43 protein-coding genes (1 of these 43 running past the window's edge) are annotated in these 57,671 nt (G+C 72.5%); 15 read left to right on the top strand and 28 right to left on the bottom strand.

Annotation, left to right across the window (positions count from 1 at the left end; genetic code table 11):
- The 3 genes from AB0P17_RS32300 to AB0P17_RS32310 form a co-directional block, all read left to right on the top strand.
- A partial coding sequence (locus AB0P17_RS32300) for a 1,4-beta-glucanase (protein WP_365816485.1) occupies positions 1-2,097 on the top strand: 2,097 nt, incomplete at its 5' end.
- Positions 2,097-4,073: a beta-galactosidase gene (locus AB0P17_RS32305; protein ID WP_365816487.1), complete on the top strand. Its 1,977-nt coding sequence runs from the start codon at positions 2,097-2,099 to the stop codon at positions 4,071-4,073. The genes AB0P17_RS32300 and AB0P17_RS32305, both read left to right, overlap by 1 nt.
- 219 nt (positions 4,074-4,292) lie before the next feature.
- Complete coding sequence (locus AB0P17_RS32310) at positions 4,293-5,000, top strand: hypothetical protein (protein ID WP_365816489.1); 708 nt, start codon at positions 4,293-4,295, stop codon at positions 4,998-5,000.
- 13 nt (positions 5,001-5,013) lie between these two features.
- Here AB0P17_RS32310 and AB0P17_RS32315 read toward each other — a convergent pair whose 3' ends face one another.
- The 3 genes from AB0P17_RS32315 to AB0P17_RS32325 form a co-directional block, all read right to left on the bottom strand.
- Entirely contained in the window at positions 5,014-6,036 is a 1,023-nt protein-coding gene (locus tag AB0P17_RS32315) for a LacI family DNA-binding transcriptional regulator (RefSeq protein ID WP_365816491.1), read from the bottom strand.
- Positions 6,037-6,258: 222 nt separating this feature from the next.
- Complete coding sequence (locus AB0P17_RS32320; protein WP_365816493.1) at positions 6,259-6,759, bottom strand: DUF6114 domain-containing protein; 501 nt, start codon at positions 6,757-6,759, stop codon at positions 6,259-6,261.
- 2 nt (positions 6,760-6,761) lie between these two features.
- Positions 6,762-7,406, bottom strand: coding sequence for a DUF6230 family protein (locus AB0P17_RS32325; RefSeq protein WP_365816495.1), 645 nt, complete (start codon positions 7,404-7,406; stop codon positions 6,762-6,764).
- A gap of 611 nt (positions 7,407-8,017) precedes the next feature.
- Between AB0P17_RS32325 and AB0P17_RS32330 the strand changes: the two genes are divergently transcribed.
- Positions 8,018-8,695: a Tat pathway signal sequence domain protein gene (locus AB0P17_RS32330; RefSeq protein WP_365816497.1), complete on the top strand. Its 678-nt coding sequence runs from the start codon at positions 8,018-8,020 to the stop codon at positions 8,693-8,695.
- An 81-nt stretch (positions 8,696-8,776) separates the two neighbouring features.
- On the opposite strand, the gene AB0P17_RS32335 is transcribed toward AB0P17_RS32330, so the two are convergent.
- Together AB0P17_RS32335 and AB0P17_RS32340 are read right to left on the bottom strand one after the other, a co-directional pair.
- Positions 8,777-9,469 carry a response regulator gene (locus AB0P17_RS32335; protein WP_365816499.1) on the bottom strand — a complete coding sequence of 231 codons (693 nt, stop codon included), beginning with the start codon at positions 9,467-9,469 and terminating at the stop codon, positions 8,777-8,779.
- Entirely contained in the window at positions 9,466-11,229 is a 1,764-nt protein-coding gene (locus AB0P17_RS32340) for a sensor histidine kinase (RefSeq protein ID WP_365816501.1), read from the bottom strand. The genes AB0P17_RS32335 and AB0P17_RS32340 overlap by 4 nt, the downstream gene beginning before the upstream one ends.
- 284 nt (positions 11,230-11,513) lie before the next feature.
- Here AB0P17_RS32340 and AB0P17_RS32345 point away from each other — a divergent pair, with 284 nt between their 5' ends.
- The 4 genes from AB0P17_RS32345 (at position 11,514) to AB0P17_RS32360 (ending at position 15,969) form a co-directional block, all read left to right on the top strand.
- Complete coding sequence (locus AB0P17_RS32345) at positions 11,514-12,329, top strand: ABC transporter ATP-binding protein (protein WP_365816503.1); 816 nt, start codon at positions 11,514-11,516, stop codon at positions 12,327-12,329.
- Positions 12,319-13,209 (top strand): ABC transporter permease, encoded by an 891-nt coding sequence (locus AB0P17_RS32350; protein ID WP_365816505.1) that lies wholly within the window; start codon positions 12,319-12,321, stop codon positions 13,207-13,209. Before AB0P17_RS32345 ends, AB0P17_RS32350 begins: the two co-directional genes overlap by 11 nt.
- A gap of 81 nt (positions 13,210-13,290) precedes the next feature.
- Positions 13,291-14,322 carry an ABC transporter substrate-binding protein gene (locus AB0P17_RS32355; RefSeq protein ID WP_365816507.1) on the top strand — a complete coding sequence of 344 codons (1,032 nt, stop codon included), beginning with the start codon at positions 13,291-13,293 and terminating at the stop codon, positions 14,320-14,322.
- Positions 14,323-14,379: 57 nt separating this feature from the next.
- Complete coding sequence (locus AB0P17_RS32360; RefSeq protein ID WP_365816509.1) at positions 14,380-15,969, top strand: helix-turn-helix domain-containing protein; 1,590 nt, start codon at positions 14,380-14,382, stop codon at positions 15,967-15,969.
- A 257-nt stretch (positions 15,970-16,226) separates the two neighbouring features.
- On the opposite strand, the gene AB0P17_RS32365 is transcribed toward AB0P17_RS32360, so the two are convergent.
- Both AB0P17_RS32365 and AB0P17_RS32370 read right to left on the bottom strand, forming a co-directional pair.
- On the bottom strand, positions 16,227-16,604 hold the full coding sequence (locus AB0P17_RS32365; protein WP_329823943.1) for a toxin Doc: 378 nt from the start codon (positions 16,602-16,604) through the stop codon (positions 16,227-16,229).
- Positions 16,604-16,846, bottom strand: coding sequence for a hypothetical protein (locus AB0P17_RS32370; protein WP_365816511.1), 243 nt, complete (start codon positions 16,844-16,846; stop codon positions 16,604-16,606). The genes AB0P17_RS32365 and AB0P17_RS32370 overlap by 1 nt, the downstream gene beginning before the upstream one ends.
- Positions 16,847-17,128: 282 nt before the next feature.
- Here AB0P17_RS32370 and AB0P17_RS32375 point away from each other — a divergent pair, with 282 nt between their 5' ends.
- From AB0P17_RS32375 to AB0P17_RS32385, 3 genes are all read left to right on the top strand, one after another.
- Positions 17,129-19,042, top strand: coding sequence for a glycoside hydrolase family 97 catalytic domain-containing protein (locus AB0P17_RS32375; protein ID WP_365816513.1), 1,914 nt, complete (start codon positions 17,129-17,131; stop codon positions 19,040-19,042).
- A gap of 170 nt (positions 19,043-19,212) precedes the next feature.
- Entirely contained in the window at positions 19,213-21,567 is a 2,355-nt protein-coding gene (locus AB0P17_RS32380; protein ID WP_365816515.1) for a glycoside hydrolase family 95-like protein, read from the top strand.
- A 203-nt stretch (positions 21,568-21,770) separates the two neighbouring features.
- A complete protein-coding gene (locus tag AB0P17_RS32385) occupies positions 21,771-24,773 on the top strand; it encodes a glycoside hydrolase family 2 TIM barrel-domain containing protein (protein ID WP_365816518.1) in 3,003 nt (1,000 codons plus the stop codon).
- 80 nt (positions 24,774-24,853) lie between these two features.
- On the opposite strand, the gene AB0P17_RS32390 is transcribed toward AB0P17_RS32385, so the two are convergent.
- The 6 genes from AB0P17_RS32390 to AB0P17_RS32415 are packed head-to-tail and all read right to left on the bottom strand — an operon-like array spanning position 24,854 to position 30,897.
- On the bottom strand, positions 24,854-25,711 hold the full coding sequence (locus AB0P17_RS32390) for a phosphogluconate dehydrogenase C-terminal domain-containing protein (protein WP_365816520.1): 858 nt from the start codon (positions 25,709-25,711) through the stop codon (positions 24,854-24,856).
- Positions 25,711-26,511 (bottom strand): TIM barrel protein, encoded by an 801-nt coding sequence (locus AB0P17_RS32395; protein WP_365816522.1) that lies wholly within the window; start codon positions 26,509-26,511, stop codon positions 25,711-25,713. Before AB0P17_RS32395 ends, AB0P17_RS32390 begins: the two co-directional genes overlap by 1 nt.
- Positions 26,511-27,296, bottom strand: a complete 786-nt coding sequence (locus AB0P17_RS32400; RefSeq protein ID WP_365816524.1) for a triose-phosphate isomerase family protein — start codon at positions 27,294-27,296, stop codon at positions 26,511-26,513. The genes AB0P17_RS32395 and AB0P17_RS32400 overlap by 1 nt, the downstream gene beginning before the upstream one ends.
- Positions 27,296-27,772, bottom strand: coding sequence for a ribose-5-phosphate isomerase (locus AB0P17_RS32405; protein ID WP_365816526.1), 477 nt, complete (start codon positions 27,770-27,772; stop codon positions 27,296-27,298). Before AB0P17_RS32405 ends, AB0P17_RS32400 begins: the two co-directional genes overlap by 1 nt.
- 25 nt (positions 27,773-27,797) lie before the next feature.
- The gene (locus AB0P17_RS32410) at positions 27,798-29,534 is read right to left on the bottom strand and encodes a dihydroxyacetone kinase family protein (RefSeq protein WP_365816528.1); all 1,737 of its coding nucleotides are present in this window, start codon (positions 29,532-29,534) and stop codon (positions 27,798-27,800) included.
- A 1-nt stretch (position 29,535) separates the two neighbouring features.
- Positions 29,536-30,897 carry an MFS transporter gene (locus AB0P17_RS32415; RefSeq protein ID WP_365816530.1) on the bottom strand — a complete coding sequence of 454 codons (1,362 nt, stop codon included), beginning with the start codon at positions 30,895-30,897 and terminating at the stop codon, positions 29,536-29,538.
- A gap of 62 nt (positions 30,898-30,959) precedes the next feature.
- On the opposite strand from AB0P17_RS32415, the gene AB0P17_RS32420 reads away from it, so the two are divergent.
- Both AB0P17_RS32420 and AB0P17_RS32425 read left to right on the top strand, forming a co-directional pair.
- Positions 30,960-31,169: a hypothetical protein gene (locus AB0P17_RS32420; RefSeq protein WP_365816532.1), complete on the top strand. Its 210-nt coding sequence runs from the start codon at positions 30,960-30,962 to the stop codon at positions 31,167-31,169.
- Complete coding sequence (locus AB0P17_RS32425; protein ID WP_365816535.1) at positions 31,166-31,981, top strand: FadR/GntR family transcriptional regulator; 816 nt, start codon at positions 31,166-31,168, stop codon at positions 31,979-31,981. Before AB0P17_RS32420 ends, AB0P17_RS32425 begins: the two co-directional genes overlap by 4 nt.
- A gap of 97 nt (positions 31,982-32,078) precedes the next feature.
- On the opposite strand, the gene AB0P17_RS32430 is transcribed toward AB0P17_RS32425, so the two are convergent.
- Both AB0P17_RS32430 and AB0P17_RS32435 read right to left on the bottom strand, forming a co-directional pair.
- Positions 32,079-32,990, bottom strand: a complete 912-nt coding sequence (locus AB0P17_RS32430; protein ID WP_365816537.1) for an MHYT domain-containing protein — start codon at positions 32,988-32,990, stop codon at positions 32,079-32,081.
- 219 nt (positions 32,991-33,209) lie between these two features.
- On the bottom strand, positions 33,210-34,496 hold the full coding sequence (locus AB0P17_RS32435; protein WP_365816539.1) for an amidohydrolase: 1,287 nt from the start codon (positions 34,494-34,496) through the stop codon (positions 33,210-33,212).
- 168 nt (positions 34,497-34,664) lie between these two features.
- On the opposite strand from AB0P17_RS32435, the gene AB0P17_RS32440 reads away from it, so the two are divergent.
- Positions 34,665-34,841, top strand: a complete 177-nt coding sequence (locus tag AB0P17_RS32440; protein WP_365816541.1) for a thiazolylpeptide-type bacteriocin — start codon at positions 34,665-34,667, stop codon at positions 34,839-34,841.
- Between the two features lie 112 nt (positions 34,842-34,953).
- Here the strand turns inward: AB0P17_RS32440 and AB0P17_RS32445 are convergent, their stop codons facing one another.
- The 13 genes from AB0P17_RS32445 to AB0P17_RS32505 form a co-directional block, all read right to left on the bottom strand.
- Positions 34,954-36,966 carry a TOMM precursor leader peptide-binding protein gene (locus tag AB0P17_RS32445; protein WP_365816542.1) on the bottom strand — a complete coding sequence of 671 codons (2,013 nt, stop codon included), beginning with the start codon at positions 36,964-36,966 and terminating at the stop codon, positions 34,954-34,956.
- Positions 36,963-37,718 (bottom strand): ABC transporter permease, encoded by a 756-nt coding sequence (locus AB0P17_RS32450; protein ID WP_365816544.1) that lies wholly within the window; start codon positions 37,716-37,718, stop codon positions 36,963-36,965. The genes AB0P17_RS32445 and AB0P17_RS32450 overlap by 4 nt, the downstream gene beginning before the upstream one ends.
- On the bottom strand, positions 37,715-38,773 hold the full coding sequence (locus AB0P17_RS32455; protein ID WP_365816546.1) for an ABC transporter ATP-binding protein: 1,059 nt from the start codon (positions 38,771-38,773) through the stop codon (positions 37,715-37,717). The genes AB0P17_RS32450 and AB0P17_RS32455 overlap by 4 nt, the downstream gene beginning before the upstream one ends.
- A 29-nt stretch (positions 38,774-38,802) precedes the next feature.
- The gene (locus tag AB0P17_RS32460) at positions 38,803-39,915 is read right to left on the bottom strand and encodes a peptidase M50 (protein WP_365816549.1); all 1,113 of its coding nucleotides are present in this window, start codon (positions 39,913-39,915) and stop codon (positions 38,803-38,805) included.
- On the bottom strand, positions 39,912-41,003 hold the full coding sequence (locus AB0P17_RS32465; RefSeq protein WP_365816551.1) for a lantibiotic dehydratase C-terminal domain-containing protein: 1,092 nt from the start codon (positions 41,001-41,003) through the stop codon (positions 39,912-39,914). Before AB0P17_RS32465 ends, AB0P17_RS32460 begins: the two co-directional genes overlap by 4 nt.
- The gene (locus AB0P17_RS32470; protein ID WP_365816553.1) at positions 40,991-43,954 is read right to left on the bottom strand and encodes a lantibiotic dehydratase; all 2,964 of its coding nucleotides are present in this window, start codon (positions 43,952-43,954) and stop codon (positions 40,991-40,993) included. The genes AB0P17_RS32465 and AB0P17_RS32470 overlap by 13 nt, the downstream gene beginning before the upstream one ends.
- 21 nt (positions 43,955-43,975) lie before the next feature.
- A complete protein-coding gene (locus AB0P17_RS32475) occupies positions 43,976-45,670 on the bottom strand; it encodes a nitroreductase family protein (protein WP_365816556.1) in 1,695 nt (564 codons plus the stop codon).
- 81 nt (positions 45,671-45,751) lie between these two features.
- A complete protein-coding gene (locus tag AB0P17_RS32480) occupies positions 45,752-47,755 on the bottom strand; it encodes a TOMM precursor leader peptide-binding protein (RefSeq protein ID WP_365816558.1) in 2,004 nt (667 codons plus the stop codon).
- The gene (locus AB0P17_RS32485) at positions 47,745-50,006 is read right to left on the bottom strand and encodes a TOMM precursor leader peptide-binding protein (protein ID WP_365816560.1); all 2,262 of its coding nucleotides are present in this window, start codon (positions 50,004-50,006) and stop codon (positions 47,745-47,747) included. Before AB0P17_RS32485 ends, AB0P17_RS32480 begins: the two co-directional genes overlap by 11 nt.
- A gap of 136 nt (positions 50,007-50,142) precedes the next feature.
- Entirely contained in the window at positions 50,143-52,017 is a 1,875-nt protein-coding gene (locus tag AB0P17_RS32490; protein WP_365816562.1) for a BTAD domain-containing putative transcriptional regulator, read from the bottom strand.
- A 523-nt stretch (positions 52,018-52,540) separates the two neighbouring features.
- Positions 52,541-53,350, bottom strand: coding sequence for a DeoR/GlpR family DNA-binding transcription regulator (locus tag AB0P17_RS32495; protein ID WP_365816564.1), 810 nt, complete (start codon positions 53,348-53,350; stop codon positions 52,541-52,543).
- A gap of 49 nt (positions 53,351-53,399) precedes the next feature.
- On the bottom strand, positions 53,400-54,449 hold the full coding sequence (gene pdxA, locus AB0P17_RS32500; protein WP_365816566.1) for a 4-hydroxythreonine-4-phosphate dehydrogenase PdxA: 1,050 nt from the start codon (positions 54,447-54,449) through the stop codon (positions 53,400-53,402).
- On the bottom strand, positions 54,446-55,849 hold the full coding sequence (locus tag AB0P17_RS32505) for a four-carbon acid sugar kinase family protein (RefSeq protein ID WP_365816568.1): 1,404 nt from the start codon (positions 55,847-55,849) through the stop codon (positions 54,446-54,448). The genes pdxA and AB0P17_RS32505 overlap by 4 nt, the downstream gene beginning before the upstream one ends.
- Before the next feature lie 240 nt (positions 55,850-56,089).
- Here AB0P17_RS32505 and AB0P17_RS32510 point away from each other — a divergent pair, with 240 nt between their 5' ends.
- Positions 56,090-57,671 carry the 5' portion of an ABC transporter substrate-binding protein gene (locus tag AB0P17_RS32510; RefSeq protein WP_365816569.1) on the top strand. 17 nt of this gene lie beyond the right edge of the window, so 1,582 of the gene's 1,599 nt are visible here — the first part of the coding sequence; the start codon lies at positions 56,090-56,092; its stop codon lies off the right edge, out of view.

Below are 57,671 nucleotides of genomic sequence, written 5' to 3' on the forward strand. Positions count from 1 at the left end.
GCCGCGGACCGGACCGCCGCGGCGGCCGCGCAGGCGTACCGCTGGCGCACCGCGGCCATCGGCGGCACCGGGTTCATCACCGGGGTGCTCTTCCACCCGGCGGTCAAGGGCCTGGCGTACGCCCGTACCGACATCGGCGGCGCGTACCGCTGGGACGACGCGACCGCGGCCTGGACCGCGCTCACCGACCACATCGGCTGGGACGACTACAACCTGCTCGGTGTCGAGGCCGTCGCCGTCGACCCGGCCCAGCCCGACCGGGTCTATCTCGCCCTGGGCGCCTACACGCAGTCCTGGGCGGGCAACGGCGCCGTACTGCGCTCCACGGACCGGGGCGCCACCTGGAGCCGCAGCGATCTCACGGTGAAGCTCGGCGCCAACGAGGACGGGCGCGGCACCGGTGAACGGCTGCTCGTCTCGCCGCTGAACAGTGACACGCTCTACCTCGGCACCCGTCACAACGGGCTCCTCAGGTCGACGGACCGGGGCGCCACCTGGTCCGCCGCCGCCTTCCCGCCCGCTCCGAACCCCTCCGGCCAGGGCATCACCCTGCTGGTGGCCGCCGGCCGGGTGGTGTACGCGGGGTGGGGCGACGGCGGCAGCTCCCTCTACCGTACGAGCGACGGGGTGAACTGGGAGGCCGTACCGGGCCGGCCGTCGGGCTCCGCCGCCCAGGTGCCGGTCCGGGCCGCCTACGACGCGAACACCCGGGCCCTGTACGTCACCTACGCCAACACACCGGGGCCCAACAACCAGACCGACGGCTCGGTGGGCCGGCTCGACACCGCCACCGGCGCCTGGACGGACGTGACCCCGGTCAGGCCCGGCGGGGGCGACGCCTTCGGCTACGGCGGTGTGGCCGTCGACGCCCGGGTCGCCGGAACGGTCGTCGTCTCCACCAACAACCGCTGGGGGCCGGTCGACACCCTGTACCGGTCCACCGACGGCGGGCGGAGCTGGACCTCGCTCAAGGAGGCGGCGGTCCTGGACGTCCGGGAGACCCCGTACCTCAACTGGGGTGGATCCGCACCGAAGTTCGGCTGGTGGATCCAGGCCGTCGCCCTCGACCCGTACGACTCCAGGCACCTGGTGTTCGGGACGGGCGCCACCCTGTACGGCACCCGTGACCTGGTGCGCTGGGCGCCGCAGATCCGGGGCCTGGAGGAGTCCGCGGTACGGCAGCTCATCTCGCCGCCCACCGGGACCGCGCCCCTGCTCAGCGGCCTCGGCGACATCGGGGTGATGTACCACGACTCGCTGACCGCCTCCCCGTCCCGGGGCATGGCCGCGAACCCGGTCTTCGGCTCGGCGACCGGACTGGCGCTGGCCACGCTCAAGCCCGCGTACGTCGTGCGGGCCGGCTGGGGCGACGCGGGCAACGGAGCCTACTCGAACGACGGCGGGCGGAGCTGGGCACCGTTCGCGGCGCAGCCCGCGATCGCCGGAACCGCGCCGGGGCCGATCGCGGTGAGCGCCGACGGCGCCACCCTGCTGTGGTCGTTCGTCCACTGGGACGGTACGAAGCACCCCGGCTTCCGCTCCACGGACAACGGCGCCTCCTGGAGCGAGGTGACCACGTTCCCCAAGGGCGCGGTGCCGGTCGCGGACCCGGTGGACCCCAAGCGGTTCTACGTGTACGACACCGACGGCGGCTCGGTGTACCGGTCCACGGACGGCGGCGCGACCTTCGCGAGGGGCGCGTCGGGGCTGCCCTCCGGTGACGTCCAGTTCCGGATCGCCGCGGCCCCCGGCCGCGGCGGCGACCTGTGGCTCTCGGCCAAGTGGAACGGCCTGTACCGGTCCACCGACGGCGGTACCACCTTCACCAAGCTGACGAGCTGCTGGGGCTCGTACGCCCTCGGCTTCGGCAAGGCCGCCCCGGGCGCCTCGTACCCCGCCGTCTTCCAGACCGGCGCGACGGAGAACTTCGTCGGTGTGTACCGCTCCGACGACACCGGCGCCAGCTGGATCAGGATCAACGACGACGCCCACCAGTGGGGGTGGACCGGCGAGACGATCACCGGCGACCCCCGTGTCCACGGCCGGGTCTATCTGGGCACCAACGGCCGTGGCATCCAGTACGGAGACCCCGCCTGATGCCTTCCCTGGACGATTCCACCCGCGGCCGGGTCCTGTTCGGCGGTGACTACAACCCCGAACAGTGGCCCGAGGAGACCTGGCACGAGGACGCCCGGCTGATGAGAGAGGCCGGGGTCAACTCGGTGACCCTCGGCGTCTTCTCCTGGGCGAAGCTCGAACCGCGCCCGGGCGCACGGAACTTCGGCTGGCTGGACCGGCTCATGGATCTCATGGACGGCCATGGCATCGGCGTGGTGCTGGCCACCCCGACCGCCTCCCCGCCGCCGTGGATGGGCGCCCGCCATCCGGAGACCCTGCCGCGCGACGAGGACGGCAGGACCGTGTGGTGGGGCTCGCGCCAGCAGTTCTGTGCCAGCTCCGCCGTGTACCGCGAGTACGCCGCCGCCCTCACCGAGGACCTGGCGCAGCGGTACGGCGGCCATCCGGCGCTGCACCTGTGGCACATCAACAACGAGTACTGCACCCACTGCTGGTGCGACGGGACGGCCCGGCACTTCCGGGCCTGGCTGCGGGCCAGGTACGGCGGTCTGGACGCCCTCAACGAGGCCTGGGGAACAGCGTTCTGGAGCCAGGGGTACGACTCCTGGGAGGAGATCATCCCGCCCCGGCGGGCCCAGTACATGAAGAACCCGGGGCAGGCCCTGGACTTCCGGCGGTTCACCTCCGACGCGCTGCTGGAGTGCTACGTCGCCGAGCGGGACATCGTCCGGCGCCACACCCCGCACATCCCGGTCACCACCAACTTCATGCCGTTCTGGATCGGTCAGGACGCCTGGAAGTGGGCGGAGCACGAGGATGTCGTCTCGGTCGACATCTATCCGGATCCGAAGGACCCGTCCGCCGGGCAGCTGGGCGCGCTGATCGCCGACATGACACGCTCCCAGGCGAAGGGCCCCTGGGCGGTGATGGAACAGGCGGCCGGGTCCGTCAACTGGCGGGGTGTCAACCATCCCAAGCCGTACGGGCTGAACCGGCTCTGGTCGCTCCAGTCCGTGGCCCGGGGTGCCGACGTGATCTGCTACTTCCAGTGGCGCCAGTCCCGGCAGGGCGCCGAGAAGTTCCACTCGGGGATGCTCGGCCACGCGGGCGAGAGCGGCCGCGCCTTCCGCGAGGTCCGGCGGATCGGCGCCGATCTCGCGGTGCTGGGCCCCGAGGTGTCGGGCACCCGGGTGCGGGCGGAGGAGATCGCCGTCCTGCACGACTGGGACTCGTGGTGGGCGGACCAGCAGGACGGCCGGCTCTCCGACCGCCTCGACCACCCGCGGATCGTACGGGACTGGCACCGCGCGCTGTGGGAGTCGAACCTGCCCACCGCCTTCGCCCGGCCCGACCATGATCTGCGGGGGTACCGGCTGGTCGTCGTCCCGCATCTCTACCTGCTCGACGACACCGCGATCGAGAATCTGCTCGGCCATGTCGCGCGCGGCGGCACCCTGGTGTGCGGCTTCCTCACCGGGGTCGCCGACGAGGACGACCGGGTGCGGGCCGGCGGCATGGACGCCCGGCTGCGCGCGCTGTTCGGCATCGGCACCCTCCACGAGTGGTGGCCGCTGGACGCGGACGAGACCGTGGAGTGCGACGGGTTCCGCGCCGGGCTCTGGTCGGAGGAACTGGAGCTGTCCACGGGCGAGGCGGTCGCCTCGTACCGCAGCGGGGAGCTGGCCGGTCTGCCGGCCGTCGTACGCCACGGGCGCGCCTGGTACGTCTCCACGCTCCCCGAACCCGCGGCCCTGCGCGCGCTGCTGACGCGGATCGCCGGGGACGCCGGGGTCTCCCCCGTGCTGGAGGGGCTGCCCGAGGGCGTGGAGGCGGTGCGCCGCGGGGACCTCCTCTTCCTCCTCAACCACGGCGGCAAGGCCGTCACTGTCCCGGTCGGCGGCCGTCATCACGAGGTGCTCGGCGGCCGGCCCGTGGACGGGGCGGTCGAGCTGGACCGCTTCGGGGTCGCCGTGCTCCGCCCGATCCCCGGGTAGGTCCACCGGCCCGCACCGGAGCCCGTACCGGAGCCCGCGCCCCGTGACCCGCGAGGGAGCCCGCGGCACGCCCCGGACACCGCAACCACGAACGCGTCGCACCACCGAAGATCTTCGCCGGCACCCCCACGGTCCCCCGCGCTCCACGGGACTCCGAGGCCGGCGAGGCCGCGGTTCCACCCCGGGGCCGCGGTACTCCCCCACCCATGGAGGGACACCATGGCACTGCGCAACTGGAAACGGCTGCTGCTCGCCCCAGTGGTCGCGTTCGCCGCGCTCGTCGGCTTCGCCGCCGCACCCGCGCAGGCGGCGATCTGGTCCTCGTCGGACCAGTGGGGCAACTACACCACGTCCGACGGCTACACGCTCTACAACAACATCTGGGGTTCGGGCACGGGCCCGCAGACCATCTGGGCCAACTCCTCGTCCAACTGGGGGGTGTGGGCCAACCACCCCAACACCGGCGGCATCAAGTCGTACCCGAACGCCAAGAAGGTGATCGGGAAGCCGCTGAACTCGCTCTCCTCGCTGCGCAGCAGCTACAACGTCACCGTGCCGTCGTCGGGTGCCTACAACACCTCCTACGACATCTGGGACAGCAACTACGACTACGAGATCATGCTGTGGGTGAACTACCGCGGCGCGGTGGGCCCGCTCGGCACCGCGCAGGGATCGGTCACGCTCGGCGGCCACTCCTGGAATGTCTACAAGGGGTCCAACGGCTCCAACGAGGTGTTCTCCTTCCTGCGCACCTCGAACTCCACCTCCGGAACGGTCGACGTCCTGCCGATCCTCAAGTGGATCAAGGACACCAAGGGGTGGTGGGGCAATGTGACCGTCGGTGACGTCCAGTTCGGGTACGAGATCACGTCGTCCTCCGGCGGTCTGGACTTCATGACCAACAGTTTCTCGGTCAGCGGGAACTGACGGACACCATGTCCTACAGCGGGTCCCCGGGCGTGGCCCGGGGGCCCGCGCTCTCCCGTACGGTGAGCTCCGGCCTGATCAGGACGACCTCGTCGGTGCCGCGTCCGGCGAGCTTGGCGACGACCTGCTCGACCGCGTGCCGCCCCATCTCCTGTGCCGGGACGGCGACGGAGGTCAGCGGGACCGAGGCGTGCACGGCGACCTGGTCGGGGCAGATGGCGACGACCGAGACGTCCTCGGGCACCGCGCGGCGCTGCTGGCGCAGCAGGGCGAGCAGCGGGTCGGTGGCGGCCTCGTTCTGGACGATGAAGGCGGTGGTGCCAGGGCGTTCGTCGAAGATCCGGCCGACGGTGGCGGAGACCGCCGCGTAACTGCCCTCGCAGGGGCGGTGCAGTACCCGCAGGCCCAGCTCGGCGCTGCGCTCCCGCAGTCCGCTCAGGGTGCGTTCGGCGAAGCCGGTGAGGCGTTCGTAGACGCCCGGCGCCTCGCCGATGACGGCTATCTCCCGGTGTCCGAGTCCGGCGAGGTGCTCCGCGCAGAGGGCGCCCGCGGCGGCGAAGTCCAGGTCGACGCAGCTCAGTCCGGTGGTGTCGGCGGGGAGTCCGATCAGCACGGCGGGGCGGTGTGTCTCGCGCAGCGGTGGCAGCCGGTCGTCGTGCAGCTCCACGTCCATCAGGATCATGGCGTCGGCGAGGGCGCTGCCCTCGATGCGGCGCACCGCGGTCGGTCCCTCCTCGCCGGTGAGCAGGAGGACGTCGTACCCGAAGGTGCGGGCCGTGGTGGCGACGGCGAGCGCGATCTCCATCATCACCGGGACATACATGTCGGTGCGCAGCGGCATCATGAGGGCGATGATGTTCGACCGGTTGCTGGCGAGGGCGCGGGCCCCCGCGTTGGGGTGGTAGCCGAGCTGTTCGATGCTGCGCTCGACGCGCTCGCGGGTGGTGGCGGAGATGGACCGCTTGCCGCTGAGGACATAGCTCACCGTGCTGGCGGAGACTCCGGCATGCTGAGCTACATCGGCGAGGGTGACCATTCAGCTCTCCAAGGCGGGCCGTTGTGGGGCGAAGCGCTTCGACAACACTGCGTTCGAGGGTAGTTGGCATGCCGATGACCTGTCCATAGGCCGATCGAAGCGCTTCGACGGGCCGCCGCGCGGGGCCCCGGACATGACGGAGCGGGCCCGGCCGGTGAGGCCGGGCCCGCTCGGGGCCGCTCGGGTGTGGGGTCGGATCGGATCGGGGCGGGGGGGGCGAGGTCAGGAGGCGGGAGGGTCCGTCGCGGGGGCAGGGGCCGGGGCGGGGACCGCGGGCCGCCGCCTGGAGCGGCGCCGGCGGCGCGGCTGCTGGTCGGGCAGCCAGCCGAAGGCCATGGAGCTGCCGATGACGCCGAGGAGCAGACCGACGACGAAGCCGCCGAGGTTCGAGGTGACCCATGTGCCGAGCGCGGTCAGCACCCCGATGAGGGAGTAGAAGAGCCGCTGGGCGGGGTTGAGGATCAGGAGCAGCCCGCACACCACCATGATCAGCGGGAGGACGTAGGCGGCGATGCCGCCCGCGCCCGCCTGGAGGACGACGGAGATGGAGGCCTGTTCGGTGAGGAGGATCTCGCCCCCGCCGAGCAGCAGCAGGAAGCCGCCCCAGAACGGGCGGCGGCCGCGCCAGGTGGCGAAGCGCCCCCGGCGGCGCTGGGGGCGGTCCTCCCCGGCGGGGTCGGCGGTCCCGGCCGGGGGTTCCGCCGCCCCGGGCGGCGGAACCACGCTCAGCAGCCCTTCGAGCTGAAGTTGAGATTCAGATTGGGCAGCGTGAACCGGGCCGCCGTGGTGGCGTAGTTGGTCTGCCGCAGGTTGGTGATGACGACGGTGTCGGCCTGCTGCCCGAAGACGCCCAGCGGGCCCTTGACACCGGCCTTGGTGAAGGTGCTGGCGTCCCCGCCGATCTCGATGTTGTCGAAGTCCGCCTGCTTTCCGCTGAGTTCGGTGGAGTCGGTGGCCAGATCGGTCGCGGAGACCGGGGTGCCCTTGTCGCCCGCGGTGATGTGCAGGTACGTGCCGCCGAGTTCGACGCTCTGGCAGAGTTTGGTGAGTTTGGCCTTCTTGATGGCGGAGACGACGACCAGCACCTGCCCGCCGGTGTCACCGGCGTTGGGGCTGCCCGGAGCCATTTCGTCCATCCCGCCGAACTGCTCGAAGCCCTGGGCTTCCAGACGGTCGGCGGTGACCACGAAGGGCATGCCGGAGATGGCGAACTGCGCGGCGATGGCGCCCTGGGCGGTGAGGACGACCAGCGCGGCGGCCACCGCGAACGCCGGTACGCCCATGACGGCCGCCCGGCGCAGCCGTACCCTTCCTCGCGGTTCGTCGCTCTCGGGCGTTGTCTCACCGCCGGTGAGTTCGGACGTGGCCATGAGCTGCTCCTGAGGGTGTGGTGACCGGAACGAGCTTGCGCGGCGGGGTCCTGGCGCGGACGACTCCCGGCGCCGACGGGTTTTCCCGGGGTGGCGACGGCGCGGCCGTGGGAGTCGAGGTGAAGTTACTCCCAGGTATGGACGGGGTCAACAGCCTTGTGAAAATTGGGTGTTGATCGTGTGCGCGGTACGGCCACGGCCCCGCCGGGTCCCGGGCGGAGCGTCGGCAGCTCACGGCGGGTGCGCGCCCGGACACCCCCGCTGACGTCAGCGTACCGTGGGTAACTTTCCATTGCGGGTTGGCACTTGAGACCTTGACTCGGTCGCCCGGACAGGTCTACAACCCTCTTGGGTTTTCCTTCCGCGGTTCTCCTCCGCGGTTTCCTTCTGCCGTTCCCTTCCGCGGATTCCCGTCCGTGGATTCCTGTGCCGCTCGTCCCCGGCACGGGAACGGGGCCGTGGCGCCGGCCCCGTTCCCACCCGTTCTCCGCCCCGTGGCCGAGCCGCGGCGGGGCGTTCGGCACCGCCGTACCCATCACCGCACCCACCGCCCCACCCGGGCATGTCTCCGCGTCACTCTCCCCACCCCGCCTTCGCGAAAGGGACTTCGCATGCGCGCACGACGCACTCTTCTCTCCGCCGCCGGCCTCACCACCGCCGCCGCCCTTCTCGCCGTGGGTCCGGCGGCCGCCGCCGGGACCTCGGCGGCGGCGGGCAATGTGCTCACCTACGGCAGCGCGGCCGGTTCCGCCGTCGCCGTCGGCGATGTGCTCACGTCCTCACTGAGCTCCGGCACGACCGTCGCGATCCGTACCACCTCCGGCGGCACGACCGGCATCACCTGCACCGCCTCGCAGTTCACCGCGACGGTCACCGGGAATCCGGCCGCCCCCGGCACCGCCACCGAGTCGCTCACCGCGCACACCTTCGGCGGGTGCACCAGCAACATCATCGGCACCACCGGGGTGCAGAGCATCACGGTCGAACACCTGCCGTTCACCACCTCGGTCGCCTCGGCCGGAGGGCTCACGGTGACCGCGGGAAGCGCCGGCGTGGTGCAGACGACGGTCAAACTCAGCACCATCCTCGGCACGACGACCTGCGTCTACACCTCCACGGGGCTGAACGGCACGACGTCCAACACCGACAACTCCATCACATTCGCGAACCAGTTGTTCAGCCGGTCGTCGGGCCCCATCACCTGCCCCGCCTCCAGCTACTTCTCCGCCAAGTACGGCCCGGTCAAGGACACCAGTCAGTCCGGCAGCCCGAGCGTGTACGTCAACTGAGCCCGGCGCGGGCCCGGTCCGCCCCTCCGGCCGCCCAGGGCCGGGGGGACGGACCCGGGCCGCGGGGAGGCGGCGGCCCGGTCAGGGCGCCGGAGCCCAGGCGTAACGGTGCTCCGGACGCCCGGTGTCGCCGTACTTCAGTGTGAGACTGATATGGCCGGTGCGCTCCAGGTACTTCAGATAGCGCTGGGCCGTGGAGCGGCTGACCCCGGTGCGCTCGGCCACCTCGTGCGCGGAGAGCGACCGGCCCGCCGCGCCCAGGACCCGGCGGATCAGGCCGACCGTCGCCGCGGAGTGCCCCTTGGGCAGCTCGGAGCGCGGGGCGTCCGCCGTCTTGAAGGCGCTGAAGATACGGTCCACCTGCTCCTGGCCCGCCTCGCCCCGGCCACCGACGCCGTCGAGGGTGCGGCGCAGCGCGGCGTACCCGTCGAGCTTGGCACTGAGCCCGGAGAAGCTGAACGGCTTGACGACGTACTGGAGCGCGCCGTAGCGCATCGCCGCCCGGACCGTGGCCACGTCACGGGCGGCCGTCACCATGATCACATCGGCCTGGTGGCCGAGCTGGCGCATCCGGCGCACCAGGGTCAGACCCGTCTCGTCCGGGAGGTAGTGGTCGAGCAGGACCAGATCGACATGGTCGCGTTCCAGGGTGGCCAGCGCCTGGGCGGCGGTATGGGCACGGGCCCGGACCCGGAAGCCGGGCACCTGGGCCACGTACGCGGCGTTGATCTCGGCGACGCGGAAGTCGTCGTCCACGACGAGGACATCGATCACTGGGGCTCTCCTGCTGCCATGAGCTGACGCTCGGCGAATCCGTCCCCGGCCATGTCGTCCCCCACGGTGTCGTCCCCCGCGGCGGGGGCCGGGGTGAGCGCCTCGGGCAGGACGACGGTGAAGACCGCTCCTCCGCCGGCGCGGGCGGTGACCCGGGCCATCCCGCCGTACCGCTCCGCGAGCCGGCGCACCAGGGCCAGGCCGAGCCCCCTGCCCCGGTGGAAGGCGACCGGGCCCGGCGCGGCCGTCTCCAGCGGCGGGCCGGCGGGGTGCCCGGGGTGCTTGGTGGACCAGCCCTCGGCGAAGATCCGGTCGCGCAGCGCGGGCGGCACACCGGGTCCGGTGTCGGCGACCCGGAGGACGGCGATGGTGTGTTCGGCCCGCAGTTCGACCTCCACGAAGGGTTCCGCGCGGGGGCCGTCGTGTTCCGTGCCGCCCGGGGCGGCGTCCCGGTGCCCGGCGACCGCGTCGAGCGCGTTGTCGATGAGGTTGCCGAGCACGGTCACCAGATCGCGCGGGTCCACCACCCGGTCGTGCAGCAGGGTGGCGGCGGAGACCCGCAACGGCACACCGCGCTCGGCGGCGACGGCCGCCTTGCCGACGAGGAGCGCCGACAGCAGCGGGTCGTGCACCCGTTCCGCGATCTGTTCCGCGGAGGAGCGGTGGGTGTCGGCGATCTCGGCGACGAATTCGGCGGCCTTCTCGTGCCGCCCGAGTTCGAGGAGTCCGAGCACGGTGTGCAGCCGGTTGGCGTGTTCGTGGTCCTGCGCGCGCAGCGCGTCCAGCAGTCCCTGGGTGCTGTCGAGTTCCCGCCCGAGCTGCTCCAGCTCGGTCCGGTCCCGGAGGGTGACGACGGCCCCGCCGTCCCGGGTCGGCATCCGGTTGGCGACCAGGACCCGGCTGCCGCTGACGGTCAGCAGATCGGTCCCCGTCACGCGCCCCGCCAGCACGTCCGTGGTCCGGCCGGGCGGCAGGACCTCGTCCAGCGGACGTCCCGTGGCGTCGGCGCCGAGTCCGAGCAGCCGGCCCGCCTCGTCGTTGGCCAGCCGGATCCTGCCGTACCGGTCGCAGGCGACGACCCCCTCCCGTACGCCGTGCAGCATCGCCTCCCGCTCGTCGAGCAGGGCGGAGATGTCGGCGAAGGCGACCCCGTGGGTGCGGCGGCGCAGCCGGCGGGAGACCGCGTACGCGGCGAGCGCCCCGACGGCGAGCGCGGCGCCCGCGCAGAGCAGCAGGGCGGGCACGGCGTCGAGCAGCCGCTCCCGCACACTGGCGTACGCGATACCGACGGAGACCGCGCCGACGATCTTCCCTCCGGGGTCCAGGAGCGGCACCTTGGCGCGGGCGGAGCGGCCCAGGGTGCCATCGTCGATCTGGCGGATCTCGCGGCCGGAGAGCGCGACGCTGGGGTCGGTGGAGACATGGCGGCCGATCTCGGCGGTGTTGGTGTGGGACCAGCGCACCCCACGGGTGTCCATCACCACGACGTAGAGCGCGTCCGTGGCCCGCCGGATGTGTTCGGCCTCGGTCTGCACCGGGCCCCGGGCGCTCGGCGCGGTGGTGAGCACCTCGCGGGCGATATCGGGATCGGCGGCGGTCGTCTGGGCGATGGCGAGGGCGCGGTGCATCGCCTCGTCGTCCAGCTCGGAGCCGAGGGGCGCCAGGAAGAGGCAGGTGGCAAGGGTCATCACCCCGGTGGTGAGGGCGAGCTGCGCGGCCAGCACCTGGGCGAAGACACGGCGGGGCCAGCGCACACGCATAGGTCCTCCTCATGTCCGGCCCGTCGGCCGTTCCGCTCTTCCCGGATCCTGTTCCGCCCGGATCACGCTGCTCCCGGATCCGTCCCGCCGAGGAGAACGGCTCTCTCCGTTTCACACCGTTGTGAACGAAACGTAAGCCGCCGGGGCGCCGCTGCCCAGCCCTGTGCCGTTCTTTTGTCGTCAGGGCGTGAGCAGAATGGGCAGAACGCGGTTTGCGCGCACAACGACGGGTTGCGCCCACAAGACTGCCGCTGTGGTCCGGGTCACTCCTAGCCTCCCGGCCCATGAGCAGCAGAACGAGCCCAGCCATCGAGCTGCGGGGAGCGAGCAAGGCGTTCCGGACCCCTTCGGGCGCGCTTCACACCGCCGTCAGGGATCTGGATCTGACGGTCGAACGCGGCGAGTTCGTCGCCGTGGTCGGCCCCACCGGATGCGGCAAGTCAACCACGCTGACCCTGGTCAGCGGTCTGGAGGAGCCCACTGAGGGCGAGGTGCTGGTGGCCGGCGAGCCGGTCGACGGCATCGGTGACAAGATCGGATTCGTCTTCCAGCAGGACGCCGTGTTCCCCTGGCGCACCGTCCTGTCCAATGTGATGGCCGGCCCCCGCTTCCGCGGCGTGCCCAAGGCCGAGGCCAGGGAGCGGGCCCGCGAGTGGCTCGCCCGGGTGGGGCTCGCGTCCTTCGAGGACCGCTATCCGCACCAGCTCTCGGGCGGCCAGCGCAAGCGCGTCGCGCTCGCGGCGACCTTCGTCAACGACCCCGAGCTTCTCCTCATGGACGAGCCGTTCTCGGCGCTCGACGTCCAGACCCGCGCGCTGATGTCCGACGAACTGCTGGAGCTGTGGGCCGGGACGGGCGCCTCGGTCGTCTTCGTCACCCACGACCTGGAGGAGTCGATCGCCCTCGCCGACAAGGTCGTGGTCATGACGGCCGGTCCCGCGACCGTCAAGGAAGTCTTCACCGTCGACCTGCCGCGCCCCCGCAAGGTGGAGTCCGTACGGCTGGAACCCCGGTTCATCGAGATCTACCGGGAGATCTGGTCGTCGCTCGGCGAAGAGGTCCGGATCACCCGCGAGAGGGGTGCGACCGATGCCGCCTGAGACCGTGACCGTCGGCGCGGTCCCCACGAAGCCCGTCACCACCGGACAGGACGGGGGCGGCGACCGTACCCGCGCCCGGGCGCGTGCCGCGCGCAACCGGCAGGTCCTGGTGTACGGGGCCCGGGTCCTGCTGCTCATCGCCCTGATCGGGATGTGGGAGTGGCTGGCCAGGGCGGCCGTCATCGATCCCTTCAACTTCTCGATGCCGTCGAAGATCTGGGACCAGATCGTGCAGTGGACGGTGCACGGCACCCCGCAGGGCCCCCTGTGGGAGCAGATCTGGTACACGCTGTACGAGGCGCTGCTCGGCTGGGTCATCGGGGTCACCGGCGGTGTGGTCCTCGGGATCGCGCTCGGCCGGGTCCGCTTCCTGGCCGATGTGCTCGGCCCGTACATCAAGGTGCTCAACGCGCTGCCGAGGATCGTCCTCGCCCCGATCTTCCTCATCTGGTTCGGCCTCGGCCCAGCCTCCAAGGTCGCCTCGGCGGTCGTGCTGGTCTTCTTCCCCGTCTTCTTCAACGCGTTCCAGGGCGCGCGGGAGGTGGACCGCAACCTGGTGGCCAACGCGCGGATCCTCGGCGCGAGCAACCGTCAGGTCACCCTCCAGGTGGTGATTCCCTCCGCCACCTCGTGGATCTTCACCAGCCTGCACGTCAGCTTCGGCTTCGCGCTGATCGGCGCGATCGTCGGCGAGTACATCGGCGCGACCAAGGGCATCGGGCTGCTGGTCTCGGCCTCGCAGGGCACCTTCAACGCGGCCGGGGTGTACGCGGCGATGGTGATCCTCGCGGTCGTCGCCCTGCTCGCCGAGGCGCTCCTCACCTTCCTGGAGAAACGCCTCTTCCGCTGGAAGCCGGCCGAGTCCGGCACCGAGCGCTGACGGCCCGTCTCCCCTCCCCGTCTCTCCCCTTTCCCCTCCTCCCCCAGCTCCCCGCTTCTCCTCACAAGGACGTGACCGACCATGCGTACGTATCTCAGAATGTCGGCGGCGGCGGTCTCCGCGCTGCTCGCCCTGTCCACCGTCACCGGCTGCGGCGGCGACTCCGCCGCCGGCGGGAGCTCCGGCGGCAAGGTGAAAATCATGGTGGGCGGCCTGGACAAGGTCATCTACCTGCCCGCGATGCTCACCCAGAAACTGGGCTACTTCCAGGACGAGGGCGTCGACGTGCAGCTCCTCACCGAACCGGCGGGGGTGCAGGCCACCACGTCGCTCGTCTCCGGGGACGTCCAGGGCGTCGTGGGCTTCTACGACCACACCCTCGACCTCCAGGTCAAGGGCAAGCAGGTGGAGTCCGTCGTACAGTTCTCGCACGCCCCCGGTGAGGTCGAGGTCGTCTCGAACAAGGCGGCGGCCGGGCTGACCTCCCCGAAGGACTTCAAGGGCAAGAAGCTCGGGGTCACCGGGCTCGGCTCGTCCACCGACTTCCTCACGAAGTACCTCGCGGTCAACGACGGGGTGTCGACGGAGGAGTTCTCCACGGTGGCGGTCGGGGCGGGGCAGACCTTCATCTCCGCGCTCCAGCAGGGCTCCATCGAGGGCGGTATGACCACCGATCCCACGGTCGCACAGATCCTCGACAAGAAGCTCGGCAAGGTCCTCATCGACATGCGCACGCCCGAGGGCTCGAAGGAGGCGCTCGGCGGACCGTACCCGTCCTCCAGTCTCTACATGAACACCGACTGGGTGAACGGCAACAAGGAGACGGTGCAGAAGCTGGCCAACGCCTTTGTGAAGACACTCCGCTGGATGTCCTCGCACACCCCCGAGGAGATCGCCGCGAAGATGCCGGCGGACTACGCGCAGGGCGGCAAGGACCTGTACGCGCAGTCGATCAAGAGCACGCTGCCGATGTTCACGACGGACGGGGTGATGCCGGCCGACGGGCCCGCGACGGTCGAGCGGGTGCTGAAGGCCTTCAACCCCAACCTCAAGAGCGCCAAGGTCGACCTGGAGAAGACGTACACCACGGAGTTCGTGAAGAAGGCCGGGTGACCACGCCGTAAACTGTCCCCCTTCAGGGGGCCGTCGGCGGGGGTGGCAGGAGATCGTATGCGTGGCCGCCACGGAACACCGCCCCCCGCCGGCCGGCTGGACGAACTGCTCTATCTGGTCGGCCGGCAGGCCTGGCGGCCGGACGCGGGGGTCGAGGGGGTCGTCGACTGGCTCCACCGGCAGCTCGGCACCGAGGTCGCCCTGGTCGGCCGCGGGCACACCGTGGAGCTGTCGACGCCCGGCTTCCCCCGGGAGATACTGCCCGCGCTCGCACCGGTGCTCACCCGGCTGGCCACCGGCCGGATGGCCGCCGCGGCCACCGAGGTGGGCGCGGTCCGGGTACGGCTGGAGGGCGTCGGCCCCGACAGCCCGCACCGGGTGCTCGTCCTGGCCGGGGCCGACCGGCTCACCGGCCAGCAGGCGGCCGCCGCCTCGCACACCGGCCACATCATCGCCCTGCTGCACCGCGCCCGGGCGGCCGACGCGGTCTTCCGCGACTACCAGGAGAAGGCCCACCGGATACGGGTGGCGCTCTTCATGGCGCTCATGGCGGGCGACCCCGTCCTGGCCCGGCGGATGACCACCGGAGCCGTCCCCGAACTGCTGGGCGCCGACCGGATCCGGGTGCATCTGCTGCGCTGCCGGCCCGGCGAACGGGACCGGATCACCCAGGCCCATCAGGACCCCGCCGGCTACCACGGCCGGGCCCTGATGGTGCGCTGCCCGGTCTACGACGAGCATCTGATCTGCCTCGTCGCCGAGGACGAGCACGCCCCGCCGGAGCTGGGCGGCGTCCTGCGCGAACTGGTCGCCGAGAGCGAGGAGTACGCGCTGGGCGTCAGCTCCCCGCATCCGCTGCGCGCGACGGCGGTGGCGTACGAGGAGGCCCGGCACGCGCTGGCGGTCGCCGGCAACACCCCCGGCAGGGTGGCCGGTTACCGCAGTCAGGAGCCGCTGGAGCGGCTGCTGCCGCGTGCCGAGTCGCTCGCCTGGGCCCACGCCCTGCTGCGCCCCCTGCGGTCCCTGCCGGAGCTGACCGCCGAGACCACCCGCCTCGCCCTCTTCTTCCCCCGGTCCGGGGTGGCCGCCCTGCTCGGCATCAGCCGCAACACGGTCACCGCCCACCTCAAGCGGTCCGAGGCCGCGCTCGGCCTCGACCTCCGCGACATCCGGGCGCGGGCCGCGCTGACCCTGGCCCTGGCGGTCACCACGCTGCACCAGGACGACGCACCCGCCGACGGACGGGCCCCGGTGGCCGTCCCGTCACCGGCCGACCCGTCACCACCCGTCCCATCACCGACCGTCCCGTCACCCGCCGCCCTGGAGCCGCCGGCCGGTGACGGGACGGCCGCCGCGTGGGCGGCGGAGTTCCTCGCCCCGCTGCGGGACCCCCGCCATCAGCGCGTCCGGGACACGCTCCGTACCTGGGTCGAGTCGAACGCCGACGCGCGCCGGACCGCCCAGCGCCTGGGCAGCAGCCGCACCACGGTCGCGGCCCGGCTGCGCACCGCGGAGCGGCTGCTCGGGCGGGATCTGCTGGCCACGGGCTCGGGCGTGCACAACCTCGTGTACGCCTTCCACTTCTCGGGCGAGGGCCCCCGGCTCGGCCGGTGCGATCCGGCGCCCGACGCCGACCGTGCGCCGTGACCAGGAGGCGGCCCGCCGGTCAGGGGCGGAGCGCCGGATCCGCCCCGGACCGTGCACCGTGCGCACTCCGGACCGCGTTTTGGGCGGCGTGACCACCGAAACTCGCTTTCCCCGGGGCGGGCGGGCGGGGTGTACTCGTTCCCGGCAGCGCTTCCGGCCGCCCCGGACCGGGGGGCGGGACGGCCGGGCTCCGGTGTCCCGACCGGGACACCGGTCCGCGCGGGCGGCGGACCCGTCCGGTCCGCCGCCCGCGCGGATCAGATGCGCCAGCCGCGGATCCGGTCCGCGGCCTGGTAGACACTGGCCTTGCCGGACTGGATGGCACGCACCAGCTCGACGAGCGCCCCGTACGGCGGGTCGATGCCCTCGCCCGAGGCGTGCATGTACGCGGCGGCCACCTGGCAGGCGTACAGGCTGTTGCGGTACGGCAGCGGCTCCAGCCGTACCAGCGTGTGGATGAGGGCCGCGGCCCGCCAGGACACATCGGGTTCGCTCGTGGCCGGGCGCGGGATACGGGTCTTGTGCCGGGCGACGGCCGCGACGAGCGCCGAGTAGTCGGCCACGGACACGTCCTCCGGGACGGCCTGCTCCTGTACATCCAGAAGCCAGGCCACATCGATGTACAGGACCGGCATCAGGCTGCTTCCACCTGCTGCCTGCCGCCCGGGGCGGGCGGCACCTCGCCTGCGAAGGCCTCGTCGAACTCGCCCTTGTGCTGCTCGCCCCAGGTGACGGCGTAGCGGAGGAACTGCAGCCGCTGCTGCTCGCGCAGGGGCAGGTCGTGAACGTACTGCTTGAGCGACTTGCCCTCGGCGGCGGCGGCGGCGCGCACGGCCTCCAGCTCGTCGTCGGTGAAGCTGATGTTGAGTGACGGCATACACCTACGGTACCTAACAGGTACCGCACCGGGGAAGCGGGGTAGCCGGGGGCCCACGGTCTGCCGCCGTACCGGCTCCAGTACCGCCTCGGCCGGAAGGCCGTCGAGCGCGTTCTGGAGGTGGGGTGGGACGCGGACGGCCGGGCGACAGGCCTGCGGGAAGCGGACTGACAACGGCTTCTCAGCCATCCGAGGAATTGCGCGTCAGGTTCATTGACAGTCCCTCAAATCCCCGCCACGCTCCCATTCATCCGATGTCTATGGGAGAAGGGGTGGATCCGCATGGCGGTCCATGACCGTATCCGTACGACAGTCCTGATGCTGTGTCTCAGCCTCGCCGCAGCGCTCGTCGCCGCGCTTCCGGCCCGCGCCGAGCCTGCCGCCTGGAAGGTTTCCGCCCCGTCCGCGCGTGCCGGGCACGGTCCCGGCGCCGTCCTGGGACTCGATCCCTCCACCGGCAGCCCGTGGCTGGAGGTGACCCAGGACGGGCAGACCGTCATCGAGCCCTCTCCCGTCGGCATCGTCACCGAAAGAGCCGACCTCTCCACCGGGCTGCGCTTCCTCGGGCTCAGAAAACGTACGGTCTCCGAGTCGTATCGCACCACCGTCGGCAAGGAGCGCGATCGCCATGCCCGGATGACCGAGGCGCGCTTCCGCTTCGGCACCGCGGAGGGCGCCAGGCTCGATCTGCTCGTGCGGGTCTCCGGCGACGGGGTCGCGTACCGCTACGTCCTGCCCGACGACACCGGCGATGTGCTCGGTGAGACCTCCGCCTTCACCCTGCCCCCGGGCTCGGTGTCCTGGCTCGGCAAGTACCGGAAGGACAACGAGAACCTGTTCGTCCGGTACGACGCGGCCGGCGCCCCCGCCGGCGAGTACATGATGCAGGCGCTCTTCAGGACCGGTGACGCCTACGCGCTGGTCGCGGAGTCCGACCTCACCGGGACCTACTCCGGCGCGCGCCTCGTCCACGACGCGGGATCGGCCACCTACCGCGTCGGGCTCTGGGACGGGCAGGTGCGGGTCGACGGGGCTCTCACCACCCCCTGGCGTGCTGTGATCACCGGCGATCTGGCGACCGTCACCCGATCCACGTTCGTCGACGACATAGCCCCCGCCTCGAAGGTCCGCGACACCTCCTGGATCAAGCCCGCGCCCGCGCTGTGGACCTGGCTCGCGGGGGGCAAGCCGGCCGGGCAGAGCCTGGAGAAGCAGAAGGCGTACGTGGACTACGCGGCTCAGCGCGGCTGGCCGTACACCGTGGTCGACGCGGGCTGGTACTTCGACCCGGACCAGTGGGATGTCACCGACCCCGACTGGCAGACGAACAGTTGGATGCCCGAGCTCGTGCGCTACGGCCGCGAGCGTGGCGTCGGCATCCAGGTCTGGATCCACCAACGCGACCTCGACACTCCTGAGGAGCGGCAGCAGTGGCTGCCGACACTGGAGAAGTGGGGCGTCAAGGGCGTGAAGATCGACTTCATGGACTCCGAGGCGCAGGAGACGTTCCGCTGGTACGACGCGATCCTGGCCGGAACCGCGAAGCACCATCTCCTCGTCAACTTCCACGGCTCGACGATCCCCAAGGGCATCCACCGCACCTGGCCGCAGGTCATGACGATGGAGGGCGTCAGCGGCGAGGAGAAGAAGACCAATACCCCGGAGCACCTGGCGACGCTCCCCTTCACCCGCAATGTCATGGGCGGGATGGACTACACGCCGGGCGCCTTCCATCGTGCGGAGCGTCCCAACGCGGCTTCGGACGCCGGCGAGGTGGGGCTCTCCGTGCTCTACGAGTCCGGCATCCAGAATCTCGCGGGCACACCGGAATCGTACGACGCGCGCCCCGAGGCCCGGCGCTTCCTGGAGCAGATCCCGGCGGCCTGGGACGAGACGGAGCTGCTGACGGGTGACCCCGGCAGGAGCGCGGTCCTGGCCCGGCGTGACGGCGGACGCTGGTTCATCGGCGGCATCTTCGCGGGCGAAGCCCGCACCGCCGAGGTCCCGCTGCGCCTCGGCCACGGCACGTGGCTGGTGGAGACGGTCACGGACGGCTCCGGCGGACTGGTGCGCGAGGGCAGGATGCTGCGCGGTGACGCGACGCTTTCCGTACCGGTGGTCGCGGACGGCGGCTTCGCGGCGATGGCCTGCCGTTGGTATCCGGGCCGTACCAGTTGCGACCGTCAGCGCCCCTGACGGGGCCGGGCCCTGTCCCGCCTTTTCGCACCTGACCCGCTCAGACCCAGGCCGGCACACCGGCCGGGGCCCGCGCAACCGGGTCCCGGCCGGGCGCCGACGGCCGCCTTCCTTCGCGGGAACAGACCGCAGGAAGCGCGTTGTCCTCGTACGAGAAGCCGGGAGGCACCATGGCCAAGGCACCAGATCCGTCGAGAAGGGCGCTGCTCGCCACAGGTACCGCGTTGGGTGGCGCGCTGGCCGTGGGAGGCGGTACGGCCGCCCCCGCCCAGGCCGCCCCTCCCACCGGGGAGGCCGGACCACCACGGAGTACGCCGGTAGCACCACACGTCTCCCCGGACATCTGGCGCACCGTCCTCGACGACGCCGACCCGGTCTGGCAGCGGATGCCGAAGTCCTGGTACGAAGGCCCGTTCCTCGGCAACGGCCGCCTCGGCTCCGGCATCTACGCCGAACCGGGCGGGAACGCCGTCCGCTTCAATGTCCAGCACTCCGAAGTCCAGGATCACCGACCGGAGTTCGGTTCGCTCTTCGGTCTTGCCCGGCTGCCGATCGGTTACTTCACTCTGGAGCCCGTCGGCACCATCACCGGCCTGGACTGGCGGCTGCGGCTACGCGACGCCGAGTTGACCGGCACCCTCGTCACCACCGCGGGCTCGCTGACACTGCGCGCCTTCGTACACTCCTCCGCCGACCTGCTCACCGTCGAGGTCACGCCGAGCGAGGGTGAACGCGGCTTCCGCTGGGTCTTCCACCCGGCCGTGGCGATCAGCCCCCGGGCCGCGTTCAAACCCATCCCCCAGGGATACACGGCCAATCCACCGGCCACGATCGAGGAACACGGGGACGTGTCCGCCGCCGTACAGCCACTGCTCGCGGGCGGCCGGCATGTCACCGCCTGGCAGGAAGTGGCCCGCCACCGCAGCCGCACCCTGTACGCGACGGTCACACACTCCCACCCGGCGGCCACCGCCCGCGACCGTGCGCTGCGCACCGTACGGACGGCTCGGGCGGTACCGTTCGACGTGCACGCGCTCCCGCACCGCGCATGGTGGCACCGCTACTACCGGAAGGGCTTCCTGTCACTGCCGGACGCCCGGTTGCAGCGCTTCTACTGGATCCAGCTCTACAAGGTCGCGGCGGCCGCCCGCAAGGACGCGCCGGTGATGGCGACCTCCGGGCCGTGGCTGGAGCCGACGCCCTGGCCCAACACCTGGTGGAACCTCAACGTCCAGCTCGAGTACTGGCTGATACATGGCTCGAACCACCTCGAACTCGACGCCGTCACCAGGGCGTTGAGCGAATTCCGGGACCAGCTGGGTGCGGAGGTCGCCGCTCCCTGGCGCGGGGACTCGTACGGTATTCCGCGCACCACCGACACCCGGCTCGTCAACGGCGGTGCCACGCCGGGCGACTTGGGCTATGGCGTCGGCATCCCCGGCCAGGACCCGCCCACTCCCGAGGTCGGCAACCTCACGTGGGCTCTGCACAACGTCTGGCTCAGCTACCGCCACACCATGGACGAGACCATCCTGCGCGATGTCCTCTTCCCGCTGCTGCGCAAGGCCGTCAACTACTACCTGCACTTCCTTTCCCCGGGCAGCGACGGCACGCTGCATCTCCCGGCCACCTTCTCCCCCGAGTACGGGGTCAACGCGCCCGACTGCAACTACGACCTGATGCTGCTGCGCTGGGGCTGCCGTACCCTCCTGGAGTCGGCCGAACTGCTGGGCAAACGGGACCCGCTGGCGGGCCGCTGGCGCGAGGTGCTGGCCAGGCTCACCCCGTACCCGGTGGACGGCAACGGTTTCATGATCGGGTCAGGGGTCCCGTTCGCCAAGTCGCACCGCCACTACTCGCACATGCTCGCCGTCTATCCGCTGTACGAGATCACGGGCCGGACGGCGGACGAGCGCGCGCTGATCGAGAAATCGCTCGCCCACTGGGTCGGCTTCGAAGGCGCCCTCCAGGGCTACACCTTCACCGGCGCGGCCTCCATGTCCGCGCTCCTCGGCAAGGGCGACGACGCACTCGCCTATCTCGGTCAGCTGATGACGCGCTTCATCCAGCCCAACACCATGTACAAGGAGTCGGGCCCGGTCATCGAGACCCCGCTGTCCGCCGCCCAGTCGCTGCACGACATGGTGTGCCAGTCCTGGGGCGGCACGATCAGGGTGTTCCCGTCCCTCCCCGCGGTGTGGCGCGATCTGGCCGTGCACGACTTCCGTACGCAGGGCGCCTTCCTGCTCAGCGCGGTACGGGAGAAGGGCGTGACCCGCTGGGTGCGGCTCACCAGCGAGGCGGGCGCCCCGTGCGTCGTGCGCCACGGCATCACGGGAGCCGTCGAGGTCCGGGACGACCGGGGACGGCCCATGACGTACGAGCGGACCGGCGAAGGGGAGATCCGCATTTCCCTCCGCAAGGGCCGAGCGGCGCTCATCACCTCGGCCGGAGACACCCCGGACCTCACCATCCGCCCCGTCACACCCGGCGAACCGGCCCCCCGGTGGGGGTTGCCCGCCTGATCCGGACAGGGGCAGGGGCCCGGTGGGGAAAGGGCATGCAGAAATCGGTTGCCATCCCTGTCGGGGAGCCGGAGAAGCCGGCTCCCTTCGTGAACTCGATATTTCGCTGTCCAGGGGCGACGAGGCGGGGATCAGTCACTTACGCTGCACAGAAACCGCCTTCTACCAGATCCGCGTACCGCCCCTCGAAGGGACACCTCTCCGTGCTCAGCGACCGCCTCGACCACGCCTCCCTCGACTATGTCGAAAGCCGCGATCCGGGACAGGGGCGGCTCGCCCCCCGGGCCCGGTACCGGTCGGACGCCATGTCCCTGGACCTGAACGGTGATTGGCGCTTCCGGCTGGCGGACTCCCTGCGGGCGCTGACGCCGGGCTTCGAGGCGCCGGATCACGACGACTCCGGCTGGGAGCACCTTCCCGTACCGTCCAGCTGGCAGATGCGGGACATCGCCGGCACACCGCGCTTCGGCACGCCCGCGTACACCAATCTCGTCTACCCGTTCCCGGTCGACCCGCCGCGCGTGCCGGACGCCAACCCCACCGGCGAGTACCGGCGGGAGTTCACCCTGCCGGAGGACTGGCCGGACACGGGGCGCGGCGTGCTGCGCTTCGAAGGGGTCGACTCGGCCTTCGCCGTGTATCTCAACGGCGTTCCGCTCGGTGACGGCAAGGGCAGCCGGCTGCCCACGGAGTTCGACGCGACCGACGCGCTGCGTCCCGGCCGCAACGTCCTCGCCGTACGGGTCCACCAGTGGTCCGCGGGCAGCTACCTGGAGGACCAGGACATGTGGTGGCTGTCCGGGATCTTCCGCCCGGTGGCCCTGCTGCACCGGCCCGAGGACGGCGTCGGGGACCTCTTCGTGCACGCGGAGTACGACCACCTCACCGGCAAGGGCACCCTGCGGGTGGAGTCCGACGCCACCGGCCGGGTCACCGTGCCCGAGCTGGGCCTGGACCTCGCGGTCGGCGAGCGGGCCGAGGTGCCGGTCGAGCCGTGGACCGCGGAGACGCCCCGGCTGTACGACGCGGAGCTGACCACGGCGGGCGAACGCGTCCGGCTGCGGATCGGGTTCCGTACGGTGACGGTCTCCGGCGGTCTGCTGCGGGTCAACGGCACCCCGCTGCTGCTGCGCGGGGTCAACCGGCACGAGTGGGACCCGGACACCGGCCGCACCCTGACCGTCGGGACGATGCGCCAGGACATCGAGCTGATGAAGCGGCACAACATCAACGCGGTGCGCACCAGCCACTACCCGCCGGACGGCCGCTTCCTCGATCTCTGCGACGAGCTGGGGCTCTGGGTGATCGACGAGTGCGACCTGGAGACCCACGGCTTCTACCTCAACGGCTGGCGGAACAACCCGAGCGCGGACCCGGCCTGGCGCGACGCGCTGCTCGACCGGATGCGGCGCATGGTCGAGCGCGACAAGAACCACGCCAGCGTCATCATGTGGTCGCTGGGCAACGAGTCGGGCACCGGGGACAATCTGCGGGCCATGGCCGACTGGTCGCACGAGCGCGACCCGGGCCGCCCGGTGCACTACGAGGGCGACTGGGACAGCGGTTACGTCGACGTCTACAGCCGGATGTACGCGGACCACGCCGAGACCGACCGGATCGGCCGGGGTACGGAGGACCCGACGACCGACCCGGAGCTCGACGAGCACCGCCGGTCGCTCCCCTTCATCCTCTGCGAGTACGGCCACGCCATGGGCAACGGCCCGGGCGGACTCAGCGAGTACCAGCGCCTCTTCGAGCAGCACCCGCGGCTCCAGGGCGGTTTCATCTGGGAGTGGATCGACCACGGTGTCCGCCGTCGCACCGCGGACGGCCGGGAGTTCTTCGCGTACGGCGGTGACTTCGGCGAGGTCGTCCACGACGGCAACTTCGTGGCGGACGGGCTGGTCTTCCCGGACCGCGTCCCCTCCCCCGGGCTGACCGAGTTCAAGAAGGTCGTCGAACCGGTGGCGATCCGGGTGGACGCCGCCGCGCGCACGGTGTCGGTGCGCAACGGCCTGGACTTCGCCGACACCGGGCATCTGCGCTTCCACTGGCAGGTGGAGGACGAGGGCGTCCCGGGCGGGCAGGGCGAACTGACCGTGCCCGCCGTCGCCGCGGGCGACTCGATCGTCGTGGGCTGGCCGCGCGAGCTGAGCGAGGCGGCGGACGCGGGACCGGCCGGCGCCGAGCGGTGGCTCACCGTCGCCGCGCGGCTCGCCAAGGACGAGCCGTGGGCCCCGGCCGGCCATGAAGTGGCCTGGGCACAGGAGCGGTTGGCCCCCGGGGCGCCCGTGGCCGCGGCGGCTGCGCCGGGCACGGCAGGTCCGGCGGAGCTCCGTGTGGACGGTGGCCGGATCACCCTCGGGGACGGTGTCTTCGACGCGGGCACCGGACGTCTCGTACGACTCGGAACGGTGCCGGTGGAGGGCCCGCGGCTCGATGTGTGGCGCGCGCCCACGGACAACGACTCGCGCGGCCGGCACGGTTCGGAGGCCGAGAAGTGGCGCGCGGCGGGGCTGGACCGGCTGGAGCACAAGGTGCTGTCCGTCGAGCCCGGGGAGGGGACGCTCACGGTGACCACCCGGGTGGCCGCCGCGGGCAGTGACGCGGCGCTGTCGGCCGTCTACCGGTGGAGCGCCGCGCCCGCCACCGCCTCCGAAGGGGGTGCCGGCGGTGCCCTGCGGCTGACCCTGGAGGTCCGGCCGCTGGGCGCCTGGGACGTGACGCTGCCCCGCGTGGGGCTGCGCGCCGCCGTGCCGGCCGCGCTCTCCTCGGTGAGCTGGTTCGGCGCCGGTCCGCACGAGGCGTACCCGGACACCCGGGCCGCCGCCCGCGTCGGACGGTTCGCCTCGGACGTGGACGGCCTCCAGACGCCGTACCTCTTCCCGCAGGAGAACGGCAGCCGCGCCGATGTCCGCTGGGTCGGGCTCGCGCCGGCCGGCGGCGGGGAGGGGCTGCGGCTGAGCGGCCCCTCGCCCTTCTCGTTCGCCGCCCGTCCCTGGAGCAGCGAGCGGCTGGACGCCGCGGCCCATCCGACGGAGCTGGTGCGGGACGGTCTCGTCCATCTCACGGTGGACGCGGCGCAGCAGGGCATCGGCAGCGCCTCGTGCGGTCCCGGCGTACTGCCCGAGTACCGGCTGCTGCCCGCTCCGACGGTCCTCACCGTCGACTGGGCGGTCTGGGGAGCGACGGCCGGTACGGAGTAGGGGTTCCGGGAACGACGGTGACCGGCCTCCCCACGCGGGGGGCCGGTCACCGTGTCAGCTTCGCCCGGCGGGGGCGGGGGTCAGCGCTTGATCTCCTTGATGCGGAGCATGCGCGTGATGACCTTGTCGAGCTCGTCGTCCTCGAAGACCTTCTTCCAGTCGTCCTTGACGATCGACTCACGGCCGTAGTCCATGGCGATCAGGCAGGCGTCGGAGAACGGGTTGTCGCCCTTGAGGGTGTTGGCGAGCGCGACCTGCGTGTGGCCCAGCAGCATCGCGCGGGCGGCGGGCTCGGGCACACCGACGGTGTGGACCGTCTCGTGCAGGGCCTCGGTGAGCAGCGCGCCGACCATGCAGGCGATGGTCTCGACCAGGGTCGGCTCCAGGACGGCGAGCTGCTTGACCGTCACCCAGTGGACGTCGACGACGGGCGCGTACATCGTGCGGATCACGGCCTCGGCCAGTTCCCGTACGGACGCGTCGGGGCCCTCGAAGGACGCGACGACCTCCTGCGGGGCGGCGATGCCGCCGAAGGTGTCCGCGTACTCCTCCTTGGTGGTGCGCTCCAGGAAGACGGACGGGTGGCAGGGGTGGGCGACGGCGTTGTGCACGTCGTCGCGGCGGGTCAGCAGGCCCGCGTAGGCCGCCGCCGGGTCGAGGGTGAGCAGGACGGCGCCCGGCTTCATCAGCGGGACGAGCTGCTCAGAGACGGCGCCGAGGACGACGTCCGGCACGGCGAGGATGACGACGTCGGCCTGCTTGGCGGCCTCGTCGGAGTCGGTGAGCTCGCGGCCGAGTCCACGGATCAGCTCCTGGCCCTTGGGCGAGTTCTCGGCGAACAGCGTCCGGAAGTCGCTCTTGACGAGGTTGTTGGAGACGCGCTGGCCCATCTTGCCAGCGGCGCCGATGACGGCGACGGTCTTGTTCTCGGTGGCCATTACTTACTCCTCTGAAGGGTGGTGATGCAGTGCCGGGTCCACTGGTCCTCGATCCGGGCCGTGGTCTCGAACCCGCCGTCCTGCCACGGGAGCCAGTGCTCCACGATCTGGTTGATCGACCGCTCGTGCGGCCGTACGGTCTCGACGAGGTGGGCGTGGTCGAGCAGGCCCTCGCCCAGCGGGGCGCCGGCGTAGGTGAAGCCGACCCAGCCGTCCCGGCGGCTGAAGGCGAAGTCCTTGACATGAATGTTGACGACGTACGGGGCGGTCGCCTCGACGACATCCCGGGGGCGCTCCAGACGGGCGACGCAGTTGCCCGGATCGAGGACGACGCCCAGGTGGGGGTCGTCGACGGCGCGGACGACGGTGAGGAGGTCGTCGGTGGAGACCTGTTCGTAGGTCTCCAGGCCGAGGGTGACCCCCTGGGCCGCGTACGCGGGGACGGCGCGCCGCAGCAGCCCGGTGGCCTCGGCGGTGCCGGGGCGGTGGTCCGCGCTGTTCATCATCGAGCGGACGAGGGTGACACCGAGCTTGCCCGCCAGTTCGAGATAGCGGGCGAGGTGGTCCTCGCCGATGCCGCGCGTGCCGAGTTCCAGGGTGACGCCGAGGTCCTCGGCGGTGGCCCGGAGGCCGGCGAGGCGGGCGTCGTCGAAGGTCTCGATCAGCGGGTAGTCGCAGATCTGGAAGACGTCGCCGCCCAGCTCCCGGGTGGAGCGGACCATCTCCTCGACGGTCAGCGGCACCGGGGCGCGCGAGGAGATCCGCCAGAAGTAGGCGTAGGTGCTCAGTCCGTAGGCCATCACGCATCCGCCTTCACGGTTCGCCCGCTCAGCTCGTCGAGGATCTGCTCGACGGCCCGCGGGTCATGGGCGAAGCGCCCGAGGAAGAGTCCGTCGACGCCCTCGCCGAGGGTGGACAGGAGTCCGGGGCCCGCGCTGCCGCCGTAGATGACCCGGCTTCCGGCGTACGCGGGGCGCTCCCGGAGCCAGTCGGTCAGCGCGGCGCAGACGCGGCTGATGTGGTCCGGCGAGGCGGGGCGGGGGGCGCCGATCGCCCACTGGGGTTCGTACGCCACGACGATCGGGCCGCGCCCGCCGCCCTCGTGCGCGGCGGTGTCGAGGATCCGGGCGAGCTCGGCGACGGTGCGTGTCGCGGCCTCGGCCGGGTCGGCGCGGTCGAGTTCGCCGACGCAGAGCACGGGGGTGAGGCCGTTGCGCAGCGCGGCGGCGGTCTTGGCGGCGACGACCGTGTCGCCCTCGCCGAAGAGGCGGCGCCGTTCGGCGTGGCCGACCTCGGCGTAGGAGCAGCCGATCTCCTTGAGGTACGGGCCCGAGACCTCGCCGGTGAACGGCCCCCGGTCGTCGGTGGCGAGGTCCTGGGCGCCGACGGCGACGCCGGTGCCGTCCAGAACGGTGCCGAGCGGGACGATCGCGGGGAAGGCGGGCAGCACGAACACCTCGGTGAGGCCGCCGGTGACGGCCGGGTGCCGGGCGGCGATGTCACCGATGCGGCGGGCCCAGTTGAGGGTCTCGTGATGCCCGAAGTACATCTTGAGGCTCACCCCGAGCAGGGTGGGAGCGGACATCAGGCTGCGGCTTCCTCTTCGGACTCGTAGTCGTTCATGAGCTGCACCTTGGCGGCGGAGGCGGACGACTCGTCGAAGCGGTACGTCAGCCACTCGGCGGCCAGCCGGCGGGCCAGTTCGACGCCGACGACGCGCTGACCGAAGGTGAGGACCTGCGCGTTGTTGGAGAGGACGGCGCGCTCGACGGAGAAGGAGTCGTGGGCGGTGACGGCCCGGATCCCCTTGACCTTGTTGGCGGCGATCGCCACGCCGAGGCCGGTGCCGCAGACGAGCAGGGCCCGGTCGGCCTCGCCGCGCGCGATCATCTCGGCGGCGGCGATGGCGATGGTCGGGTAGGCGGTGTGGCCGTCGGCGTCGACACCGACATCGGTGACCCCGGCGACGAGTTCGTTGTTCTGGAGGTCCTTCTTCAGTATTTCCTTGTAGTCGAAGCCGGCGTCGTCCGAGCCGACGACGATCCGCAGCTTGTCGCTCATGGGGGGTGCTCCTCGGTGGGTGGGTTCAGCGGCCGGCGAGTACGCCGTGGACGGCGCGGACGATCAGGGCGAGGGAGTGGGCGCCGGCGTCGGGGGTGCCGAGGGACCGTTCGACGTGCGGGCGGGCGCGGCCGATCCGGGGGACGAGGTCGGCGGTGGCCTTGGCGGCCTGTTCGGCTGCGGTGGCGGCCCGGTCCCAGGCGTCGGCGAGCGCCGCGCCCTCGGCGGTGGCGTCGTCGAGGGTCCGCGCGAACGGGACGAGGACGTCGACCATCGTCTTGTCGCCGACCTCGGCCCCGCCGAGGCGCCGCACGGCGGCGGAGGCTTCCGCGACGCCGCCCGCCACGGTCCGCGCGGTGGGCGCCTCGGTGTCGCCGAGGGTGGTGCCGACGGCGTGCAGCAGGACGCCCCAGAGCGCTCCGGAGGTGCCGCCGGCCCGGTCGGACCAGGCGTCGGCGGCGGCGTTGACCGTCGTACGGGCGCCGGCGCCCGCCTCCGCGGCGGCGACGGCGGCGAGCCGGGCGGCCTCGGAGCCGCGGCGCATGCCGATGCCGTGGTCGCCGTCGCCGGCGACGGCGTCGATCCGGCCCAGCTCCTCGGCGTGGGTGTCCACGGTGTCACTGATCGCGGTGAGTACGGCGACCGCGGTGGCGGCGACCGCGCGGGACTCCTCGGTGGCGGCGGGGACCGCGGTGGCCGTGGCGTCCCCGGCCGCGGCCGGGGCTGCTTCGGCGGCGGGGGCGGCCTGGGAGGTGACCGCGCCCTTGCGGTAGGCGGGGGTGTCGGCCCCGGCGGTCCACAGCGCTTCGAGCTCCTCGTCCAGCCAGCAGAGCGTGAGCGAGATGCCCGCCATGTCGAAGCTGGTGACCAGTTCGCCGACCTCGGGCTCGACGGCCTCGACCCCGGCCTCGGCGAGCAGCTGGGCGACCCGGCGGTAGACGACGAACAGTTCCTCGTACTTGACGCTGCCGAGGCCGTTGAGGATGACCGCGGCGCGCGCGCCGCGCGGCTGTGCCACGCCCTCGGGGAGTTCTGCCAGCAGGGTGGAGACCAGCAGTTCGGCGGCCTCGTCGGCCGTCGGGACGTCCTGTTCGCCGATGCCGGGCTCGCCGTGGATGCCCAGGCCGACGGCCATCCGGCCCTCGGGCACGGTGAACAGCGGGCTCTCCGCGCCGGGGAGCGTGCAGCCGCCGAAGGCGATGCCGAAGGAGCGGGTGCGCTCGCCCGCGTGCCGGGCCGCCAGGACCACCTCGTCGAGGGAGCGGCCCTGTTCGGCCGCGGCCGCGGCGGCCTTGAAGACCGGCAGGTCCCCGGCGATCCCGCGGCGCTTGTCACGCTCGTCGGTGCTCGCGCTGGAGACGTCGTCGGTGACGGCGACCGTACGGGTCTCGATGCCCTCGGCGGTGAGCTGCCGCGCCGCCTGTCCGAAGTGCAGTACGTCGCCCGCGTAGTTGCCGTACATGAGGACCACGCCGCCGCCGGCGTGGGCGCTCTGCGCGACGGTGCGGACCTGCCGGGCCGACGGCGAGGCGAAGACGTTGCCGACGGCCGCTCCGTGCGCGAGCCCGGGGCCCACCAGGCCGGAGAAGGCCGGGTAGTGGCCCGAGCCGCCGCCGATCACGACGGCGACCTGGCCGGGCGGGGTCGGCGCGGAGCGTACGACACCCCCGGAGACGGGGCGCACCCAGCGGCGGTGGGCCGCCACGAAGCCTTCGAGCGCCTCGTCGGCGAAGGCTTCGGGAGCGTTGAACAGGCGGGTCATGTCAGTGCACCTCGAGAAGCGGCTGGTCCGCGGGGTCGGAGGGGTGGGCGGGCCGGCGCCTGGCGAGCAGGACCATCAGGACGGCCGACAGGAGCATGAAGCCGCCCACCACGAACATGGAGAGGGTGTACGAGCCGCTGAAGTCCTTGAGCCAGCCCGTGACATAGCCGGCCGCGAAGCCGCCGATGTTGCCCATCGTGTTGATGAGGGCGATGCCCGCCGCGGCGGCGGCGCCGGTCAGGAAGCGGGAGGGGATCGACCAGAAGACGGGCAGCGCGGCGAAGATCGAGCACGCCGTCACGGTGATCACGGCGATGGTCGCGGCCGGGGAGTCCATGTAGAGGGCGACGGGGATGGAGATACCGCCGACGACGGCCGGGCCCGCGACGTGCCATGTCTTGGTGCCGTGCCGGGTGGCGTGCCGGGACCAGAAGAAGAGGACGACGGCGGCCGGCAGGTACGGGATGGCGGTGATCAGCGCCTTGTCCATGACGCTGAAGGAGGTGCCGAAGCTCTCCTGGAAGCCCTCGATGATCGTGGGCAGGAAGAAGGCGAGCGCGTACAGGCCGTAGATGAAGCCGAAGTAGACCATCGCGAGGGTCCAGACGCGTCCGCTGCGGAACGCCTCCTTCAGGGCCGCGCGGCCGTGGCTCTCGTCGGCGCCCGTCTTGGCGGCGTTCTCCGAGACCAGCTCGGCGGTCAGCCACTCCTTCTCGGCCGGGGTGAGCCACTTGGCGTCGGCGGGCCGGTCGATCAGGTAGAACCAGGCGACGACGCCGAGGAGGATCGCGGGGATGGACACGAAGAGGAACATCACGCGCCAGCCCTCAAGGCCGAAGAGCCCGTGGTGGCCGATGAGCCAGCCCGCGAGCGGGGCGCCGAAGACGGTGGTGAGCGGCTGGGCCAGGTAGAAGAGCGCGAGCACCTTCGTACGGTGCCGGGAGGGCACCCACTGGCTCAGGAAGAGGATCGCCCCGGGGAAGAAGCCCGCCTCGGCGACGCCGAGGAGGAAGCGCAGCGCGTAGAGCTGCTCGCTGTTCTGCACCCAGGTGAACAGCAGGGACACGATGCCCCAGGTGACCATGATCCTGGCGAGCCAGCGGCGGGCGCCGAAGCGGTGCAGCGCCATGTTGCTGGGGACTTCGAGAATGATGTATCCGATGAAGAAGACCCCGGACGCGAATCCGAACTGCGCCGCGGTGAGCGCCAGGTCCTCCCCCATGCCGTTCGGCTCCGCGAAGGAGACCGCCGTCCGGTCGAGATAGTTCACGAAGAACATCAACGCGACGAACGGGACGAGCCGGATCGAGACCTTCTTGATGGCTGATCTCTCGACGGCGGATGGCAACGCGGTGGCACCCATGGTGACTCCCTCGGCAGCGCCGGACAGCTCCGTCCGGACTCGGGTCACAGTCGGCGGCGATCATGGCTGAAACAGAGCGCAGCATCTCGCTCCACCGGCTGATGTGTCTTCAACGTAACCCCCAGAAGAAAATTGGTCACCAATTGACCAATGTGGCGAGCGTCACTCTTCAAGTGATGCACGCCACTCTTGACAAGGGGCTGGGCGACGCGGCTATGGGCGCGTTCAGGACACCTTTGAACAGCGGGAACACCCATCTGGTGTACTGGTGACCGTGACCAGTCAGCCTGATCAGCAATCACCCGCCTCGCCGGATCTCGCCCGGCTGCTGCGCCCTGTCGTGCGCGAGTCCTCGGTGAGCGAGGTCGCCAAGCGGCTCCTCGACCATCTCTCCGCGGGCGACATCAAGCCCGGCACCCGGCTGCCCGCGGAGCGTCAGCTCGCCGAGGCCCTCGGGGTCGCCCGGTCCAGTGTGCGCGGCGCCCTCTCCGCCCTCGACGTGCTGGGCATCATCGAGATCCGTCCCGGCTCCGGCTCGTACGTGCGCGAGGGGACCTCGGAGTTCCTGCCGCGCGCCATCAACTGGGGACTGATGCTCGGCCAGCGGCGCACCCAGGACCTGGTGGAGGTCCGTACGCACATGGAGGGCGTGTCGGCGCGGCTGGCGGCGGAGCGCGCCACCGAGGAGGACGTGGCGCGGCTGGAGGAGCACCTGCGGCGGATGCGGGACGCCGGCACGGATGTCGCGGCGTTCATCGACGCGGACATCGCCTTCCACCTGGAGACGGCGAGCATCGCCAGGAACTCGGTGCTGAGCGACATCCTGCACTCCATCCGCGCGCTGCTCCAAGTGTGGATGGAGCGGGTCAGCGATCTGGAGGGGACCGTGAGCGGCACCCTGTGCGAGCACGACGCCGTCCTGGCGGCCATCCGCGCCCATGACCCGGACGCGGCCAACGAGGCGATGGCCGAGCACATGCGGATGGCCAGCGCGCGGCTGCGGGAGTCCATCGGCACACCGGACGGCGGCGCGGACGGTACGGCGAACGACGTGGCGGACACCGCGGCGGTCCGGAACGCGTGAAGCGCCGCCCCGCGACAGGCGGGGCGGCGCTCCGACAGCGGGTCACCTCACGGCAGTCGGCGGGTGACGTCGGCGGGTGCCGAACAGCGGGTGACGGTCACCAGTCGTACGGGCTGCGCTGCTGCCCGCCCTGCGGGCCGGGCGCCGAGGTGGGCGCGGGGGCCGGGGTGTGGGCCCTGCCGCTGTTCGCCTCGTCGTACGTGGGGGGCCAGACGGGCCGCGGCGGAGGGTCGCTCCGCACCGGCTTCTTGTTCTCCGGCTGGTCCCACTCGCCCTCGCCCAGGACGAGGATGGGGTCGAACATCACCACGACACCGGCCAGCACCAGGAAGACCGCGGGGCCGAGCAGCATCGGGAACATGATCGAGGTCGGCGAACCGCCTCCGGCGGAGCCGCCGGCCGCCCCCTGCAGATGCACACTGATGGCGGCCATGCCGGTGTAGTGCATGCCGGTCACGGCGATGCCCATCACGAGGCTGGCGCCGAGGCTGGGCAGGAAGCCGTGGATCGACACGGCGGCCCAGAGCGCGGCCGTCGCGGCGACGACGGCGATGACGACGGAGAGCACCACGGTCGGTGTGTCGTAGTCCAGCCGTCCGTGCAGACGCATCCCGGCCATGCCGATGTAGTGCATGGCCGCGACGCCGAGACCGGTGATCGTGCCGGCGGTGGTCAGTGTGACCCGGGTCGCCTCGCGGTAGCCGACGATGAAGATTCCGATACCGACCACGACGATCGCCACGACCAGGCTGAGAACGGTCAGCGGTATGTCGTAACTGATCGGCGCTTCCTTCACCTGGAAGCCGATCATGGCGATGAAGTGCATGGTCCAGATGCCCGAACCGATGGATGTCGCACCGAGCCCGAGCCAACCGGGCTTCCAGGACTGCTCGGTGCGCAGCGATCTAGTGGTGCAGCGGAGCCCCAGAGCCCCGCCCAGAACTGCCATGAGATAGGCCGCCACAGGTGTGACTGCGCCATAATTGAATCCATCGACGGTGCCCTGCATGAGTGATGTGCCCTTCACCCCGTGTGACTTGTGTGCAGAAACTGTGTACTCGTGGCGACACTATGGCCATGAAGGGGCGCGACAAACACCTCTCCGATCACTTGTTGATAAAGGTGTTCCGACCCGAGCGGAGCAAGAGCGGCGAGATACCGCAATGTCCGGACTCGTCTCCGGCTGCAACGTTCCAACACGCCGACGGGAACGCGATATGACGGCACATCAGCTGTTCCCGTCGCCTTCGGTCCGCAGCCGGGACAGCGCCGCGGACGTCATCGCCGTGATGCCGGTGGGAAGCGCGGTACGGATGTCCGGGGCGAACTCCGGGGAGTGGTGGGGCGGGAGGACGGCGAGCTTCTCCTCGGCCGTGCCCGGCGTCTGTGCCCACACCTTCGGGCCCACCACCCCCAACATCCAGTACACAAGCGCGATCCCCTCCTCTCCGTGCACGGAGACTCCCGCGTCCCCGTACAGCGGAAAGTCCTCGGTCGCCATGGACGGGGGCCAGGCTGCCACACGTTCGGAACCGTAGAGGCGCACATGAGCCTGGCGTACGCCGGCGGTCGCCGCCGGGTCGGGGTGGGTGACCGGGGAGCGCGAAACGGTACGTATCTCCGGGTCCCGGAGGCAGTGGGAGGCGGCGCACTCCGCCCGTACGATCCGCTCCACCGAGGCCGTCATCCGGTCGAGCGTGCGCTCGGACAGGGCGCGGACCGTGACGCCGAGCGTCGCCCGGTCGGGAACGAGGTTGTCGGCCGCCCCGGAGTGGAAGGACCCGACGTTCAGCAGCGCCGGCTCGGTCGGGGCACACTCCCGGGAGACGATCCCCTGGAGCCGCAGCACCGCCGCGGCGGCGGTGACCACCGGGTCCACCGCGAGGTGCGGGGTGCCCGCGTGACCGCCCCTGCCGTGGACGACGGCCTCGATGCCCGCGCTCCCCGCCAGCATCGGCCCGTACGCGTGGGCGACCATGCCCGCGGGCAGCAGCGCGGTGTGCTGGGCGAGGACCGCGTCGGGCCGCCCGAAGCGCTCGTACAGTCCGTCCGCCAGCAGCGCCCGCGCCCCGGCGAGGGTCTCCTCGGCGGGCTGGCCGACGACGACCACCGTGCCGCGCCAGCTCTCCCGGGACCGGGCCAGCAGCGACGCGGCGCCCGCGGCGGCGGCCATGTGCAGGTCATGGCCGCAGGCGTGGGCGACGGGCCCGCTGCTCGTGTACGGCAGGCCGGTCCGCTCGGTGACGGGCAGCGCGTCCAGTTCCGTACGGATCATGACGCGGGGTCCGTCGCCGTTGCGCAGCACTCCGACGACGCCGTGGCCGCCGATGTCACCCGTCACCGCGTACCCCGCCTCGCGCAGCCACTCCCCCAGCCGGGCCGCCGTACGGCGCTCCTCGCCGGAGCGTTCGGGGTGCTGGTGCAGATCGAGGCAGAACGCGACGGCGGGGCGCAGGATCTCCCGCAGTCCGGCCAGGACGGGCGTGTTCTCTCCGGGGTACGCGACAGGGCTCACCCGGTCCATCGTGCGCCACCTCGGCCGCGTGCCGCGTACAGACCGCTGACACGGGCGGTCAGTGGAAGACACACCGGGGTGGCAGTGGGTTCGGCTGGAATACGAGGGCACCACGGCACAGGACCACCGGGGAACCCCTCGGGGGCCGGCGCAGACCAAGGAGTCACCATGGCCGACAAGAACACCCTCGCCTCGCTCGCCGACGAGATCATGGAGCTGGAGTCGGAGACCTTCGAGATCTCCGACTACTCGGACGCCAGCGAGGTCGTGCTCGCGGGCTCCACGAGCTGCAGCTCGACGTCGACCTGCTCCTCCACCACGAGCACCACGTCCTGCAGCGCCTGATCGACGCCGCTCCCGTATCCGGACGGGCGGCACCTGCGACCTTCCGCGCAGGTGCCGCCCGTTCGCGTGTTCCGGCCGCCGGTGCGGCGGCCGGGACGCGGTGCCCGCGGGTTCAGGGGAAGGGATGCGGTACGAGACGGATCTCCCGCTCGGTCAGCTCCCGGTCGCGCAGCCCGGCCCGGTGGGCCGCGGTGCGCAGTCTCGGCATGCCCGGGGCCCGCTGGCGGGACCAGCCGAAGTCGATCGGCAGCAGACCGGGTACGAGGGTGGCCACCGTGCACAGCCCCATCCGGCGCTGTTCCGGTGTGGTCTGGTCGACGACGATCACATCGTGACCCGCGCGCACGAGTTCGTCGCGCACGTGTGCCACGTCGTCGAGCAGGTCGCCGGTACGGGGCCGGGCCCCCTCCTCCCAGCTCCGGTAGATCTCGTCCGCCGGGCGGACGGCGGACGGCTCCAGATAGCCGCGGACGTGCTCGGCCATCCGCGGCAGCCCGTAGAGCTGGGCATGGTCCTTCAGATGCAGGACCTTTCCGAAGTCGTCGGCCATGGCCTCCAGTTCGGCGCGGCGCTCGGTCACCTGGCGGGGCAGGTGCGGGATGTACGTGAGCACTTCGGAGAGGGCGCCCGTCAGGGCCGCCGCCGGGTCGAGGCTCGCGCCGGCGCCGAAGGAGAAGGTGCCGGGGCCGCCGTCGCGCCGTACCGCCAGACCGGTGACGACGGGTACGGCGAGATCGATCCGGTTGTCGAAGGCGTGCACGTCGTAGCCCTGCGCGCCGGCCCGGTCGATCATGGTGCGTACGGTGCGGTCCGCCACCGAGCCGAGGTCGATCTCGGTGAGCGGCGTGGCGCCGTACCAGGCGACCAGGAAGGCGTCCCGCTCGACGAGTTCGAGGAGACCGCCGAGGACCGCCTCCTCCAGGCTGCCGCCGATGGCGCAGCCGTTGGAGCACTCGAAGACGAAGTTGTCGGAGGCGAGCCCCGCGCTGTAGTGGACGAGACGGGCCGGGACGAGGACCGGGCGGTCGTCGCGCAGCGAGTGTCCCCGCACCCAGGGGATGGGCCGGCCGGGGTCGAAGGGGCTGACCATCGGGTCGTCGCGGTAGGTCTCGGGCGGGTAGAAACCGCACTCGGCGGGCGACAGCGCCGCGTCCCCCAGGTCGTCGTAGGCGGCGACGACCGGCGCGCCGCCGGTGCGCCGGTGGGTGCCCGCGTACCGTTCCAGGCCTTCCAGGAAGGCGAGGTCGCGGCTGGCGTCGAAGCCGTTGGCCTGGCCGCTCCAGGTGACGTCGGTGAGGCCCGCGTAGCCGCGCATGAAGACACTGCCGGCGACCGGCGCGGTGGTGGGCGAGGTGACGTTCATCCAGGTGCCCGCGCCGAGCACCCCGGAGACCGGGTTGGCGAGCGCCGCCACCGGCATGGGGTACGCGGAGGCCGGGCGCAGCCGGTAGACGTCCGGCGCGGGCTTGGGCCGGCTGACGAGGGTGAGCGGCGCCCCGTCCGCGCTCTCCGCGCCGGATCCGGGGCCGGTGCCGCCCGGCCCGCAGTGCGGACAGAGCGGATCGGCGAGCAGGGGGTACGTCCGTACCTCCAAAGTGGCCAGATCCAGTCGTGACACCTGGGGCAGGGACCGGTCGGCGGCGCCGGGACCCGGCGGGGCCACCCCGTCCGGGAGGACGACGGCGCGGTGGAGCGCGTCGACCGCGTCGAGCGCGTACGGGGTGAGTTCCGGCCAGGGACCGGCCGCGCGGGTGCGGCTGCCGGTCTCCAGGGCGTCGCGTTCGGTGCGGGTACGCAGCCGCTGCCAGCGCATGGCGAGACACTGGCCGCAGGCGGGCGCGGTGCCGTCGCCGCCCCAGGGGCCCACCAGCACCTCCCGCGAGGTGAGATGGACGGTGGCGGCGGGGCGGACGGCCGCGAAGGGGTCGCCGCCGCGGTGGCCGAGGACATCGGCGGCGCCCAGCGGCACCACCGTCGGCGCCTGCGCCCCGGTGGCCGGGGTGTGGCGCCCGGTCAGCGCCCGCTGGAGCCGGAGGCAGGCCGCCGCCAGGGGGGTGCGGTCGTCCGGAAGCGGCCGCGCGGGACCGGACGAGACGTCCGTGGCGGGTACGACGGGGGCCGTCATGCGGTGTCGCTCCAGCGGAAGGTCTTCAGCGCGATCGCCCCGAAGACCACGGTGAACACGGCCAGTCCGCCGCAGCCGAGGGCGATGTCGCCGAGGTCGCCGCGGCCGGCGAGGGCGGCGGACGCCGCGTCGTTGAGATAGCGCAGCGGCAGCACCCGCGAGAGGGTCTGGAGCCAGGACGGCATCATGTCGAGCGGCAGGAACGAGCCGGAGACGAAGGCCATCGGCACCATGAGGCAGTTGGCGATCGCCGCGACCGCCTCGGGGGTACGGGCGTACGAGCCGATGACCACACCGATGGTGAGGAACGCGGTGATGCCGAGCACCAGCACGGGCAGCGCCAGCGGCCACCGGGCGTCCAGTTCCAGGCCGAAGAGCGGCAGCATCGCCACGACGATGAAGACCACCGCCTGCACCACACCCACCCCGAGGGCGAGCACGTAGCGGGAGGCCAGTACCGAGGTGAGCGGGGTCGGGGTCATCCGGATCAGCCGGAGCAGATCGTCCCGGCGCCACTGCATGAGGGTGAAGGCGACGCCGAAGACGGCGGCGTTGGCCACACCCCAGGACATCACGCCCGGCGCGATGTACGAGATGTACGGGCGGTCGGTCTCCGCCACCTCCTGGCCCCGGAAGATCAGCCCGAAGACGACCAGGAACAGCAGGGGGAAGGCGAAGGTGAAGAAGAGGGTGGCCTTGTCCCGGATCTGCGCCCGGTAGCCGGCCCCCGTGAGGCTTGCGTACGCGCTCATCCCTGCTGCTCCGTCGTGTCGGTGTGCGTGTGAGTGTCGGTGTGCGTGGTGTCGGTGTGCGTGGTGTCGGTGTGCGTGGTGTCGGTGTGCGTGGTGTCGGTGTGCGTGGTGTCGGTGTGCGCGGTGCCCGTCAGCTGGAGGTAGACGTCCTCCAGCGTCGCGGTGCGGGTCACGACGCCGTCCAGGCCGATGCGCGCGTCGAGGGCCTGGAGGACCTTGCCGGACGACGCCGTCTCCAGGACCAGGGAGCCGCCCTGCACGGTGACCCGGTCGACCCCCGGGAGGGCCGCCGCGTCGTCCTGGGTCATCCGCTCGACGGGGATCATCAGGCGGGTCGGCGCCGCGGCGGCGGCGACCAGGCGGTGCGGGGAGTCCAGGGCGGCGACGGAACCGCCGACGAGGATCGCCACCCGGTCGCAGAGGGCCTCGGCCTCGTCCAGGTGGTGGGTGGTGTAGACGATGGTGCGGCCCTCGCTCTTGAGCCCGCGCAGCACCTCCCACAGATCGCGGCGGGCCTGCGGGTCCAGGGCGGCGGTGGGCTCGTCCAGGAAGATCAGTTCCGGCCCGTGGACCAGGGCGGAGGCGATGGCCAGGCGCTGGCGCTGGCCGCCGGAGAGGTCCTCGACGCGCACGTCGCGCCGGTCGGTCAGTCCGACGGTCTCCAGGGTGCGGTCGGCGTCCTCCCGGCCGGCCCCGTACAGGGCGGCGACGGTGCATAGGTGTTCGCGGGCGGTCTGCCGGACGAAGAAGGCGGACGACTGGGTCTGCACCCCGAGCCGGGGCAGCAGGGTGACGTCCCGGGGCCAGGGGGTCCGGCCGAGCACCGAGACGGTGCCCGAGTCCGGACGGCGCAGGCCCTCCATGATCTCGACCAGGGTGGTCTTCCCGGCGCCGTTGGGGCCGAGGAGCCCGAAGAACTCCCCGCGCCCGACGCTGAGGGAGACCCCGTCCACCGCCTGGTGGTCACCGTATCGTTTGCGTATTTCCTCGACGACGATCGCCGGTCCGGCGGCTGACTCGTGCGGCACGGACGCCATGGTCCTGGCCTCGCTCATGTGGTTCTGCGCCCCTCTGGGGTTGTGGATCAGTGAACTGGAAGGAGGAAGAGCCCTGTTGCCAGGGCCGCCAGGACGAGAGCGACGAGCAGGGCCGACCCCACGGCGTAGCCGAGGTAGAGGGTCCTGGCGCGGCGCGGGTACGCGGCGGCGGCCGGTCGGTCGCGCAGCCGCAGCCGCACGTACCGCCCGCTCTCCGGGGCGAGGCCCGAGACACGCAGCGCGTGGCCGAGCATCGTGTAGCCGTCGAGCGGCGGCAGCGGGAGGAAGTTGACGAGCGCCTGGACGCTGCCGAGCAGCAGCAGCCCGGACAGCACGCGGCGGGTGGGGTCCCCCGGTGGGAGCGCGGCCCACCAGGCGAGGAAGGGCAGCAGGAACAGCAGATTGGCGTAGGCACCCGCGGCGGCGACCGCGAGCTGGTGCCATCTGCTGCGCAGATAACGGTAGTTGTCGACGGTGCAGTACATGACGGCCACCGGGAGCCGCCAGCGCAGCCCGATCTCGCCGACGGTCCCGCCGTGGTGGCGCGCCGCGACGCCGTGGGCGAGTTCGTGGAGCGCGGTGGAGAGCCAGAGCAGGGTGCAGACGGCCACCAGCGCGACGGGCTGCCGGACCAGCCACCAGGTGTCACGGGCCAGTTCGGGCAGGTGCGTGGCGAGCAGCACCTCCATCGCCGCCAGCACGGCGGTGAGCGGGAGCAGGACGGGGGCGCGCAGGACGGGGCGGAGCAGCCGGTGCAGCCGGCCGGTCGTGGCGTGGGCGTCGGCCACCAGCCGCAGGGTGCCGCGGAGCACGCTGCCCTCGAACGGTCCGCCGGAGCGGGGCTCCGGCGCGGGGCGGGGCGGTCCCCCGGCCAGCAGGCCCCGGGTGCCCAGCAGGTGGAGGAGGCGCTGCCAGTGCGCGGCGGCGAGCCGCTTGCCGTACGCCCGCGCGTACTCGTCGCCGATCTCCGCGAGGCTGCGGACGCCGTCGAGCCGGGAGATCAGGAAGTACTCCTTCTCCCCGACCTCGAAGGAGGCGCCCGCCGCCGGCTCCTTGATGAGGTGCACGGTGGCGGCGCCGCGCAGCAGTGCGGGGCTGAGGAGGATGCCGGGTCTCAGCGCCGGTGTGTGCGAGAGGAGTTCTCCCGGGGGTGTGGTCATCGGGCGGCCGTCCGGCGGCCGGGTTCCGCGGCCCCGGCGGGGCTCTCCTCCTCGCGCAGGACCCGGCCGAGGACGTGCGAGAGGTACGCCTCGTCGCGGATGGTGACATGCAGCCGGTTGTTGGTCATGTGCATGTACGGGGAGAGCAGCAGCGGCAGCGCGACGGCCGGGTCGGTCACCCGCTCGTCCCGTGTGCCGTCCCAGGAGCGGAACACCAGCTCGCCTCGGACCGCCAACTCCTCGGCTCGCGCGCGCAGTTCGAGGCAGTGTTCGGCCCAGCCGCGCAGGAAGACGGGCAGCCGGTCCAGTTCGCCGGTGCGGATCGCCCGCCGGATCGCGGTGAAGCGGCGGGCGAGGCCGGGGGCCATCTCCGCGTAGTTCCGGTCGTACTCCTTCGAGCCGATGAAGCCGGTACCGGGGAACGCGGTGTGCCAGAACTCGTAGTAGCGGTCGAGATAGGCGCCGAGTTCCTCCCGCTCGGGCAGGAAGCAGCCGGCCATGACCATCATCAACTGGGCGGAGGTGCCGAGCAGTACGGTGCGCAGGTGCAGGTTCATGGTGCGGAAGGCGTCCATGACGAGGATGCTGGAGTGTGCGAAGTGCCATTCCGCCAGTTCGATCCCGGCGGGCCCGCCGTACTTGCCGTACTCGGGCTCGTACGGTTCGTGGGAGAAGGAGTTGTTGGGACGGAGGTTCATCCGTCCTTCGGCGTCCATGAAGGCGCCGCGGTCGCCCTCCGGAAACTCTATCTCGAACAGGGTGTTGTAGAACTCGTTGAGGAATCCCGAGTCGACCTCGTAGAGCGCGGGCCGCTTGCGCAGGAAGCCGGTGATCGCCTCCTCGGCCCTGCGGACGACCTCGTCGGTGGCCGCCGCGTCGGCGGGCTTGAGCCGGAGTCTGACGTGCGGGCCCTCCAGCCAGTAGTTGATGAAGAAGTGCCCGGCGAGCAGGCCCTCGGCGGTGAGTTCCGCCACCAGCGGCCGGACGCAGTTGACCAGCAGGGGCTGCGGGTTGGCCGCGTAGAAGATGTGGAGGGCCCGCCAGTCGCCCGAGGGGCCGGCGCCGGGGACGGGGGTCAGCTCTGGCATGTCGGTGCGTCCTTCGTCGGTCGGTCCGTGAGGGAGGGCTCCGTGGCCGGCCGGTCGGTCAGGGACGACTCCGTGGCCGGCCGGTCCGTGGCCGAGGTGAAGGTCTCCACGGCCAGTTCCGCGACATGGTGTCCGCGCGCCGAGCGGACGTGCAGACCGTCCTCGGAGGGGAGCATCTCGCGCAGGACGATCCGGTCGTCCGGGTGGTTCGGCAGCGCCTCGAAGGCGGTGAGGGAGAGCATGCTGTCGAAGTCCACGTACTGCGGTTTGGCGCCCGCGCCGCCCCGGGGGCCGCTGGACACCGTCGCGAAGACCCGGTCCGGCAGCGCGTGGGCGCGCCGCCAGCGCTGCCAGGCGAGGAACCGGTCCTGGTCCGCGCCGGAGGCCGGAGCGGAGGCGGGACCGCCGCCCGGTGCGGGGCCGGAGGCCGTGCCGGGTCCGGGCCGGTGCACGGGCAGGGCGCCGGCCGTCGTGGTCCAGCTGCGGCGGCTGAGGACGACGTCGCCGTGCGTCACCCGGGGGCGCGAGGTCACCCCGTCGCGCGCCTCGCCCTCCGGGACGCCGCCCCACACGTCCAGGGGCGCCATCGAGGTCGGGGACATCAGCAGCAGGGTGCGCGGGATCTCCGGCAGGGCGAGCGGCACGAGGTAGCCCAGGTACACGGGGATCACCTCGCGGCCGAGCCGTGTCGAGCGCAGGACCAGCCGGTCCGCGGCGGTGTCGTGCTCGACGTACAGGTCGTCCAGGTGGATACGGCGCTCCACGGGGACGGAACTGGACTCGCCGGGGCAGACGATCTGGTGGCCGGTGAGCGGGCTGTGCAGATTGAGGTTGCTGGTGACCGCTCCCCCGGTGATCTCGGCCAGCACCGCGCCCTCGGGTGTGACGGCGGAGGCGGTGTCGCGCAGCGACCGGGAGAAGGACCCCGCGGGTTCCTGTCCGTCCGGTGTGTCGTAGACGTGGGTGAACCGGCTGAAGGGGAAGGACAGTCCGCCGTAGGAGCGGTTGAGCACGATCAGCGGCGCGCCGTCCCCTTCGGTCCGCGCGAGTTGCAGGTGGTGGCACTGGGGCATGAAGTCGCCCGCTACGGAGGCGAGTTCGTCGGCGACGAGCGCGAGGTCCCGCTCCCCGAGCCGGAGGTCCGCCGCCTCGTCGCCGCGCCCGTCCCACGCCGCCCGCATCCGGTCGATGAACACCCGCCGGGCGGTGTCGATCGCGCGGATCCCGGGCAGGCCGAGCCAGTTCTCCTCCGGGACATAGGCGCCCCGGTCGTCGAAGGGGCGCCGCTTGGCTGCGAACGTGAGGTACTGGTCGAAGAAGTCCTCGTGGAAGTCGTGGACGAGCCCCAGGATGTCGTCGCACCGCCCGCCGCTGCCGTAGCGCGCCAGGAAGAACCCCTTGAGGGTGACGCGTTGGGGGAGCGTCAGGTCGAAGGCGGGCAGCACCCGTTCGACGGAGCGCAGGGCGGCCCCGCCGGAACGCCCGCCGTCCGGGCCGGCCCACGCGTCGAGCGCGCAGGTGATGTCGCGGCCCGCGCTGACGTCCTCGTACAGCAGGGTCTGCGGCAGGGTGGCGGACTCGCCGCCGCTCAGTCCGCGCTGCGCGGCCCGCAGTCCTGCGCGCAGGTCCCGCAGCAGTTCGGCGCGTGTGGCCCGGTCGGCTCCGGGGAAGCGGTCGATGGCGCGCAGGGGGCCTTCGAGAGCGGCGGCCAGCCCGTCGGCCCAGGGCCGGCCGAGGGCGGTCAGGGCGCTCCGGAAGGAGCGCAGCGGATCGGGGCTGTGCACATCGGTGTCCAGGCACGGGACCCGGACCATGCCGAGCTGGAGGAGCGCGGCCACATAGGTCTCGCAGAGCTCGGGCTCGGCGTCGTGTTCGGCGCGCAGCCGTTCGACGAGGTCGCGGTAGCGCGGCTCGGCGTCCCCGTCGAAGAGGCCGAGCAGTCGGTCCAGCGTGCCGCTGCGGCGCAGGAAGAAGAGCCGGTCCTTCACCGCGTCGAAGGTGACGGCGGCCGAGTCGTCGCCCGCGGTGATCCACTGGCGTACGTATCTGACGCGGTCGCCGTCGCGCTCCCAGCCGGAGGCGAGGCGTACGGGCAGATCGCCCCGCCGTTCGGAGTCGGCGAGGACGAGTTCGGCGAACCGCGCGAGGACGACGACGTTGAGCCGGACATGGCTGGTCCACCGCTCACCGAGGTGGACGGCGGCCGGGTCGCCGCGGTGCTCGCCACCGTCCGCACCGGTGTCGTGACCGGTGTCGTGTCCGTCGTCGAAGGTGCCGGCGGCGACGGCGGTGAAGGTGCTGAAGGGGCTGGTCTTGCACGCCGTCCGGTAGAGGTACGACAGCACCGACCGCTCGATCTTCCGCATCCGCTTGTCGGGCACCGCCCCGGGACCGGCCGCCGCCTGTGCCAGGTAGCCGTCGAGTTGTCCCTCCAGGGTCGGGGAGGCGAGCTGGAGGCCGTGGCGCAGCCGGTCCTCGGCGAGGAGCCCGCGCAGCGCGGCGCGCGTCCTGGCGAGGTCCGCCGCGAGCAGCGGCGCGCCCTCGGCCCGCAGTTTCTCCAGCAGTCGGCGGTCCCGCAGCCACTCGGCGACCGGTTCCACCACGCCCGGGTCGAGCTCGCCGACGAGACGGACCGCGGCGTCGGGGTCGGCGGGCAGCCGGTTGTTGAAGATCTGGCGGCGCAGTGCGAGCAGGCGCCTGCGGTGCCCGGCGCCCGCCCCGTCCGGGTCCGTGTCGGTGGTGCGCACGAGTGCGTGGAGGCGGTCGCCGAGCGCGGCGCCCCGGCTGCGCAGCCGCTCCTCGGCCGCCAGCACCTCGTCCGCCCAGCGGCGGCTGTCCGCGCAGCGCAGCGCGCGCACGGACTCCACGGGCAGCCCCGCGACGCGCAGCATGAAGCGGCGCCCGGGGTGCCAGGTGGTGTGCGCCGGGCGTGGATCCGTTCCGGGTGTCATGACAGATTCCCCCATCCCCGGTCAGACGATCTCGTAGCGGAAGTCGGCCGGGTGCGGCCGCTCGTTGCCGAGCAGCATGATCAGCAGCGGCTTCTCGCCGGTGCGTTCGAGGCCGAGCTCCTCGATGTACGAGATGTTGTCGAAGCCGAGGGCGACACCGGCCCCGAGCCCGAGGGCCGTGGCGACGGTGTAGAAGGTCTGGGCGACGGCCCCGATCACACCGTTGACCAGCCGGTATCCCCGGTCGCCCACGGCGTCGAGGACGGCGGTGGTGCGGATGGTCGGGACGATCACCACGCCCGCCTGTTCGAGGTTGTAGTTGGAGAGGAAGTAGTTGCGCTGGAGGAAGGGGCCGGGCGGGCCGGGGACCACCGGGCGCAGTGCGTGGGCGGCGGGATCGTAGGCGTACGCGCCGGGCTCGACACCCTCGACATGGTTGACGAACGCGTACTGCGTGACGAGCTCCGGTGCGGTGCCGTCCGGTTCCGCGGGCCGTTCCGCCTCGCTGCCCAGGGAGGCGGCGGCGCAGGCGCTGAGGGCGGCGCCCAGTTGGGCGGGGGTGACGGGCCGGCTCGCGTCGAAGCGTCCGAAGCTGCTGCGGCGCTCGCGCAGCGCGTCGCGCACGGTCACCGGGGGCAGTTCGGGCGCGGGCAGCGGGACGGGGGTGCCGGTCGTCTCCGGGGGCACGGCGGCGGCCGGGGCGAGCGCGCCGGGCGCGGGACGGTCGGTGGCGGCTTCCGCCGTCGCGGTGTGGATGCGCCGCAGCGTCGCGAAGTCCAGGACCGTACGGGAGCGTTCGCTGTCGGCGTGCCGTACGGAGGGAGCCCCGGCGGCGGGGGCCGGTGCTTCCTCGGCGGGCCCCTCCCCGACGGGTGCCCCGTCGGCCGACGGCGCGTCCACGGGCGGCGCGTCGGCGGAAGGTTCCGCGCCCTCCCAGGTCAGCGGGACGACGGCGAAGATGCCCTCCTCCTCGTTGTTCACCCCCAGCAAGCGGCTCAGCCCCTTCTCGTCGAACCACAGCGACGGTTCGACGCTCAGCCCCTGCGCGCGGGCCCAGAGACGCCAGGTCCCGAGGATCGCGCCGAGGTCCATGCTCACCGCGTGGAACGAAAAACTGTTGTATTTGAACGCGTTCTGCCAGTACTTGATCCCGAGGACGAGGAACTGGTCCTGGCGTCCGCCGGGTTCGCCGAGTGCCGCGCGCAACTGCCCGGACACATCACCGGTGAGCAGCCGCTGCATGGCGTGGTGCGGGGCGCTGTAGTAGTGGATGCCCGGCGCGCGGGGCCCGCTGGGGCCGGAGACCCAGTACACACTGACCGGGTACAGTCCGCCGCCCGAGGCGGTGCCGCGCGACCAGTTGGCCTGGGTGTAGTGGGGCAGCGCCGCGAGGTCGGTGTTGGTCTGGACGCCGAGCCTGCGGCCGGTCAGTCCGTAGGAGTCCCGCAGCATTCCGGAGAGGGTGTCCAGGGTGAACGCCTCCGGTACCGTGGCCGGGGCGGGCGGCCCGGAGCGCGGTCCGCCCCGGCCGGGACAGCCCGCGGCCAGGGTGGCCCCGGCGGGGACGTCGGGGTCGGGCAGCGGAAACGACTCGACACCGGGGTAGAACTTCGTCTTCCTCGGCCGATCCGCCCAGTCGGGGACGAAATCGGCGGGCTCCATCGGGATCCGGCCGCGCAGCATGATCGCGGCGGCGTAGTCATGGGCGTAGCCCATGGGATCCTCCTCTCTGCTGGACGGTGCTCGGCTGAACGGCGGTGGGAACGGGGCGGCCGGCGCGGCGGTGGTGCGGGCCGGTCACGGGAACGGGTGGGGGGCCGGGTTGAGGTCCTCGGGCCGCAGATCGCGCTCGCGCAGTCCGGCGGTACGCAGCGCCGTGCGCAGCCGGGGCATGGTGCGGGCGCGCTGCCGTGACCAGCCGAAGTCGATCGGCAGGAGTCCGGGGACGAGCACACTGACGGTGTGCAGGCCGAGCGCGCGCTGTTCGGGCATCGTCTGGTCGACGACGACCACGTCGAATCCGGCCGAGGCGACCGCGTCGACACAGCGCGTCAGATCCTCCCTGAGGTCCGCGGAGAACGCGGCTCCGGAAGGGTCCGGCCAGCTCAACTCGCCCACCGCGCGCAGGGGTCCGGCCGGGACGCCGCGCCGGTGCGGGGTGCCCGGGTCGAGGAGGAAACCGGCGTGCCGGCCCATCTCCGGTACGCCGTAGACGAGCGGGTGGTCGTGCAGGGCGGTCACCCGGTCGAAGTCCCGGGCCATGGCGCGCAGCCGGGGCCCGTCGCGCTCGGTGCGTTCCTGGAGGTTCACGGCGTCGGTGGCGATCTCGCAGAGCGCCGAGTCCAGCGCCGATTCCGGGTCGAGCCCGGCGCCGGCGCCGAAGCACATCCGGCCGGGGCCGCCGTCGAAGCGCTCCGCCACGGCGGTGACGACCGGCACGGGGAAGGTGATCCGGGTGTCGAAGAACCGGGCGCGGTAGCCGTACATGGCCAGCCGGTCGACCATGTGGCGGGTGGCGGGGCGGGCGCTGGTGGCCGGGTCGATCTCGGGCAGGGGCTGCTGCCCGTACCAGGTGAGCAGGAACGCGTCCCGCTCGATGACCTCCATGAGCCCGAAGTAGACGGCCTCCTCCAGGCAGCCCCCCGAGGCACAGCCGTTGGAGCTCTCCTGGACGAAACGATTCTCCAGACCGGGGGCGTGGTAGTACGTCAGCACCTCGGGGACCAGACGGGGCCGGTCGTCGCGGAGCGAGTACCCCCACACCCAGGGGATCTCGCGATCGGGCGCGAACGGGCGGACCCGTGGGTTCGCGGCGTAGAACTCCTCGGCGTACAGGCCGACGTCCCTCGGGTCCACCGCGTCGGGCCCGAACGCGTCGAGGGTTCCGGTGACGCTGGTGACCCGGGAGCGCGCCCGCATCCCCGCGTACCGCTCCATTCCCTCCAGGACGCCGATGCGGTTGCTGCGGCCGTACGAGTCGGCGTGACCGCCCCAGAACGTCTCGCGCAGATAGTCGCCGGCGCGCATGGAGAAGCAGCCGATGGTCGCCGAGGTGGAGGTGGAGGAGATGTCGTGGACGATGGAGGGGCCCAGCGCGCCGCACACCGGGTTGGCGTAGGCCGCCACATCGATGGCGTACGCCTCGACGGGGCGCAGCCGGAAGGCGCCGGGGCGGTGTTTGGGCGCCGGGCGCAGGGTGATCCGGGCCGCCTCCGCGCTGTCGGTACGGGGGGTGGCGCAGCGCGGGCACTCCGGGTCGGGCACCAGGGGGTAGCGCCGTACCGCGAGGGTGCGCAGGTCGAGGAGACGGATCTCCGGGAACGGCCCGTCGGCGGCGGCAGCGGCGGTCCCGGCCACCAGACCGGTGATCAGGGCGGCGAGGGCGTCCGCCGCGAACGGCACGGCGTAGGGCCACGCGCCCGCCGCCCGGGTCTCCCCGCCGCGTTCCAGGGCGTCGCGCAGCGCCACCGACCGTACGGACTGCCAGCGGCGGGCCAGGCAGTGCGCGCAGCCCCCGGGAGCCCCGGTGCCGCCGGCCGCGGGCAGGGGGCCGACGACGGCGTGCCCGCCGTAGACCTGGACCGGGACGGCGGACTCCGGGAGCCCGGCGTCCTCGGTGGGGGCTCCGGGCGCGAAGGCGTTGTGCGCGCCGAGCCCGGTGAGGGTCACCGCGGGGCCGCCGAGTCCGTCGAGGGCGCGGCGGAGCGGGCCGCGCAGTGCCCGTACCGCCGGGGTGTCCCCCGTGCGGTGGCCCGCCTGTTGGTCCTCGTCCGGGAGCGCGGCGAGCGTGCTAGACGCCACGGGGCTCCTCCGTGGTGAGGAGGACGCGGGCGGTGCGCAGTCCGGCGGCGGCGAGGTCGGGCGAGCCGGTGTCGACCCACAGCGCGTCGCGGCCCGCCGCCTTCAGCCGGTCGAGCACGTCGGCCCAGGTGGCCGGCGCGCCGGTGGCGGCCGGGCCGGAGTCGAGGTCACCGGCGGGGCGGAGGGTCGACGCGTCGAGGTCGCGCAGCAACGGATCGCCGGTGTCGAAGGGGGCGGCGGTCTCCTCCCCGCCGAGCTGCACCTCCCCGAGCAGATCGCGTACGGCGGCGGCCGCGGCGCGCCGCCGGACGGTGTCGCTGCCGACGGCCCAGCGGCCGGCCCCCCTGGCGAGCAGCACATGGACGCCGGAGCGGTCGCCCTCGCCGAGGTCGAGCAGTTCGAGGCCGACGTCGAGGACGTCCGCGGACCGCAGCAGGAAGGTGAGTTCGGCGTCCTCGCCGTCGTCGAGGAGCTCCGGTGCCCATCGGTGCACCGGGGCTCCGCGCAGCGCCCGGCCGAGGGCGTCGTGGGCGAGGGCGGAGAGCAGTCCGCCGGCGGCGGCGTCGGCCGCCGACGCGCCCGCGCCGGTGCCGGCGGCGGACGGTTCGAAGAGCCGGTCGCGGTTGTGCGGCCCGAAGGTCCGTACCGCCGCCGCGGGCACCAGGACGCGCTCCCCGCTGAGCAGGGAGGTGGCCCGGGTCCAGGCGGTCACCCGCTCACCGTCCGGCGCCCCGCCCGCGGCGAGGACGAGCGCGCGGGGTTCGACGGTCCGCGTCCGTACGGTGTCGGGCTGGTCTGCCGTCACCACACCGGTGGTGGGGACGACATGCTCGGCGTACACCCCGGCCGCCGCGTTCAGGGCGCGCAGCCGGGCGCCCGCGACATGGTGCACGTCGAAGGCGGCGACCCGGCGCCGGACCCCGTGCCCGAGGCCGAACTCGACGATCGTGGCCTTCAGCGGTATCTGGGTGAGCGGCTCGTCCGCGAACCGGGTGAAGACGCCCGCACGCGGCCGGACCAGCACGGAGCGGCGGTTCAGCTCCGCCACGAGTTCGTCGGCCTCCCGGGCCGTGGCCACCGTCGGCATCGGCGGGGTGCCGCTGCCCACCGTCCCGAGATCCACGGGGAGTTCACCGGCCGGCTCGGTGCCGGTGTCCGCCGTGGCCGCGGCGGTGCCGGCGCAGAGCGGGCAGCGGGGGTGCGGCAGCAGGGGCTCGGTGGTGACGTCGAGGGACCGCATGTCCTGGATGATCAGGTGGCCGGAGGTCTCGGCGGGCAGGGCGCCGGTGGTGCGGCGGAAGATCTCGTACCCCAGCAGATTGCCGAGCATCGCCGACAGCGGCCTGCTGGGGAGTTCACCCACCGGTTCGGCGCCGGGCAGCGCGAGGCCGTGCCAGATGTCGGCCGCCGCCGCGGCCCCGTCACGGGCGCCGAGGCGCAGCACGGCGCAGGACCAGCAGCCGGCGGTGTCCGCCGTCATCAGCGGCCCCACGACGGCCTGTTCGCCGTAGGACCAGGCCGGCAGCAGGGTACGGCCCTCGGGTACGCCGGCGCGCAGCAGCGGGAAGAGCCGGCCGGGCGCGGCGGGCCCGCCGGTCGTCACGACGATGTCGTACGCGGCGAGATCCGCCCAGCCGAGCGGCGCCCCGGTGGCGTCGGAGGCGATCCGCGGCAGGTCGACGGGGCAGCCGTGGGAGGCCGCTTCGCTCGCCTCGGCCTCGATCGCCGCCAGGTTCTCCGTGCCGAGGGCGGGCTGCACACCGATGGTGGTGCAGCCGTTGCGGATCAGGCTGAGCACACACCAGCGGGCGACGAGGTCGTCGCCGAGGACGGCCACCCGCGCGGTGCGGAAGCGCTCGAAGCGGCGCTCCGCCTCGTCGGAGTAGTGGTCGATGTAGGCGATCTGCGGGGCGAACCGCCGCGCCGCGTCGGGCGGTGTGCCGGGGGCGTCGGCGCCGGGCTCCGGGGGCGGGACGGGGCGGGCGAAGTCCCGTTCGTAGAGGCTCTTGACCAGCTCGCCCACCATGGCGCGCTGCTGGTCGCCGAGGCCCCGGCAGATGTCGGAGACCGAGTGCTCCCCGGTGAGATGCGGGACGATCAGTGTGGCGAAGCGGTAGGCGGCCTTGGCGGTGAGCTGGAATCCGCCGTCCGCGTTGTGGAACAGCACACCGTCCGGTGTTTCGGTGAACAGGACGTCGCGGCGGATGCGCGGACTGGTCGAGGCAACGGCTTCGTAGGTCGCTGAGCCCATGAGAGATGACACCCCTGGATACGTGGTCAAGGTGGCCTGATCGTGCGGGAGTTCGAAGGTCCGGGTTCTTCGGGCATCTCCGGGGACGGAGATCCCCGGAGGCCGGGTCGTCGGGGGGGGGACAGAGCGGCGCCGCTCAGTGGGGCACGGTCGCCGCCTCGCCGGTGTTCCGTTCGCGCGCCTGCCGACGCGCGTAGATTTTCAGCAGAAGATGGATGCGGTACGGGCCGGGCGGCCCTTCTTCGAGCAGCCCGGCGTCGGCGAGCCGCTCCAGCGCCTCCTCGGCCTCGGCCGAGTCACCGAGGGCGTGGGCCGGGACCAGCAGCCCCTCCTGGTCCCCGAGCCGGTGGAAGGCGTCCTGCCAGCGCGGCTCCAGACGGTGCAGGGCCCGCCCGAACACCTGCGGTACGGACATCCGCGGGTCGTCGGCGAGGGAGAGCCGGGCCGACGGGTCCTCGGCCAGCCAGCGGACGCAGTCCTCGACGCTCAGCCCGGGACGGGTCAGCAGCCGGGCCGCGGCGATCCGCAGGCTGAGCGGGAAGTGCCCGCAGACGTCGGCGAGTTCACCGGCCGCGGCCGGCTCGGCGGCCACCCGCTCGGCGCCGAGCGCGGCGGTGAGCAACTGCCGGGACTCGGCGGGGTCCAGGGTGGAGAGCCGGTGGACACTGCCGCCGTGGGTGGCCATCAGCCCGGCGAGTCCCCGTCTGCTGGTGACGATCACGGCGCCGCCCGGCACCGCGGGGAGCAGGGGGCGTACCTGGTCGGCGGTGGTGACGTCGTCGAGGACGAGCAGCACCCTGCCGTCGCCGGTCCCGGGCCGGGGCAGGTGTGCCATCGCCTCGTCGGCGGTGAGGGGGGCGCCGTCCGGGTGGGTCATGGCGACGACGAACACACCGCCGGGAAAGGCGTCCTGGGTGTCGTGGGCGCACTGCCGGGCCAGCGCCGTCTTGCCGATGCCCGGTGCTCCGGAGAGGACCACGAGGGCGGTGTCCGGGGAACACCCCGTCAGCCGGGCCGTGATGTCCGCCCGTTCGGCCGCCCGGCCCGTGAAGGACGGCACGGACGGTACGGGGAGCGCGGGCGGTACCGGCGGCGCGGGAAGCGCCCGGGCCCCGGGCGGTACGGGCCGGTCCGCGGCCGGTGCCCCATCCCCCCGCGGACGGCCTCCGGCGTCCGGTGCCGGGACCGTCGCCGGGACGGCCACCGGCGCCGCCGGCCGGCCGGGAGCGGCGATCTCCAGGGGCTGGGGGGCCTGGTCGAGGGCGAGCGACCCGAGGTCGTCCCCGCGCAGGATGGCGAGTTCGAGCCGCTGGAGCGAGGGCCCGGGGTCGATGCCCAGCTCCTCCTTGAGCCGGCCCTTCACGGCGCGGTACTCGGCCAGCGCCTCCGACTGCCGACCGGTGCGGTACAGCGCCTCGATGAGCTGCTCGGCGAAACGCTCCCGGCCCGGATGGCGCCGCGCGGCCTCCCACAGGTCGACCAGGACCTGGCGGCAGCGGCCCAGCGACAGCTCGATGTCACAGGCGCGTTCGAGGGTGCGCAGCCGCTCCTCGGTGAGCCCCGGCACCTCGTCGCGGTGGAGCATCAGGGAGGGCACGTTCGCCAGCAGGGGCCCCTGCCACAGGGGCAGGGCCTCCTTGAGCCGGTAGAGCTCTCCCTCCGCGTCCCCGGCGCCGTCCGCCGCCCGTACGAGCGTCCGGAAGCGCACCAGGTCCAGGGTGTCGCTGTCCACGTTCATCCGGTAGCCGCCGGGCACCGCCTCGATGACGTCGCCGGCGACCCCGTACTTCACGAAGATCCGCCGCAGCCTGAGCACGCAGCTCTGGAGCGCGGCCCTGGCCGTGGCCGGCTGGTCGTCGTCCCACAGGGCTCTCAGCAGATAGCCGGTGGACACGACGGTTCCGGGATGAATGAGCAGAGCCGCCAGCAGACTGGACGGCTTGGACGGTTTGAGCACAACAACGTCATGACCCTCGGCAATACTCAAAGGGCCTAAAAGCTGAAAACGCACGCGACCCCCGTTCCTCGGATCAGCACCCGGGTCCACGACGCATGAAAGTGCCGAAAGATGGGCACACCATGCCGCCGGGACACCCACAGAGAGAATTTCTTCGCTTCTTTCTGTGGTTCAGACCTCTGCCGGATCTCACGGATTTCCCACTCCCCCGTATCCGCATGTCCGAGCAGCCCAGCGCCCTCGAAACGGGCCTGCTCAACGGCGCGATACGTCCAAACGTGCCTAGAGGAATTGACTTCGCTTTACCAAAACATGAATAACGGCCGACACATCCTGGAGGATTCCAACAATGCCGGTGGCAAGATCTTGTCGGGCATCCTAGTAACTAGCCCAGGGAAAGTCGACCCTTCGTCACCCGCCCCGTTCGGCATTCCGTACGGACGCCCTTCCACAGCACACCACAACAGGAAAGAAGCACTTATTGAGTGTGAATACGATCCGCCCCCGCGAACACACACAAAAAGGGAGGTCCCGCGGCGCGTGCGCGCTCGGCGGGACCTCCTCGGGTGTCCGGTTTTCAGCCAGTCGGCCCCTGCCCCGGCGCCTCACCCGGCCCGGCCGCGGTCAGGACGACCGTGACACCGCGCGAGCGCAGCCCCTCGACGACGCGGGGGTCGGCCGCGCGGTCGGTGACGAGGGTCCAGTCCGGTCCGATCGGCGTCCAGGTGTGGAAGGGGCGGCGGCCCAGCTTCGCCGCGTGCGCCAGCACGTAGACGCGGTCCGCGCGCCGCGTCATCAGCTCCTTGAGCCGGGTCTGGCGCAGGTCGGCCTCGCAGATGCCGTGTTCGGGCGAGACACCGTCCGTGCCGAGGAACAGCCGGTCGAACGTGAGGCGTTCCAGGGCGGCTTCGGTCAGCGGCCCCACGAACCCCTGGCTGAGCGGGCGCAGTGTGCCGCCCAGACACTCGACGTGGACCGACTCGACGTCCGCCAGTTCCTGCAGCACCGTCAGACCGGTGGTGGCGACGGTGACGTCCTTCGCCGTACGCAGCTCGTGCGCGAGCGCCCCGACCGTGGAGCCCGCGTCGAGCAGCAGCGACTCGCCGGGGCGCACCTCGGCCGCCGCCCACCGCGCGATGGCCCGCTTGGCCTCGAACGCCTCGCCCGTGCGCTGCCGCAGCGACGCCTCGGGGTGGGCGGCCAGCGCCATGGCCCCGCCGTAGGTACGGGCGAGCCGGCCGTCGGCGGTGAGCTTCGCGAGGTCGCGGCGGATGGTGGACGCCGTCACGCCGAGGAGCCGTGACAGCTCCTCCACACTGGCGAGTCCGGTCGTGGTGGCGAGGTGGACGATGCGGTCGCGCCGCGCCGTCGATCCGATGGGGGCCATCACTCCTGTGTCCTCCGGTGCGGGGGCGCCCCGACGGGGCGGCCGGCGGTCAACGGGCCGGGGCGGTCGCCATCTCGGCGGCCTGGCGCAGCGCCTCGACCATGCTGCCCGCCTCGGCCCGGCCCGTACCCGCGATGTCGAAGGCGGTGCCGTGGTCGACGGAGGTACGGATGACGGGCAGTCCGACGGTCAGGTTGACGCCCGCCTCGATGCCCATGACCTTGACGGGGCCGTGGCCCTGGTCGTGGTACATGGCGACGATCAGGTCGTAGTCGCCGCGCGAGGCGAGGAAGAAGGCGGTGTCGGCGGGGAGCGGCCCGACGGCGTCGATGCCGTCGGCGCGCAGGACCTCGATCGCGGGGACGATCTTCTCCTCCTCCTCGCCGTAGCCGAACAGGCCGTTCTCCCCGGCGTGCGGGTTGATGCCGCACACCCCGATGACCGGTGCCGGGACACCGGCGCGCACCATCGCCTCGTGGCCGCGGCGCACGGTCCGTTCGACGAGGCCGGGCTCGATCCGGTGGACGGCGTCGATCAGCCCGATGTGCGTGGTGACGTGGATGACCTTCACCTTCGGTGTGGAGAGCATCATCGACACCTCCTCGACACCGGTGAGGTGGGCGAGGAGTTCGGTGTGTCCGGGGTAGAGGTGACCGCCCGCGTGCAGGGCCTCCTTGTTCAGCGGTGCGGTGCAGATGCCCTGCACAGCGCCGCGTACGGCGAGTTCGGCGGCGACGCGCACGTACTGGTAGGCCGCGTCGCCCGCGACGGCGGAGAGTTGGCCCCAGGGCAGGTCGGCGGGGAGCAGTCCGAGGTCGATGACGTTGATGCGGCCATCGGTGAACTCGGCCTGCTCCGGGGTCTCGACGGGGACGATCTCGCAGGTGAGGGCGAGGATGTCGGCGGCCTGGCGCAACCGGGCGGCGTCGCCGATGACGACGGGGCGGCAGCGGCGCACGGTGTCCGGGTGGAGCAGCGCGGGGACGATCACCTCGGGGCCGATGCCCGCGCCGTCGCCCATGGTGACCGCGATGATGGGAAGCGGCGGGCCGGCGCTGTCGGCCTGGTCCGCGGGGGCGGTCGTCGGGGCTGCGTTCACAGGAACTCTCCTTGCGGTACGGGTGACGGTACGGGTGGTTCGGTCGTCGGGAGACGGTCGCCCGGCCGCAGGGCGCGGGCGATGAGCAGCAGGGATCCGGCGTCCCCGTAGCTCCCGGGGCGGGTGACGACCGTACGGCCGTCGGAGGCGAGGGAGCGCACGGCGCCATGGTGGATCTCGCCGACCGGGACGAGGTGGTCGACGCCCAGGGCGTCCAGAACGCGGCGCGCCGTCTCTCCCCCGGTGAGGACGAGATCCGCGGTGCCGCACGCGGCGGCGACGGTACGGGCGAGACCGGCCACCACCTGGCGGGCGGCGCCGGGCCGGATGCCCTGGGCGGGGTCCACGCCGACGACGGTGACGGCGCCCGGGGCCACCGTGAGCGGCAGGCAGGCGCCGGGCGCGGCGAGCAGCTCCGCCGGAAGGGCGGTATGACGTGCCCCGGCGTCGACGAGTTGCGCGATCTGCGCAACGGCGCCGGGTTCTGCGGTGCCGACGACCACGAGCAGCGGACGGGCGGCCGTACGGGCGTGCTCCGCTGACGGGGCGTCCGGTGACGGCGTGCCAGGCGGGGTGTCCGGCGCCGGGCCCCCGCCGCGGGCGGGACGTGCCGGGGACGGGCCGTCGGCACCGGGGCCGTCCGCCGCGCCGAGGAGACGGCCGAGGGCGGCGGCGAGCCCGCCCGTCCCCAGCAGCCGTACGCCCGGTCCCAGCCGGAGCGCGGCGGCGGCGATGGCGTCCAGGTCCGCGTCGGTCTCCGCGTCGCACACCGGCCGGTGCCCGGCCCGGACGAGCGCGCGCAGCCGCTCCGTCAGCTCGGCGGCGGGGCCGCGTACGGCGGTCAGCGGGACCGGCGCCGTCCGCGGGTCGCCGAGCGCGGCGGCGACCGACGACGGCGCCGGCAGCGGTTCGGCGCGCCAGGCGTCCGTGGCGTGCAGCGGGGTGCCGCGCAGGTGGACGACGCCGTCGCGGACGGTGCGGCCGGCCACCGGCAGCGCGGGGGCGATGACGACCGCGGCGGCGCCCTCCGCGTAGGCGGCGGCCTCGGCGGCGAGGTTGCCGCGGAGCAGGGAGTCCGTCTTCTTGAACAGGACGGTGTCGTCGGCGACACCCCGCAGGGCCTCCCGTACGGCGGCGGCGGCCGAGGCGGCGTCGAGCTGCCGGGTGTCGAGGTCCCTCACCAGCGCCACGCCGGGGTCGGGTACCGCGGCGTGCCGGGCCCCCGGGGGGCCCAGCAGGATCCGGGCGGGGCGGCGCAGCGCAGCGGCCGTCTCGGCGGCGCCGGACAGGTCGTCCGCGAGGGCGAGCACCCGCCGTGCGCGGGGGCCGTCGCGCGGCTCGGGCTCACGGGGGTGCTCGGGCTCGCCGTGCGGCTCGGGTCCGGCCGGCTCAGGGGACACGGATACCTCCTCGGGCGACCCGGGGCGGGCTGCCTCGGTGCCCGATGATGGCACAGGTTGCGCGAAGTGCGCGAGACCTCTTGCGCAGAACACGCAATCGTGCCACCTTGTGCGGCGCGACACCTGTTGATGCGGAGCAGGCCGGACACCGTGCCGGCCGGACCGGCACCGACAGCTGGGCCCCGGTCGCTGGACAGGGCCCAGGAGCCGCTCGCATCCCGGAACCCGAGAAGGTCGACGATGACCCCTACTCCTCAGAGCGCTCCCCCCGACGCTCCCCCGCGTGCGGCGGTCGACCGCCGCACCCTGCTGCGCTGGGGCGCGGTCGGCGGCGCCGGCCTCGCCCTCGCCCCGCTGTCCGCCTGCGCGGGGCCCACCGGTGCCCCCGGCCCCGGCACGCTCACCCTCGGCCTGAACCGCTCGCTGGTGAGCCTCGACAACAAGCTCAACCAGTTCGACGCCGCGGTCACCGTCCAGCGCGCCGTGCGGCAGGCGCTCACCCGTATCGGCCCCGGCATGAAGCCGCGCCTCGTACTCGCCGACCGTTTCGAGATGACGGAGCCCACCGCCTGGACGGTGCGGCTGCGGGACGGCGTGTGCTACTCGGACGGGAGCCCCGTCACCGTCGAGGACGTCGCCACCGCCCTGAAGATGTACAGCAAGGTCAACGGCTCCTTCCTCCTCGGCCTCTTCCCCGAGCTGCCCACGGTGGAGAAGACCGGCGACCGCACCTTCCTGCTGCACACCGCCAAGCCCGTGCCGGTCCTCGACCGGCTCATGGCCAACATCCACATCACACCGTCCGCCGCCAACCGCCCCGAGGAGCTGCAGAGCGGCCTCGGCTCCGGTCCGTACCGTGTCCTCAAGGCGAACGGCGGCGCCGGGGAGTACACCCTCGGCCGCAATCCCAAGTACTGGGGACCGCGCCCGCGGATCGACACCGTACGGGTCAGGTTCGTCCCCGAGGAGTCCAGCCGGGTCGTCGCGCTGCGCAGCGGTGAGATCGACGTGGTCGACACCCTCACACCGGACTCGGCCGAGCAGCTCACCGGGCTCCCCGGCGTCCGGATCGAACAGGTCTCCGGCGTCCGGATGTGCCAGCTCTTCTACAACTTCCGCAAGCCGGAGGGGAGTCCGCTCGCCGACGCCCGGGTGCGCAAGGCGCTGACGTACGCGATCGACGGCCGGGCCCTCGTCGAGGACGTGCTGAACGGCTCGGCCGAGGAGGCCGGCGGGGTGGTCCCGCTCGCGCTCGAAGGCGCGGTGCGCACAGGCACGTACGCGTACGACCCCGACAGGGCTCGCTCCCTGCTCAGGTCGCTGGGCGCCACGGACCTGCGGATGAGGTTCATCTGGGAGTCGGGCGAGTTCGCGGCCGACGCCTCCGTCATGGAGGCGGTCGCGGACATGCTGAAGTCGGTCGGCGTCCGCGTCTCCCTCCAGCAGTTCGAGCCGGGCGGCGACATCCTGACCTGGCGCCAGGGCAAGGCCGGTGACTGGGACGTCATCGGCAACGGCTACGGCAGCCCCACCGGCCAGGCGCTCACGATGCTCCAGGGCATGTACGGCGGCACCGTCGAAAAGGACCGCACCGGCGACGCCTTCATGGGATACATCGTCCCCTCCGTCGAGAAACAGCTCACCGCCGCCTCCACCCAGGTGGACGACGCCGAGCGCAACCGGCAGCTCGCGGTCGTCCAGAAGGCCGTCTGGGAGACATGGCCCAGCCTCTGGGCCTTCGCCCCGAAGACCCTGCTGGCCCGCAGGGCCCGGGTCCGCGGCCTGTCGCTGCTGCCGATCAACTCCTACGACCTGTCCGCCG

Origin of the sequence: Streptomyces sp. NPDC088124, assembly GCF_040685895.1 — a bacterium.
Lineage (GTDB): Bacteria > Actinomycetota > Actinomycetes > Streptomycetales > Streptomycetaceae > Streptomyces.

Bases quoted from the DNA above. Each gene is read 5' to 3' on its own strand.
- AB0P17_RS32305 (WP_365816487.1), top strand. From the start codon at position 2,097: ATGCCTTCCCTGGACGATTCCACCCGCGGCCGGGTCCTGTTCGGCGGT.
- AB0P17_RS32310 (WP_365816489.1), top strand. From the start codon at position 4,293: ATGGCACTGCGCAACTGGAAACGGCTGCTGCTCGCCCCAGTGGTCGCG.
- AB0P17_RS32315 (WP_365816491.1), bottom strand. From the start codon at position 6,036: ATGGTCACCCTCGCCGATGTAGCTCAGCATGCCGGAGTCTCCGCCAGC.
- AB0P17_RS32325 (WP_365816495.1), bottom strand. From the start codon at position 7,406: ATGGCCACGTCCGAACTCACCGGCGGTGAGACAACGCCCGAGAGCGAC.
- AB0P17_RS32330 (WP_365816497.1), top strand. From the start codon at position 8,018: ATGCGCGCACGACGCACTCTTCTCTCCGCCGCCGGCCTCACCACCGCC.
- AB0P17_RS32340 (WP_365816501.1), bottom strand. From the start codon at position 11,229: ATGCGTGTGCGCTGGCCCCGCCGTGTCTTCGCCCAGGTGCTGGCCGCG.
- AB0P17_RS32345 (WP_365816503.1), top strand. From the start codon at position 11,514: ATGAGCAGCAGAACGAGCCCAGCCATCGAGCTGCGGGGAGCGAGCAAG.
- AB0P17_RS32350 (WP_365816505.1), top strand. From the start codon at position 12,319: ATGCCGCCTGAGACCGTGACCGTCGGCGCGGTCCCCACGAAGCCCGTC.
- AB0P17_RS32355 (WP_365816507.1), top strand. From the start codon at position 13,291: ATGCGTACGTATCTCAGAATGTCGGCGGCGGCGGTCTCCGCGCTGCTC.
- AB0P17_RS32360 (WP_365816509.1), top strand. From the start codon at position 14,380: ATGCGTGGCCGCCACGGAACACCGCCCCCCGCCGGCCGGCTGGACGAA.
- AB0P17_RS32365 (WP_329823943.1), bottom strand. From the start codon at position 16,604: ATGCCGGTCCTGTACATCGATGTGGCCTGGCTTCTGGATGTACAGGAG.
- AB0P17_RS32370 (WP_365816511.1), bottom strand. From the start codon at position 16,846: ATGCCGTCACTCAACATCAGCTTCACCGACGACGAGCTGGAGGCCGTG.
- AB0P17_RS32375 (WP_365816513.1), top strand. From the start codon at position 17,129: ATGGCGGTCCATGACCGTATCCGTACGACAGTCCTGATGCTGTGTCTC.
- AB0P17_RS32380 (WP_365816515.1), top strand. From the start codon at position 19,213: ATGGCCAAGGCACCAGATCCGTCGAGAAGGGCGCTGCTCGCCACAGGT.
- AB0P17_RS32390 (WP_365816520.1), bottom strand. From the start codon at position 25,711: ATGGCCACCGAGAACAAGACCGTCGCCGTCATCGGCGCCGCTGGCAAG.
- AB0P17_RS32395 (WP_365816522.1), bottom strand. From the start codon at position 26,511: ATGGCCTACGGACTGAGCACCTACGCCTACTTCTGGCGGATCTCCTCG.
- AB0P17_RS32400 (WP_365816524.1), bottom strand. From the start codon at position 27,296: ATGTCCGCTCCCACCCTGCTCGGGGTGAGCCTCAAGATGTACTTCGGG.
- AB0P17_RS32405 (WP_365816526.1), bottom strand. From the start codon at position 27,772: ATGAGCGACAAGCTGCGGATCGTCGTCGGCTCGGACGACGCCGGCTTC.
- AB0P17_RS32410 (WP_365816528.1), bottom strand. From the start codon at position 29,534: ATGACCCGCCTGTTCAACGCTCCCGAAGCCTTCGCCGACGAGGCGCTC.
- AB0P17_RS32415 (WP_365816530.1), bottom strand. From the start codon at position 30,897: ATGGGTGCCACCGCGTTGCCATCCGCCGTCGAGAGATCAGCCATCAAG.
- AB0P17_RS32420 (WP_365816532.1), top strand. From the start codon at position 30,960: ATGGCTGAAACAGAGCGCAGCATCTCGCTCCACCGGCTGATGTGTCTT.
- AB0P17_RS32430 (WP_365816537.1), bottom strand. From the start codon at position 32,990: ATGCAGGGCACCGTCGATGGATTCAATTATGGCGCAGTCACACCTGTG.
- AB0P17_RS32440 (WP_365816541.1), top strand. From the start codon at position 34,665: ATGGCCGACAAGAACACCCTCGCCTCGCTCGCCGACGAGATCATGGAG.
- AB0P17_RS32445 (WP_365816542.1), bottom strand. From the start codon at position 36,966: ATGACGGCCCCCGTCGTACCCGCCACGGACGTCTCGTCCGGTCCCGCG.
- AB0P17_RS32450 (WP_365816544.1), bottom strand. From the start codon at position 37,718: ATGAGCGCGTACGCAAGCCTCACGGGGGCCGGCTACCGGGCGCAGATC.
- AB0P17_RS32455 (WP_365816546.1), bottom strand. From the start codon at position 38,773: ATGAGCGAGGCCAGGACCATGGCGTCCGTGCCGCACGAGTCAGCCGCC.
- AB0P17_RS32460 (WP_365816549.1), bottom strand. From the start codon at position 39,915: ATGACCACACCCCCGGGAGAACTCCTCTCGCACACACCGGCGCTGAGA.
- AB0P17_RS32465 (WP_365816551.1), bottom strand. From the start codon at position 41,003: ATGCCAGAGCTGACCCCCGTCCCCGGCGCCGGCCCCTCGGGCGACTGG.
- AB0P17_RS32470 (WP_365816553.1), bottom strand. From the start codon at position 43,954: ATGACACCCGGAACGGATCCACGCCCGGCGCACACCACCTGGCACCCC.
- AB0P17_RS32475 (WP_365816556.1), bottom strand. From the start codon at position 45,670: ATGGGCTACGCCCATGACTACGCCGCCGCGATCATGCTGCGCGGCCGG.
- AB0P17_RS32485 (WP_365816560.1), bottom strand. From the start codon at position 50,006: ATGGGCTCAGCGACCTACGAAGCCGTTGCCTCGACCAGTCCGCGCATC.
- AB0P17_RS32495 (WP_365816564.1), bottom strand. From the start codon at position 53,350: ATGGCCCCCATCGGATCGACGGCGCGGCGCGACCGCATCGTCCACCTC.